Genomic DNA, 54,995 nt, shown 5'->3' with positions numbered 1-54,995 from the left:
GACGCCGCGACGCTGTTCGCCGTGTCGCCGCTGATCGCGCGCGACCGGCGGCTGCGGCTGGTGATCGGGGGCCGCGACGGGCCGACAACCAAGGGCGACAATCTCAACCGGCTTTGGACGGCGCTGGGCGAGGATGAGCGCGCCGAAGGCAAGCGTTTTGCCGCGATCGTCCTTCACGATGCCGAGGATCATGTCCACCCCGAGGAACTCGCGCTTTATCGCCGCTATCTGGGCGAAGACGCGATGGTGCAAATCCCCGTCGTTCCCCTCATCAAGCGCGAGGAGCGGTGGGTTGGCGGCCATTATGGCGACGAATTTGCCGAGGCGCATGGCAAGGAACTGGCCGTTCGCTCGCGCCTTGGCCTGCCCTTGCCTTCGGCGGGCGTGGGTTGCGCGCTGACGCGGAGCACGCTCGCGCTGCTGGCGATCGAGCGCGGGGGCGAGCCCTTTTGCTGCGACAGCCTGACCGAAGATTATGAGATCGGCATGCTGATCGGGGCCTATGGCCTTGGCACGCGCTTCATCGACACGGTCGGACCCGCCGGCGACCGGATCGTGTCGCGTGGCGCTTTTCCGGGCGAGGTTGAAAAGGCGGTGCGACAAAAATCGCGCTGGATCGCGGGTATCTCGCTTGCCGGATGGGATCATCTGGGCTGGCCGGGTTCGCGGCAGGTCGACGCGGGGGTCTCCGCCAACCGCGCGTGGCTCGCGCGGTGGATGCTGTGGCGCGATCGCCGTGCGCCGCTCGCCGCCCTTGTCCTCCTCGCCGCCTATGCCGGGGCGATCCTGACCGGACTGGGCCTGGCGGGGCAGTCGCTTTTCGGCTGGGATGCGATCGTCATCGGAGAGGATATGCGGCTGCTCCTCGCGCTCAATCTGCTGCTGCTCTGCTGGCGGCTGGGAATGCGCGGCCATTTCACGGCGCGCTGGTATGGCCTAGGCGAAGCGCTGGTTTCGGTGCCGCGCGCCTTCGTCGCGAACGTCATCGCGATTCTCGCGGCGCGCCGTGCGGTCATGCTCTACTGGCGAATGCTGCGATCGGGCGAAGTGGTGTGGGACAAGACCGACCATTGCCGAAGCGAACCGGTCCCTGAGGATGCCTTCGTCCGGAGAGCCGCGCGATGATGGCGCGGCGCATCGGCGCGCGCCGCGATGCACCGGCGCTGCGCTTCCTGCTGCTGTGCGTCGGCGGCTGGATCGCCCTGCGCGTCATGATGACGTGGAATCCCGCCATGTCGGTGCCCCCCGATGTGCCGGCGATGCCGTGGGCGCCGCCTTCATCCTTTGTAACCGGAGGCGGCTTGGCGGACGGCCGGTCCTTTGCCGATGGCGTGCCGGAGAAGGCCATATCGGCGCAACGCGCGGGCCTCGATCGTCCTTCGGCGGCCCCGCGGCCAGATGACTCCAATGCACCCCCCTCCGCGGAGACCGGGACGCCTTCGGGGGGCTTTGCCGCCGACCGCCACAACCTCCGCCTTGCGCTGATGGCGCGGCTGTTGCCGTCGCGGCCGGGAGAGGTCGCGCGTTCGGCGGTGGGCGGGAGCGCGCCCTTATGGTTCCCGCCGGCCGCGACGACAATAGCCGCGCCCGGACAGGGCGCCCCCTTCTGGATCCGGCGTCAGCTTTCGAGCTGGTCGCTCGGAAGCTGGCTCTATCTGCGCCAGGGGTCGGGGGATGCGCCCGAAACCATTGTCGGTGCTGGCCAGCTCGGGGGCAGCCAGGCGGGCCTTCGGCTCGCTTATGGTTTCGGGGACACCGGCCGTTTGCGCGCCTTTGGCCGTGCGACGATCGCGCTGCAACGGACGCGCCAGCGCGAGCTGGCCTTCGGTCTCGCCTTTGCCCCGCTGGCGCAATTGCCGGTCGATCTCGCGATCGAGCAGCGCGTTGCGGCCGGACCCGAAGGCCGCACCGCGCTCGCCGTCATGGCCAGCGGCGGTGTTTCGGATGTCGCACTTCCCGCCGGCTTCCGGCTCGATGCCTATGCGCAGGCCGGCATCGTCGGCGCGCGGCGGCGCGACGGCTTTGCCGACGGGGCTATCGTCGTCGATCATCGCCTCGGCGCCCGCGAGACCTCGCTGCGGCTTGGCGCGCTTGCCGCGGGCGCGGTGCAGCCCGGCGTGGCGCGCGTCGATGTCGGGCCGCGGCTGACGCTGCGCCTTCCCGATGTGGGCGAAGGCAGCCGGATCGCGCTCGACTGGCGTCAGCGCGTCGCGGGCGACGCGCGCCCCGAGAGCGGCCTTGCCCTGACCCTCGCCGCGGACTTCTGATTGAGCACGAAATAAGGCGCTACAGCCGATTCCCCGTGCCGGAAAAATGGTCTAGGGTCCTTGGAATCGGCGCTCTTCCGGCGTCGTCGATACGCATTCGGGGCCCATGGATCTCTATCTCCCAGTTGCCAATCTTTCGGTCAATGCGCTGGTCATCATCCTGCTCGGTGGCGGGGTGGGCTTTCTGTCGGGCATGTTCGGCGTCGGCGGCGGCTTCCTCACCACGCCGCTGCTCATCTTCTATGGCATTCCGCCAACGGTCGCCGCCGCTTCGGCCGCGACGCAGGTCACCGGCGCCAGCGTGTCGGGCGCGCTCGCGCATCTCGAGCGCGGCGGGGTCGACCTGCGCATGGGAACGGTGCTCGTCGCGGGCGGCCTCGTCGGCTCGCTGATCGGCGCGGGACTGTTCGAACTGCTCACCGCATGGGGTCAGATCGATACGGTGATCAACATACTCTATGTCGTGCTGCTCGGCTCGGTCGGCGGGATCATGGCGCGCGAGGCGTTGGGCGCGCTGCGCACCATGCGCGCCGGGCTGCCCGCGCCGGCGCGCAAACGGCGCCACCACCCGATGGTCGCCAACCTGCCGCTGCGCTGGCGCTTCTATCGTTCGGGCCTCTATATCTCGCCGCTCGCGCCGCTGATCCTCGGCATGGCGGTCGGCATATTGACGATGCTGCTCGGCGTCGGCGGCGGCTTCATCATGGTGCCCGCGATGATCTTCCTGCTCGGCATGGGGACGCAGGTGGTCGTCGGGACCTCGCTGTTCCAGATCTTGTTCGTGACGATCGCGACGACGATGGTCCACGCGATGACGACGGGCGCGGTCGACATCGTGCTCGCCGGACTGCTGCTGCTCGGCAGCGTCACCGGGGCGCAGATCGGCGCGCGCTTCGCCCAGCGGGTGAAACCCGAATATCTGCGCATGGCGCTGGCGGTCATCGTGCTGCTCGTCGCGGCGCGCATGGCGGTCGACCTCTTCATACGCCCCGACGAAATCTACACGGTGCAATGACCCGGGTTCGCGCCTTTGTCCTTGCGCTCGCATTCGCGCTGCTGCCAACAGCTGCGGCGAGCGCCGCCGATCCGCGGCTCGTCCCCGACGTATCGAGCCGCGCGATCGACATCCAGTACAGCTTCACCGGCGAGGAACTGCTGCTGTTCGGCGCGATCCTCTATCCCGGCCAGCGCCTGCCCGACGACCGCGCCGACATCGTTGTCGTGCTCAAGGGGCCGGTGCGGCCGATCGTGCTGCGCGAAAAGCGCCGTGTGGCGGGGATATGGGTTAATGCGAACAGCATCCGGCTGCGCACCTCGCCCGGCTTCTATGCGATCGGATCGTCGCGGCCGATCGACAAGCTGGTCGACGAACGGACCGCGGCAATCTTCGAGCTCGGCCTTGCCAATCTGTCGATGTCGCCGACCGGATTTCCGGAAGCGAAAACGCTCGGACGGTTCGAAGCGGGGCTCATCGACCTTTATCGCCGCGCGGGGCTATTCGTCGAAAACCCCGCCGCGGTCGAAATCACCGAGGGCGTGCTCTATCGCGCCCGCATTCCCGTGCCGGCGCGCGTGCCGGTGGGTACCTATCGCGCCGAAACCTATCTGATCAGCCGCGGCCGGGTGCTCGCGGTCGCGGCGCGCGACGTTCAGATCCGCAAGGCCGGGTTCGAACGCTTCGTCGCGCTCGCAGCGGAGCGCCATGGCTTTCTCTATGGTCTTTCCGCGGTGCTCCTGTCGCTCGTGCTCGGCTATGGCGCGTCTGCGATTTTCCGCCGCCGTTAGAGACAAGCTTTTAGTCCTAAGTTCACGGCCTATTTACCCTCGTCTGCGATAGCTGGAGCCGGGACCACAATAGGCGGGGCGGATATATGGACATGCAGGGTGGCGGATTCGGCGCCGGGGATTTGACGGCGGCGCAGCATGTGCGTCTGGCGGGCGGTGGCGTGGCGGCGCCGGTCGTGCCGGTAGCCAACCATCATCGCGATGACCTGATGATCGGCGAAGTCGTCGATATTTCCGGCTCGGCCTCGCGCATCCTGCTCGATTCCGCGGTGATCGGAAAATTGGCGTCGTCGACCGATGCTGCGGTGGCGATGGCCGGGCAGGTCGGGGCGCAGGTAAAGGTGCGCGTCGGCAATGTCTGGCTGATCGCGAGCATCCGCGACCAGCAACTCGACACGCGCGGTGAAGGGCTGATTATCGCGACGATCGATTTTCTTGGCGAGGGCGAAGAGGAAAAGATCACCGGCCGCATCCATAATTTCCGCCGCGGCGTCACGCGCTATCCGATCCCGGGCAGCCAGGTTTTTGCCGCGACCAGCGCCGACCTCAAACAGATTTACGCCGCCGACGAGCGCGCGCATGTCGAGATCGGCACCGTCTATCCGACCAAGGATATTCGCGGTTCGCTCTATGTCGATGCGATGCTCGGCAAGCATTTCGCGCTGCTCGGCTCGACCGGTACCGGCAAGTCGACGAGCGCCGCGCTGATCCTCCACAAGATTTGCGAACTCGCGCCACAGGGCCATATCGTGATGGTCGACCCGCACGGCGAATATTCGGCCGCCTTCAAGGGCACCGGCGCGCTGTTCGACGTCGACAATCTCGCGATGCCCTACTGGCTGATGAATTTCGAGGAACATTGCGAAGTGTTCGTCACCGCCGAAGGACGCGACCGCCAGGCCGACTGCGACGTGCTCGCGCGCTGCCTGCTCCAGGCGCGGACCAAGAACCGGCTGGCAGAGGGCATGACCAAGATCACGGTCGATTCGCCGATTCCCTATCTGCTCTCCGATCTGCTCAACATCCTCCAGAACGAAATGGGCAAGCTCGACAAGGCGACCTCGTCGGCGCCGTTCATGCGCATCAAGGGCAAGATCGAGGAAATGCGCGCCGACCCGCGCTACAATTTCATGTTCTCGGGGATGCTCGTCGCCGACACGATGGCGAACTTCCTCGGCAAGATCTTCCGCCTGCCGTCGGACGGGCGGCCGATCTCGATCATCGACGTGTCGGGGGTGCCGTCGGACATCACCGGCGTCGTCGTCGCGGTGCTGTCGCGCCTGACCTTCGACTATGCGATCTGGTCGCGCGGCGAGCCGCAGCGCCCGATCCTGCTCGTCTGCGAGGAAGCGCATCGCTACATTCCGTCGAAGGACGTCGGGACCGGGCAGGCGGTGCGCAAGATCCTCGAACGCATCGCCAAGGAAGGCCGCAAATATGGCGTGTCGCTGGGGCTCATCACCCAGCGCCCGTCGGATCTTGCCGAAGGCGTGCTGTCGCAGTGCGGCACGATCATTTCGATGCGCCTCAACAACGAACGCGACCAGCATTTCGTGAAAGCGGCAATGCCCGAAGGCGCACGCGGCTTCATCGATTCGATCCCGGCGCTGCGCAACCGCGAATGTATCATCTGCGGTGAAGGCGTCTCGATCCCGATCCGCGTTCATCTCGACACGCTCGAAGAGGAAAAACGGCCGGCGTCGAGCGATCCGCTCTTCTCGAAGCTGTGGCGCGAAACCGGCGGTGAGGCGGAAATCCTGGAACGCGTCGTCAAGCGGTGGCGCAGTCAGGGGCGGTAAATCGCTTCACCCACCTCGCGAAAACCGCGAGCGCTGCGTTCAGCCCGAGCCGAAAGCCTCAGCCTTTCCACTCACCGCTCTTGAGGAATTCCTCGCGAATCTGGCCTGACTGGTTAAGCCGCGGATCGGTGTAGGTCGGCGTCGCGGCGGGCGGCGGCGCGGTGGTCGCCGGCGGCGTTATCGCGCCGGGCAGCGGCGCCGGGGTGACATCGGGCAGCGGCGCGGCGGGACCGCCGAGCATCGGTGCGGGACCCGCGCCGGGGGCGAGGCCCTGGCCCTTGAGGATCGCGAGCTGCTGCGCGAGCGGCAGATAGGGACCGGGAACCGGTTCGCGGCCCGGATAGGGCGCACGGAACGCGTCGGGCATTCCCCAGCGGCCGCGCCAGCGGTGAAAGATGTGCGCGCCGACGATATTGGTCATCACCAGGCTTTTGCCCCAGCGCGGCCAGATCGCCTGCGTGTGATAATGGGTCGCCAGCCCGACTTTCGGGAAGACAAAGCCTCCCAGCGCGGCCGATGCGATACGGCTCGCGCGCAGCCAGTTCCGCCGTTCGGGCGCGCGCGCCATCGCACCGTCGCAGCTGAAGGTGAATTGGCACACGCCCGCGCGCTGCGATCCCTGGAAGACGACGCCGCACACAGTGTTGGGAAAGCTCGGATGGCGGACGCGATTGATCACCGTCTGCGCGACCCCGCGCATGCCGTCGTCGGTCTCGGACGCCGCCTCATAATAGAGGGCGGCGGTCAGGCAATAATGCGCGCGCTCGCGATCGAGCGCGGTGACCCCGCGAAAGACATAGGGTTTGGCGGCCGGTCCGACGAAGGCCTCCTCGCGCAGCAGCGCGGGATCGGCGGGGGGCAGCGCGGTTGCATTGCTATATCCGATGCTCGTCGGATCGGGCAGCGACGGGTCGATTTTCAGCGCCGCCTGATAATCTTCGGCATTCATGATCGCCCAGCGTTCGGGGTCATAGGCCCGGAAATCGATCGGCACCGACACGCTGTACGGGCCGAAGACCGCGGGTGCGCGCATTTGACCGCTCGACAACAGGAAGGCGAGGCACGCGACCGCAACCACTCCGACGATCGCCGCCCAAAAAGCGCGCCCCGGCCCTGCCGGTTTTTCCGGCACCGGGTCGCGCCACGTCGAGCGGGCGGTGAGGGACAGTTCGGGCTTCATGCGCGTTTCAAATTCCGTCGGCGCTCGGCGCGCGATTCGCGCGAAGCGGCCAACCCGCCTTATACGCCGAAACGCCAATAAAATGTTTCGCCGTCGTCAGGCGCGTTCAGCAAGCGCGACGACGAAGAGGATCAGGGCCGCGGTCGAGGCGAGTGTGCGGATATGATTCCAGGCCGTCCACTCCTTGAGAAAGCGTGCCCAGACCGTCTGCCCCCCGGCTGTCATGGGATCGCTCGCGTCGAGCGCATTGTTGCGCGGGACGTTGAAGATCATCGTCACAACGAACATGCCGAGGAAATAGACCACGCCCCCGGCCAGCGCCGCGCAGGCGCCCGCTTCGTCCCAATGCAGCGCGCTGATCACCGCGAGCGCGAGGCTCGACAGGCTCGATCCAGCGAAAAGCGGCATGAAAAGCGAGCGCTGGATCACGCGATTGATGCTGTTCATTGCCGCGACGCCCGCGGGGATGTCGATGCGCGCGAACGCTGTCATCACGAAGGCAGAGAATGCGAAATAGAGTCCGGCGAGCAGCCCGCAGGCGACGATCGAGAACCAGAGCAGGGCGGTGATCAAAACGTCGGCCATGTTGAACTCCGTATGAGAGGCGGCCACCCATAGTCTCTTTCGTCGATCGCGCGAAGGCGTTCGACGGGCCATGGTCCATTCCCCCTTGCCGACTCACCGTGGCAAGCCTATATGCGGCCTACTTCTTGACATGGTTAGCCAGTTGGGACGTCGGGGCCGCGGGCCGCGGCGGCCATAGCTGCATGGCTTTCCGGTCATCCGAATTGGAAAGACGGACTTGGTCGATTTCGACGCCCTCAATGCGATCATCGCGCCCGAAGCCGAGGCGATGGGCCTTGCGCTCGTGCGCGTCGCCTTTTTTGGCGGCGATAGCGACCCGACGCTGCAGGTGATGGCCGAACGGCCCGACACGCGCCAGTTGACGATCGACGATTGCGCCGACCTGTCGCGCCGCATTTCGGACCGGCTCGACGCGCTCGAGGAAGCGGGCAAGGACCCCATCGACGCCGCTTACCGGCTCGAAGTCTCGTCGCCCGGCATCGACCGCCCGCTGACTAGGCCCGCCGACTTCGCCGACTGGGCGGGGCACGAGGCGAAAATTGCGCTGAAGGAGAAGCGCGACGGACGCCAGCGCTTCAACGGCGAGTTGGTTGGCATCGACCCTAAGGGCGATGTCGTGATGATTACTGATAAAGAAGGTGTGCAGCATCATCTGCCGTTCGACGCGATCGACACAGCAAAGCTCGTTCTCACCGACAAATTGATTGCCGCAACCGTCCCGCTCTCGACCGAGGGCGCCGACGAAATGGAAGAAGAAGGACAGGACTGATGGCCACTGCCATTTCCGCCAACAAGGCCGAGCTGCTCGCGATTGCCAACAGCGTCGCCAGCGAGAAGATGATCGACAAGGGCATCGTCATCGAGGCGATCGAGGAAGCGATCCAGCGCGCGGCGCGCGCGCGTTATGGCGCCGAGAACGACATTCGCGCCAAGCTCGACGCGCAGACCGGCGACCTCCGTTTGTGGCGCGTCGTCGAGGTGGTCGAGCAGGTCGAGGATTATTTCAAGCAGGTCGATCTCGCTTCGGGCCAGAAGCTGCAGAAGGACGCCAAGATCGGCGACTTCATCGTCGACCCGCTGCCCGCGGTCGATCTTGGGCGCATCGACGCCCAGTCGGCGAAACAGGTGATCTTCCAGAAGGTGCGCGAAGCCGATCGCGAGCGCCAATATGAAGAATTCAAGGACCGCGCGGGTGAGATCATCACCGGCGTCGTGAAATCGGTCGAATTCGGCCACATCGTCGTCAACCTCGGCCGAGCCGAAGGCGTGATCCGCCGCGACCAGCAGATTCCGCGCGAGCTGATGCGCGTCGGCGACCGCGTCCGCGCGCTGATCCTGTCGGTGCGCCGCGAGAACCGCGGCCCGCAGATTTTCCTCAGCCGCGCGCATCCCGACTTCATGAAGAAGCTATTCGCGCAGGAAGTGCCTGAAATCTATGACGGCATCATCGAGATCAAGGCGGCCGCCCGCGACCCGGGTTCGCGCGCCAAGATCGGCGTGATCAGCTACGACGGTTCGATCGATCCCGTCGGCGCCTGCGTCGGCATGAAGGGCAGCCGCGTGCAGGCGGTCGTCCAGGAAATGCAGGGCGAAAAGATCGACATCATCCCCTGGTCCGAAGATACCGCGACCTTCGTTGTCAACGCGCTACAGCCCGCCACGGTGCAGCGCGTCGTCATCGACGAGGATGACAGCCGCATCGAAGTCGTCGTCCCCGACGACCAGCTGTCGCTCGCCATCGGCCGCCGCGGCCAGAACGTCCGTCTCGCCAGCCAGCTGACCGGCAGCCAGATCGACATCATGACCGAGGCCGACGCGAGCGAGAAGCGCCAGCGCGAATTCGTCGAACGCTCGACGATGTTCCAGGAAGAACTCGACGTCGACGAAACGCTCGCGCAGCTGCTCGTCGCCGAAGGTTTCGGCGAACTCGAAGAAGTCGCCTATGTGCCGCTCGACGAACTGGCGAGCATCGAGGGCTTCGACGAGGAACTCGCGCAGGAACTGCAAAGCCGTGCCGCCGAAGGGCTCGAACGCCGCGAAGAGGCGTCGCGCGCCGAACGTCGCGAACTCGGCGTCGAGGATGCGCTCGCCGATATTCCGCATCTGACCGAAGCGATGCTCGTTGTGCTCGGCAAGGCCGGGATCAAGACGCTCGACGACCTCGCCGACCTCGCGACCGACGAACTGATCGCCAAGAAGCGCACCGACAACCGCCGCGGCCCGCCGCGCAGCGAGCGCGCCGAGGACAAGGGCGGCGTGCTCGGCGAATATGGCCTCAGCGAAGAGCAGGGCAACGAGATCATCATGGCGGCGCGTGCGCACTGGTTCGACGACGAACCTGAGGAGGCGGCTGCGCCTGCCGAAGCCGGGCCCGCGGCGGAGCCGCAAACCGGGGAGGCCGCCGATGCGGACCCCGCGCAATGATCAGCTAAGCGAAACCGACCGCGCAAAGGGGCGCGGCCACCATGTGCCCGAGCGGCGCTGCGTCGTGACCGGTGAGGTTTCGCCGGCGGAGCGGCTCGTGCGCTTGGCGCTCGGCCCCGACGGCAGCATTGCCCCCGACGTCCATGGCAAGGCGCCGGGGCGCGGCGCATGGATCGGCGTCAATCGCTCCGACCTCGAAGCGAGCCAAGTCAAGGGCAAGCTCAAGGGCGGGCTCGCGCGCGCTTTGCACGAAGGCAACATCGCGATTCCCGACGATCTCGGCGCGCGGATCGAGGCACAGCTCGCGCGCGCGACGCTCGACCGGCTGGGGCTCGAATCGCGTGCGGGCACGCTGATCAGCGGCAATGACAAGATCGAGCAGGCGGCGCGCCGCGGGCAGGTTCGCCTGCTCCTTCACACGAGCGATGCGGGCGAGGACGGCCGCAAGAAATTGGCGCAGGCGTGGCGCGTCGGCGAGGACGACGAAGGCTCGGGCCGCGAGGGTCTGGTCTTGCCGGTGGACCGCGGCACCCTATCTATGGCATTGGGGCGCGAGAATGCGGTGCATCTGGCGATTGTCGACGCCCGCGCCGCCGACCGGGTGCTGGCGCATTTGAGCCGCTGGCAGTTTTTCACCGGATGGAGTAGGGACGCGGCCAATCGCGTTTCGAACACAGCTTCCCGCACGTCGGGGACAGGGGATACGTCCGCGGCTTCCGCCGTTTCGGACGCGTTTTGAAGGAATGATGGTTTTCGATGAGTGACGAACAGGACAAGCCGACCCTTAGCCGCAAGCCGCTCGGGCTGAAGCGGACGGTCGAGGCCGGACAGGTGCAGCAGCAATTCAGCCACGGCCGCCGCAATACGGTGGTGGTCGAGGTGAAGCGTCGCCGCGTGCTTGGCCGTCCGGGCGAAGCCGCCCCGGCACCCGAGGCCGAAGAGGTCCAGGCCGCTCCGGCGCCTGCGCCCGCCCCCGCGCCCGCGCCGACCTCCAAGCCTGCCGCGCCGAAGCCCGCGCCCGACAGCCTGATGACGCGTCAGGAACGTCAGGCGCAGTTGCTGCGCGAGGCCGAGGAAGCGCGCATGGCTGCGCTTGAGGAAAACCGTCGCCGCGACGAAGCCGCGCGCGCCCGCGCCGCCGAGGAAGAAAAGGCCCGTGCCGAGGCGCGTCAGGAACAGGCGGCTGCCAAGGCTGCCGAACCCGCGCCCGCCCCGGCGGCACCCGAACCTGCCGCCGAAGCGCCCGCCGCTGCCGAACCGCAGGGCGAGGCCGCCGCGCCGCGCCCGGCGACGACGGCGAGCGCCGCGCCCGCGCCGCGCCGCTTCACCCCGGTCGAGGCGCCGAAGCGCCCCGAACCCAAGCGCCCCGAACCCAAGGCGAACCGCGGCGCCGACAATCGCCGCCAGTCGGGCAAGCTCACCGTCACGCGCGCGCTCAACGAGGATGAAGGTGCGCGCGCGCGCAGCCTTGCGGCGCTGAAGCGCGCCCGCGAAAAAGAAAAGCGTTCGCACACCGCCTCGTCGGGTCCGCGCGAGAAGCAGGTCCGCGAAGTCGTCGTGCCCGACACGATCACGGTGCAGGAACTGGCGAACCGCATGGCCGAAAAGGGCGCCGATCTGGTCAAGGCACTGTTCAAGATGGGCATGCCGGTCACGGTCAACCAGACGATCGATCAGGACACTGCCGAACTGCTCGTCACCGAATTCGGGCACGAGATCAAGCGCGTCAGCGAAGCCGATATCGACATCCGCCACGACGAGGATGTCGACGATGCCGCGCAGCTCAAGCCGCGCGCGCCGGTCGTGACGATCATGGGCCATGTCGACCACGGCAAGACCAGCCTGCTCGACGCACTGCGCGGCGCCAATGTGGTGTCGGGCGAAGCCGGCGGCATTACGCAGCATATCGGCGCCTATCAGGTGAAAACTCCCGACGGGAGCCAAGTCACCTTCCTCGATACGCCGGGCCACGAAGCCTTCACCGAGATGCGTCAGCGCGGGGCGAACGTCACCGACATCGTCATTCTGGTGGTCGCCGCCGACGACGGGCTGAAGCCGCAGTCGATCGAGGCCATTGCCCATGCGAAAGCCGCGGGCGTGCCGATCATCGTCGCGATCAACAAGGTCGACAAGGAAGGCGCCAATCCGCAGCGCGTCCGCGAACGCCTGCTCGAGCACGAGCTGGTGGTCGAGGAAATGGGCGGCGACGTCCAGAATGTCGAAGTGTCGGCGCTCAAGAAAACGGGCCTCGACAAGCTGCTCGATGCGATCGCGGTGCAGGCCGAGATCATGGAATTGAAGGCCAACCCCGACCGCGCCGCCGAAGGTACGGTGGTCGAGGCGAAGCTCGACAAGGGCCGCGGCCCGGTGGCGACGATCCTCGTGCGCCGCGGCACGCTGAAGGTCGGCGACATCTTCGTCTGCGGCGCCGAAAGCGGCCGCGTCCGCGCGCTCGTCGACGATCAGGGCAAGCAGGTCAAGGCCGCGGGTCCCTCGATGCCGGTCGAAGTGCTCGGCCTCGGCGGCGTGCCGATGGCGGGCGACACGCTGACCGTCGTCGAGAATGAAGCGCGCGCCCGCGAAGTCGCCGCCTATCGCCAGAGCGAAGCGCTCAAGAAGCGCACCGCGCAGGCGCCGGTCAGCCTCGAGGGCATGTTCTCGGCGCTCGCCGACAAGGCGAAGGTCATCGAATATCCGGTGGTCATCAAGGGCGACGTGCAGGGCAGCGTCGAAGCGATCGTCAACGCGCTCAACCGCCTCTCGACCGACGAGATCCGCGTTCGCGTGCTCCAGTCGGGCGCCGGCGCGATCACCGAGAGCGATGTGACGCTGGCTGCGGCGACGGGGGCGCCGATCATCGGCTTCAACGTCCGTCCGAACGCCAAGGCGCGCGAGATCGCGAACCGCGAAAAAGTGCGCTTCATGTATTATGACGTCATCTATCACCTGACCGCCGACGTGGCGAAGGAGATGGCGGGCGAGCTGGGTCCGGAGCGTATCGAAAATGTCGTCGGCCGCGCCGAGGTCAAGGAAGTCTTCCCGGCCGGCAAGCGCGACAAGGCCGCCGGCCTGCTCGTGCTCGAAGGTTCGATCCGCAAGGGGCTGCATGCGCGCCTCACGCGCGAGGACGTCATCGTCTCGGCAACGACGATCGCTTCGCTGCGTCGCTTCAAGGACGACGTCGCCGAAGTGCGCGCCGGCCTCGAATGCGGTGTCGTGCTGGCCGATACGAACGACATCAAGCCGGGCGACCATCTCGAAGTCTTCGAGGTCGAGCTGCGCGAACGTACGCTGTAATCAAGACCTTCTCCCGCCGGGAGAAGGATATGAAGCCTTGCCGCGGAGCGGCTAGGCGGAGTTGGATGAGGGTGGGGATAGCCCTCACCCAGCTGCGACTAGCGGGCAAGCCGCAAGTCTTCGCATCCCTCTCCCGGCGGGAGAGGGGAGGGTGAAATGAGACACAAGGAACAATCCGAAGGACCTTCCGTCCGCGTGCTGCGCGTGGGCGAACAGGTGCGCCATGTGCTGAGCGAAATCCTCGCGCGCGGCGATGTGCATGACGATATTCTCGCGACGCATCCGGTCAGCGTGACCGAAGTGCGCATGTCGCCCGACCTCCGCCACGCGACCGTCTTCGTAAAGCCGCTGCTGGGCAAGGATGAGGAGGCGGTGATCAAGGCGCTGCGCACCAACACCGCCTATCTCCAGCGCGAGGTCGCGCACCGTATCCGCATGAAATATGCGGCGAAGCTCAAATTCCTCGCCGACGAAAGCTTCGACGAGGCGAGCCATATCGACAAATTGCTGCGCGACCCGAAGGTAATGCGCGATTTGGGCGAGCCTGGGGCCGAATAATCCGTCGCCCCCGCGAAGGCGGGGGCCGCTGGCAGCTTTGCGCCACGACGATGGCGGCCCCCGCCTTCGCGGGGGCGACGGCTATTCCTACTTCCCCTTGATCCCCGCCGCCGACTCCAGCTCGACCAGCGCTTCCTCCAGATAGTCGATCATCCGCTGCGCGTGCGGGACGCTGCGGCGGCACGCGGTGATGCCGAAGTCGATATTCTTGAAATTCGACACCTGCGTGATGTTCATCGCCATGCCGTCGACCGGGATGCTCGCGGGATACATGCCGTCGAGCCTAGCGCCGTTCCAGTACATCTGCTCGCGCGGGCCGGGGACGTTCGAGATCGTCACCGAATAGGCGGGAAATTTGTCGGCGGTACGCGTCAGCGCGGTCAGCATCATCGGGAAGCTGGTGATCGCGGTATAGAGCTGGATCTGCGCCGCCGTCATCGCGCGCAGCTGCGCCTTTGCCGAATTCATCGATTCCTGGATCATCGCCATGCGCGTCGCTGGATCGTCGACATGCGTCGCGAGGTTCGCGGTCACCGACGCGACCGAATTGCCCGAATCGACATCGTCCTTAGGCCGGATCGACACCGGTGCCATGGCTTTCAATGGCTTGTCGGGCAGCTCGTTCAGCGATTGCAGATATTTGCGCATCGCCCCCGCGCACATGCCGAGCACCGCGTCGTTGATCGTGCCGTCATAGGCCTTGCCCATCGCCCTGACCCGTTCCAGCGACCAGCTTTGCGCGACGAAGCGCCGCGCGCCGGTGATGTTGCGGTTGAAGCTGGTGCGCGGCACCCCGGCAAAGGGCGTCGCGAGGCCGTCGCCGCCGATGCCGAACATCGCCGCGAGATACTGGTTCATCGCTTTCGTCACGCCGACGCTGTTGCCCCACTGCTCCTTCAGGAAGTCGCCGATCGCCTTGATGTCGGTGAGGTTCGGGCGCGCGGGTTTCTTCGGCGGTGGAAACTGGCGCTTGTAGGCCTCATAGGCTTCGACCGACAGCGGTGAGGCGGCGCGGCGTTCCGCGGGATCCGCCGACAGCATCGAATTATAGAAATGGATGCTCGCGGCGCCGTCCATCAGCGCGTGATGGACCTTCTTGAAGGTCGCGATCTGGCGGTTCGGCAGTCCCGAGATCAGCGTGATCTCCCATAAGGGCCGCGTGCGGTCGAGCAGCCCTGAGTGCAGCCGCGAGGCGAGCTCGAACATTTCACGATAGCGCCCCGGCTTTGGCAGCGCGGCGGCGCGGACATGATAGTGCATATCGATGTCGCGGTCGGGGGTGAGGCGGATCGGGCCGTACTGGCCGAAGGGTGTCAGTTTCAGCACCTCGCTGAACGGCCGCCGCAGGCCCTCGGACTGGCGGAGCAGCGCAAGCTGGTCGTTCAGCCACTCGGTCTCGTCGGCGCCATCGGGCAGCGTATAAAGGTTGATGCCGCCGATGTGCATCGGCATCTCGCGGCTCTCCCCCCACAGGAACATCGCGTCGGTCACCGGCATCAGGCGCATCGGCAGCTCTCCCCGCTCAAAAATGCTGCATCTTTTGCGCGCAGCATGGCATCCGCCGGGAACGAGTCAAGCGAGGCATAATAGTTGACATTGACAACCAATTGTACGACGGTTGCGCCATGGCTCCTTCCACTTCCCCTGATCCGCGCCCGACGCTCGTGCCCGCCGTTGCCGCGCTGCGACGATTCAACCGCTTCTATACCCGGCGGATGGGTGCGCTCGATCCGCACTATATGGGCAGCGAACTGTCGCTCGTCGAAGCGCGGATCTTGTACGAGATCGCGGTCGGCGAGCCCGCCCTCGCCAAACAAATTCAGGAAGGGCTGGGCGTCGACGCCGGTTATCTCAGCCGGATTATCGGCAAGTTCGTGCGGCGCGGCTGGATCGCGCGCGGGCGCGGCGTTGACGCGCGCGAGCGGCCGATCGTGCTGACCGCCGAAGGTCGCGCGGCCTTTGCCGCGCTCGATGCGCGAACCTTCGACCAGACGGCACAGCTTCTGGGCGGGTTGCCCGACCCGGATATCGCGGCACTGGGCGCAGCCGTCGACTGGATCGCCGACCGGCTGGGTCGCGGCGCGAGTGAGCCCCATCGCGTCAGGACGTGGGCGGTGGGCGACATGGGAATGATCACCGCGCGGCAGGCGATCCTCTACCACCAGGCCTATGGCTGGGGATCCGGCATGGAAGCGCTGATCGGCGAGATCACCGCCGCCTTCATTCGCGGTTTCCAGCCCGGCCGCGAGCAATGCTGGATCGCCGAGCGCGCGGGGCGCATGATGGGTTCGGTCTTTCTGGTCGCCGAGGACGAGGGCGTCGCGCGGCTGCGCCTCCTCTATGTCGAGCCCGAGGCGCGCGGGCTCGGGATCGGTGCCGACCTCGTCGCCCGCTGCGTCGAATTTGCGCGCGCGGCGGGGTATCGGGAGATCGTGCTCTGGACGCACGCCGTGCTGACCAGCGCGCGCAAAATCTACGCGGCGCAGGGGTTCACGGTCGAGTCGGTCGAAACGCATGACGATTTCGGCAAGCCCGAAGTGAGCGAAAGCTGGCGGTTGCGGCTCACCGCTTGAACGGGGTGGAACGCCGCCCGGATTGCTCCTAAGCACCGGCCATGGCCAAGCTCTATTTCTACTACGCCAGCATGAATGCGGGCAAATCGACGACGCTGCTGCAGGCGGATTTCAACTATCGCGAGCGCGGCATGGAAACGATGCTGTGGACCGCCGCGCTCGACGACCGTTATGGCGCCGGGCAGATCACCAGCCGCATCGGCCTGCTTGCCGAGGCGCATAAATTCGATCCCGACAGCGACATGTTCGCGGCGGTGACCGGGGAAAACCGCCAGCGCCCGCTCGCCTGCGTGCTCGTCGACGAGGCGCAGTTCCTGTCGCGTGGGCAGGTGCTGCAGCTGGCGCGGCTCGCCGACGAGGCGGACATCCCGGTGCTCTGCTATGGCCTGCGCACCGATTTCGCCGCGAACCTCTTTCCCGGCTCGGCGGCGCTGCTCGGGCTCGCCGACGCGCTTGTCGAGCTGAAGGCGGTGTGCGAATGCGGGCGCAAGGCGACGATGAACCTGCGCGTCGACGAGAACGGCCGCGCGGTGGTCGAGGGGGCGCAGACCGAGATCGGCGGCAACGACCGCTATGTCGCGATGTGCCGGCGTCACTTCATGGCGAAGCGGCGCGAAGCCGCCGGAGTGCTTGCCGATGCTTGATCGTCTTTACACCGAACTCGCCGACGGCGACCTCCGGCTCGTCAAGCTGGCCGAGCCCCACCGCGAAGCGCTCCGAGCCGCCTGCGCCGCCGACGCCGACGTCTGGCCGATCTATTCGTCGAGTTTCGATCCGGAGCATTTCGATCAGAGCTTCGATACGCTGATCGGCGGCAAGTTCCGCATGCCCTATGCGATCTTCGACGGCGAGCGGCTCGTCGGCATGACCGCCTGGCTGCGTCCCGACATGTCGGCGCAGACGGTCGAGATCGGCAACTCCTATATCCATCCCGACGCGCGCGGCACCGGCCTGAACGGGCGGCTCAAGAAGCTGATGATCGACCATGCCTTCGCGGTCGGCATCCGCCGCATCGAATTCCGCATCGACGAACGCAACAAGCGCAGCCAGGCCGCGGTCGCCAAGCTCGGCTGCACCAAGGAGGGCGTGCTGCGCTCCGAGCGCATCACCTGGACGGGCTATGTGCGCGACACCGGGCTCTGGTCTTTGCTCGCGGGTGAGTGGGGGCGATAAAGACGGGGTCAGCACGGGTTCAGACTCGATCTGCTATGCGCACCGTCACTATGAAATCGAAACTCGCACTCTCCCTGGCCGCCTTGCTGCTTCCCCTTTCTGCGGCGGCGGCCATCGAGCCCGCGGGGGAAGCGCGCGCGCTCGGCGTCGAGGCCAGCATCATATTCCCCAGCGACAGCTCGATCCGCAACTGGAAGGCCGACCGCGGCCGCGGCATCTGGATTCAGGACCGCCAGCGCAACTGGTATTACGGGACCTTCGCCGGTTTTTGCCGCGACGTCGATTTCGCGCAGGCGATCGGTGTAGAAACGCGCGGCGCCGGGCGGCTCGATAAATTCGCGTCGATCATCGTGCGCGGCGAACGCTGCCCGCTCTCCTCCTTCGTCACCTCGGCGCCGCCGCCGTCGAAGCGCGACAAGACAAAGGACATCATGGGCGAAAAGCCCGCAGCAAATTGACAATTGCTGCCTGGCACGCCTAGCGGCGCTGCGATGAACGGCTGGATCATTCTCGACAAACCCGTGGGACTCGGCTCGACGCAAGCGGTCGGCGCGGTGAAGCGCGTGTGCCGCGAGGCGGGGCTCGGCAAGGTCAAGGTCGGCCATGGCGGGACGCTCGACCCGCTGGCGTCGGGGGTGCTGCCGATCGCGCTCGGCGAGGCGACCAAGCTGTGCGGGCGGATGCTCGACGCGTCGAAGATCTATGACTTCACCATCGCCTTCGGAACCGAGACCGCCGGGCTCGATGCGGAAGGTGAGGTTGTCGCTTCGAGCGATGTGCGCCCGACGCTCGCCGAAATCGAAGCGGTGCTGCCGCGTTTCACGGGGGCGATCGAGCAGGTGCCGCCCGCTTATTCGGCGATCAAGATTGATGGCGAGCGGGCGTATGACCGTGCGCGGAAGGGCGAGGCGGTCGAGATGAAGGCGCGCGCGGTGACGGTCTTCTCTCTTCGTCATGCCGGACTTGATCCGGCATCCATTCCGACAGGGCGTGAATGGACCCCGGATCAAGTCCGGGGTGACGAGAATGGGGAAGGCGCACTGGAATCCATCACCCTCACCGCGCATGTCTCGAAGGGCACCTATATTCGCAGCGTCGCCCGCGACATCGCGCGCGCGGTCGGCACGGTCGGGCATGTCACCATGCTTCGCCGCACCAAAGCGGGGCCATTCACGCTCGAACAGGCGATTTCGCTGGACAAATTGAACGCATTCGGCCAAGGGGCCGCGCAATCAGAAATATTTCTGCCGCTCGAGGCAGGGCTGGTCGACATCCCGGCTCTGAACCTTTCCCCGGAAGCGGCAGGGGCGATCCGTCAGGGTCGCGTCTGGACCGGGGGGTGCACCGAAGACGGGCTCTATTGGGGAAGGGACAGCGACATGCGTCCCGTTGCCCTGATCGAGGCTTTGGCGGGAACGCTGAAGGTCGTCCGGGGCTTCAATCTGTAACAAGGATGTTCGAGGAAAACTATTTATGTCGATTACCGCCGAGCGCAAAGCCGAAGTCATCAAGGACAATGCCCGCGAAAAGGGCGACACCGGTTCGCCGGAAGTCCAGGTCGCGATCCTGACCGACCGCATCAACACGCTGACCGAGCATTTCAAGGCGCACCACAAGGACAACCACAGCCGCCGCGGCCTCCTCATGATGGTCAACAAGCGCCGCAGCCTCCTCGACTATCTGAAGAAGAAGGACGAGGCCCGCTATTCGGCGCTGATCGCGAAGCTGGGTCTCCGCAAATAAGAGTTTCTGGCGGCCCCGGACTTCCGGGGCCGCTGTCATATTGGCTCCGCGCAAAGTGCCGGACCACAGGGCCGCTCCCGCATCCGGCGGGACCGCCATAGGGCAGACAGACGCCCTGAACCGCCCCGGGCCGGACTGCCCGGAATCAGAGGCCCCGCCCGGCATAGGGCCCGGCGGGCGAAGGAAACCACATGTTTGACGTGAAAAAAGTATCGATCGAGTGGGGCGGTGAAACGCTGACGCTCGAAACGGGCAAGGTTGCCCGCCAGGCCGACGGCGCCGTGATGGCGACGCTGGGCGAAACGGTCGTTCTGTGCGCCGTGACCGCCGCGAAGTCGGTGAAGGACGGGCAGGACTTCTTCCCGCTCACCGTCCATTATCAGGAAAAATATTCGGCCGCCGGGCGCATCCCGGGCGGCTTCTTCAAGCGCGAACGCGGCGCGACCGAAAAGGAAACGCTGGTCAGCCGCCTGATCGACCGTCCGATCCGTCCGCTGTTCCCTGAAGGTTTCTACAACGAAATCAACGCCATCGCTCAGGTTTTGAGCTATGACGGCCACAATGAGCCCGACATCCTCGCGATGGTCGCGGCCTCGGCTGCGCTCACCATTTCGGGCGTGCCCTTCATGGGCCCGATCGGCGCCGCGCGCGTCGGTTATATCGATGGCGAATATATCCTGAACCCGACCGACGCGCAGGTTGCCGAAGGCGACCTAGACCTCGTCGTCGCCGCGACCTACGACGCCGTGATGATGGTCGAATCCGAAGCCAATGAGCTGTCGGAAGAGGTCATGCTCGGCGCCGTCCTGTTCGCGCACGATGCGTGTAAGGAAGTCGTCAAGGCGATCGTCAAGCTCGCCGAACAGGCCGCCAAGGATCCGTGGGAAGTCGCCTCGGGCGACGACAATGCCGCGATCAAGGACAAGCTCAAAAAGCTCGTCGGCAAGGACATTACAGCCGCCTACAAGCTGACCGACAAGTCGGCGCGTTCGAACGCGCTCAACGAAGCGCGCGCGAAGGCGAAGGAACAGTTCGTCGCCGACGGTCTCGATCCGCAGAGCGTCATGGCCGGCATCAAGCTCGTCAAGAAGCTCGAAGCCGAAATCGTCCGCGGTGCTATCCTGAAGGACGGCAAGCGCATCGACGGCCGCACGACGACGCAGATCCGTCCGATCGTCGCCGAAACGCACTTCCTGCCGCGCGCACACGGCTCGGCGCTGTTCACCCGCGGCGAGACGCAGACGATCGCGACCTGTACCCTTGGCACCAAGGACGCCGAGCAGATGATCGACGGCCTCAATGGCCTGTCGTACCAGAACTTCATGCTGCACTATAACTTCCCGCCCTATTCGGTCGGCGAAGTCGGCCGCTTCGGCGCGCCGGGCCGCCGCGAAGTCGGTCACGGCAAGCTTGCATGGCGTGCGCTGCACCCCGTGCTGCCGACGAAGGACGAGTTCCCCTACACGATCCGCCTCACCAGCGACATCACCGAGTCGAACGGCTCGTCGTCGATGGCGTCGGTGTGCGGCGGCAGCCTCGCGATGATGGACGCCGGCGTGCCGATCAAGCGTCCCGTCTCGGGCATCGCGATGGGCCTGATCCTCGAAGGCAAGGATTATGCGATCCTGTCGGACATCCTCGGCGACGAGGATCACCTCGGCGACATGGACTTCAAGGTCGCTGGCACCGCCGACGGCATCACCACGATGCAGATGGACATCAAGATCGCGGGCATCACGCGCGAGATCTTCGAAGCCGCGCTGAACCAGGCGAAGGAAGGCCGCGCGCACATCCTCGGCGAAATGGCGAAGGCGCTGGGCGAAGCCCGCACCGAGCTGTCGGCGCACGCGCCGCGCATCGAGACGATGCAGATCGACAAGTCGAAGATCCGCGACGTCATCGGCACCGGCGGCAAGGTGATCCGCGAGATCGTCGCGACCACCGGCGCCAAGGTCGACATCGACGACGAAGGCCTGATCAAGATCTCGTCGAGCGACCTCGACCAGATCGAGGCCGCGCGCAAGTGGATCAGCGGCATCGTCGAAGAAGCCGAAGTCGGCAAGATCTATGACGGCAAGGTCGTCAACCTCGTCGATTTCGGTGCGTTCGTGAATTTCATGGGCGGCAAGGACGGTCTCGTCCACGTCAGCGAAATCAAGAATGAGCGCGTCGAAAAGGTCGCCGACGTTCTGGCCGAAGGCCAGGAAGTCAAGGTCAAGGTCCTCGAGATCGACCCGCGCGGCAAGGTCCGCCTGTCGATGCGCGTCGTCGATCAGGAAACCGGCGAGGAACTCGAAGACACCCGCCCGGCCCGCGAACCGCGCGAGCGCGGTGACCGTGGCGATCGCGGCCCGCGCCGCGACGGCGGCGACCGTGGCCGCGGCGGCCGCGATCGTGGTCCGCGCCGCGACGGCGGTGACCGCGGGGGCCGCGATGGCGGACCCCGCCGCGAGCGCAGCGAAGACGGTCCTGAGGATCAGGGCCACGTGCCCGACTTCCTGAAGGACTAAGGCCTTCCGCTTCCGGAAAAGAGAAGGGCCGCCGAAAGGCGGCCCTTTTTTTGTTGTCACGAAATGACGGCTTAGAGGTGGGAGCGGACGTTGAGGCAATTAGCCCCTCCCCTTCAGGGGAGGGGCAACGCAGACTTGGCAGCTTGCTGCCTAGTCGTAGTGGGGTGGGGTCTATCGGCCTTGCGCAAGGCCGATGGCCCCCACCCCAACCCAGTATCAGGTGAAACGTCCCCCGGACGTTTCAGATCGGTCCGGGGGACCGATCGACCTGATACTCCTGAAGGGGAGGGACTTTCTTCCTCAATGGCAGCTTCCGGTCGTTTCCAGCCATGGCGGAAGGGCCGCAGGCGCGGCCCTTCCCATCGGAATCGCAGGCAAATCAGCCGAACAGCCGCTCGGCATAGGCGTCGCGCAGCCGGACCCAATTGTCCCAGTGCGGCGCGGCCTGCGTTTCGCGCGCGCGCGCTTCGAGGACGTCGAGATGCGCGTGCCAGCCGGCGCTGACGTTGAGCAGCACTTCGGGATCCTCGATGCGCTTGTGGACGATCGTGAGCAGCACCTCGTCACCGCGTTCGTCGAGCGTGAAGGTCACGCCGCCGGTACTGCCCCAGCTGATCGACAGGAGGCGCGGCGCGTCGATCGCGACGATCTCGCACGTCATCCGGTGCTCGTCACCGAAACCTTCGGGCCGCTTCCCCGGCGGATCGGTGAGTTCGTCGTTGCGCCACACGAGTTCGACCGGCGCGCCCACCATCTGTTCCATCGCGCCTGCGGCAAGCCATTGGCGGCGCAGTTCGCTGTCGGTCAGATAGGCCCAGACGCGTTCGGCGGGGCCGGGGAGGAGGCGCTCGATCCGCAGCGTCGCGGGCTCGGCCAGTGTGCCGAAATGGTCTTGGTCAAGCATCGTCGTCATCGTCATTCTCCTTCTTTCCCGGGGAGGGGCTTCTTGGGGGAGGCGGTGCGGCATCGTCGGCGCGCAGGATTTTCTCGAGTAGGTCGAGGCGATCGGTCCAGAAGCGGCGGTAGATGCCGATCCACTGGTCCGCGCGCATCAGGGGGACGGGGTCGAGGCTGCAGACATGCGTGCGGCCGCGGATGTCACGACGGACCAGCCCGGCGGCTTCGAGCACTTTGATATGCTTCGATGCCGCCGCAAGCGACATCGCAAAAGGTTCGGCGAGTTCACCCACCGTCCGTTCGCCGGCGGCAAGCTCGCCGAGCATCGCGCGGCGCGTCGTGTCGCCGAGGGCGTGGAAGATCGTATCGAGCCTGTGCGAATCATGTTCAACCATGTGGTTGAATATGGAGTCTCAATTTTTATTGTCAACCGATTGGTTGAATTATTTGGCGGCCACCCCGCCGATCCGCTTTCCCGCGTCCTCGCGATAGAGCGACCAATTGGCCGGGCATTTGTTCACCGGCTTCGGCAGCCCCTGCATTCCTTCGGTGATCCAGCAATCGTTGAAGATCGAGCAATAGCAGGAACGAACCTTCAGCTTCCATCGCTCCTTGTTGAACGTCTGCCACAGCTTTTCGGATTCGGGAGTGCGCGGAAAGCTCACGAATTCGATGGTTTCTCCGGGCCGGACGGCAATGCCGGTCGACGGCGAGGTGGAAAGGCGCACGCCCTGCATGCCGGCTTTCGCGCAGCAGGTCTTGAGGAGCTCGACCGGCGTATCGATCGGCTTGCCTTCATAGCGGACTTCGATCGGACCGAGGATAGCGGGGCCGACGCCATTGTTCGTCAGTGACAGCGAAATATCCTGATTGCCATCCTCGTCCCCATTGCTCGTTCCGAAGGTGACGAAGGGCATCACGCCGCCGGTCTGCATCTTCTGCGTCGCGTCGGCCTGCACGAATGCGAACCAGGCGAGCGCGAGCGAGGCGATCAGCGCGGGCAGTCCGATCACGAAATGCGCGATGGTGATGAAGGGCAGGTAGCGCAGGAAACGCGAGCCCAACTCGGTCGCCGTCGAGGACGGGCGGTCCGCGGCGGGTTCGGCTTTGCGGTTCGGCGTCTCGTCCATCGCGTCTGTACCTTGATCGTTCGGGAGCGGGCGAAGCGTGCCTAGCCTGCCTCGCGCGCTTTTCCAACCGCCGGCTGGCGTCCGGCGGGGCGGACGTCGGCTCGCAAAACCGCTCGCATCGGCGGCGCGATTGCGCTTATGATCGGTTTATGCTGACCCTCCTCACCGCGCTCGCGCTCGCCGCCCAATCGACCCCCGTACCGCCGCAGGCGACGCAATTGCCGCCGCCGGTCCCGCCCGTTCCGGCGCTCGTCACTCCGGTCGTCGAAGCCGACACGCGGCCTTATGTCGCGCTCGTTACCGATCTCGGCACGATCACCGTGCGGGTCGAGAACAAGCGTGCGCCCGTCACCGCCGCCAACTTTCTCCGCTACGTCGACGCGAAACGGCTCGACGGGTTCAAATTCTACCGCTCGACGAAAAGCTGGGGGCCGGCGAACCAGCTGATCCAAGCGGGCAATCGCGGCGACGCGCGCCTGAACTTCCCTCCGATCGCGCACGAGCCGACGACGACGACCGGCCTCACCAACTGCAAGGGCGCGCTGTCGATGGCGCGGCTCAACCCCGGCGACGCGACGAGCGATTTCTTCCTGCTCCTCTCCGACATCAAGGGTTTCGATGCCGATGCGGTGGGCGGCGACGGCGCGGGTTTCGCGGTGTTCGGCGAAATGGTGGCCGGCGCCGAGGTGGCCGAGGCGATTTTCAACGCCCCGATTTCGCCCACTGCGGGCGAAGGTGTGATGGTCGGCCAGATGCTCGAACCGCAGGTGACGATCAAGACTGCGCGCCGCGTGCCGGCGCCGGCCAGCGTGCCGCAGGGTTGCGTGGTCAAGGCGCCGTAAAGCTGCGCCGAGCCCCCATCATTTATTTTGCGTTCATGCGCGCTGTGGCTATACCGCGCGCATGACTCAGCGTTCCTCCTTGCGCGTCACGACGCGCCTGCTCGCCGCCGCTCTCGTGATCACTCCGATGCTGGCGGCCTGCGCCGGTGGCGGCGGGGTCAAGAAGGATACGCGTTACGTCGCACGTGACGTCAATACGCTGTACCGCGCGGCGCAGGACCGGCTCGACCGCAAGCAATATGGGCTGGCTGCGGCGCTGTTCGACGAGGTCGAACGTCAGCACCCCTATTCGCCCTGGGCGCGCCGTGCACAGCTGATGAGTTCGTTCAGCTATTATATGGACCGCGAATATACGCCGGCGATCGAGGCCGCGCAGCGCTTCCTCGCGATCCACCCGGGCAACAAGGACGCGCCATACGCCTATTATCTGATCGGCATTTCCTATTATGAGCAGATCAGCGACGTCACACGCGATCAGAAGATCACCCAGCAGGCGCGCGCCGCGCTCGGCGAGGTGATTCGCCGCTATCCCGACAGCCGCTATGCTGCCGATGCGCGGCTGAAGGTCGATCTGGTGCAGGACCATCTCGCGGGCAAGGAAATGGAGATCGGCCGTTTCTACCAGCGCAGCTCGAACTGGCTCGCGGCATCGATCCGTTTCCGGGAGGTCGTCGACAAATATCAGACGACCAGCCACGCGCCCGAGGCGCTCTATCGCCTGACCGAATGCTATCTCGCCCTCGGCATTCCCGTCGAGGCGAAAAAGTCGGCAGCCGTGCTCGGCGCCAATTATCCGGGCAATGAATGGTACGAACGCGCCTACAAGCTGATGCAGAGGCACGCACCCAGCGCGTGATCGCGCCGGGAATAGATTCTGCCTTTGTTCTGCGGTAAGGGCGGGGCATGCTGACGGCGCTGTCCATCGCCAATATCGTTCTCATCGAACGGCTCGACCTCGATTTCGAGGCGGGGCTCGGCGTGCTCACCGGCGAAACGGGGGCGGGCAAGTCGATTCTGCTCGATGCGCTGGGTCTCGCGCTCGGCGCGCGCGCCGACAGCGCGCTGGTTCGGCAGGGTAGCGACAAGGCACAGGTGACTGCCAGCTTCACCCCGCCCGCGGCGGATACGCCGCTCGCGGTGCTGCTCGCCGATAATGAGATCGCGCCGGAGGCGGGCGAGCCGCTGCTGATCCGCCGGACATTGAAGGCCGACGGCGGCAGCCGCGCCTTCCTGAACGACCAGCCCTGTTCGGCGGCGTTGCTGCGCGAAGTCGGCAGCTATCTGGTTGAAATCCACGGCCAGCACGACGACCGCGGCCTACTCGCACCCGCCGGGCATCGCGCCTTGCTCGACGCCTATGCGCGTGCCGACACCGGCGCCGTGGCGGCCGCCCATGCGGCGTGGCGCGCCGCCGAGGACAAGCTCGCCGCCGCGCGCGCCGCGATTTCCGAAGCCGAGCGCGACCGCGAATGGCTCGAACATTGCGTTGCCGAACTGCAGGCGCTCGCACCCCAGCCGGGCGAGGAAGCCGAACTCGCCGAAGCGCGCGCCGCGATGCAGAAGGGAGAGCGAATCGCGGGCGATCTCGGCGCGATTCTCGAGGCCTTCGACGGCAGCGCGGGCGGCCCGGCGCTGCTGCGCGGCGCGGCGCGACGGCTCGACCGGCTCGCGGGCGATCACCCGCTGCTCGCCGAGGCGCTCGCGGGGCTCGACCGTGCGATCATCGAGGCCGACGAGGCCGAAACGAAGCTCAACGAAGCCGCGCGCGCGATGGAATATGATCCCGAGCGGCTCGAGGCGACCGAGACGCGCTTGTTCGAACTGCGCGCGATGGCGCGCAAACATAACGTCCAGCCCGACGAACTCGCCGAACTCACCGGCACACTCGCCGCGCGGCTCGACGCGATCGAGGGCGGCAGCGCGGGGCTCGCGAAACTCGAAGCTGCGGTTGCCGAGACCGCCGCCGCATACACCCATGCGGCGACCGCGCTGTCCGACCAGCGCGCCAAGGCCGCAGCGCGCCTCGACGTCGCGGTCGCGGGCGAACTCGTCCCGCTCAAGCTCGACGCCGCGCGATTCCAGACCGCCATCGAACGGCTGCCCGCCGAACGCTGGGGCGCCGATGGGATCGACCGCGTCGAATTTCTCATCTCGACCAACCCCGGCGCGCCTTTCGCACCCCTCGCGAAGATCGCGTCGGGCGGCGAACTCTCGCGCTTCATCCTCGCATTGAAGGTCGCGCTCGCCGAAGAGGGCGGGGCCGACACGATCATCTTCGACGAAATCGACCGCGGCGTCGGCGGCGCCGTCGCCAGCGCGATCGGCGAACGGCTGGCAAGGCTCGCGGGCGCGGGCAAGCAATTGCTCGCGGTCACGCACAGTCCGCAGGTCGCGGCCAAAGGCGCCTTCCACTTCATCATCGCCAAATCGAGCGAAGGCACGGTCACGCGCACCAGCGTCCATACGCTCGACGACGCCGGCCGCCGCGAGGAAATCGCGCGCATGTTGTCGGGGGCAGAGGTCACCGAGGAAGCGCGCGCGCAGGCCGAGCGGCTGCTGGACGTCGCGGCGTGACGGCGCATCCGCTCGATCGCCCGATCCGGTCGATGCTCACCGGACGGCAGGCGCATCTGGCCGAAGGAGACGCGCGGGCGCTCAGGATCGATCGCGGCTATGGCGTGTTCGGGGTCGCGGCCGATACCGGCGCCGCGGCGCAGGCGGCGCTGGCCGCATTGGTACCCGACGATGGTGAACTCTGGATCGTCGAGGGCGAGCCTTGGCCGGTGCCCGATGGTACGCGCGAGGTGAAGCGCGCGGTGCTTGCGCAGATGGTTGCTGAGGGCCCGCCGCCCGTGCCGCGCGATGGCGAATCGGCGATCCTCGCGCTCGGCGAGGCGGACGCGACCGAAATGGCCGCGCTCGCCGAGCATGCGAAGCCCGGCCCATGGGGGCCGAAGACGCATCTTTACGGTCCTTTCTTCGGCATCCGCGAAAACGGCCGCTTGCTCGCGATGGCGGGGCAGCGCATCCTTGTCCCCGGCATGGCCGAGGTCAGCGGTGTCGCGACCTGGGAAGACTGCCGCGGCCGCGGCCTTGCGCGGGCGCTGATCGGCCATGTCATGCGCGCGATGGTCGCGCGCGGCGAAACGCCGTTCCTGCACAGCTATGCCGACAATGCGGGCGCGATTGCGCTTTACGAGTCGCTCGGTTTCCGTATCCGGCGTCAGGTGCATGTACTGGTGATCGCCAAATGAACCGGCGCGAGCATCTCGCGGCACTGCTGGCGATGGCGGCGGCCCTGCTCCCCGCGACGAAACTCTGCGCATTGGAGGCCAAGATGGAAGAAGCCGATCCGCAATATGGCTTGCTCGGCCAGATGATGGCGCAGCCGGGAAAGCGGGCCGAACTGGTCGCGATCCTTGGCGAAGGGACGGACAAAATGCCCGGCAATATCGCCTATCTGATCGGCGAGGACAGCGCGAACCCCGACGCGATCTGGATCGTCGAGCTGTGGGACAGCAAGGCGGCGCACACCGCCTCGCTAAAGCTCCCCGCGGTGCAGGCGGCGATCGCCAAAGGGCGATCGCTTATTGCTGGATTTGGTACTCGCGCCGAATTCAGGCCGGTGGCAAAGGCCGGTGCATGACCGAAATCGAATCGCTTTCCGAGGCCGAGGCTGCCAATGAATTGATGCGGCTGGCGAAGCAGATCGCCCACCATAACAAACTCTATCATGCCGAGGATTCGCCAGAGATTTCGGACGCCGAATATGACGCGCTCGTCCGCCGCAACAATGAAATCGAGAATGCCTTCCCGCACCTGATCCGCGTCGACAGCCCGAACCGGCTCGTCGGCGCCGCGGTCGAAGCGTCGCCGCTCGCCAAGGTGACGCATGCGGTGCGCATGATGAGCCTCGACAACGCCTTTGCGGCCGAAGATGTCGAAGAATTCGTGGCGCGCGTCCGGCGCTTCCTCAACTTGGGCGCCGATGAGGTGGTCGTACTGACCGCCGAGGACAAGATCGACGGCCTCTCCTGCTCGCTGCGCTATGAAACGGGAAAGCTGGTGCAGGCCGCGACGCGTGGCGACGGCAGCGTCGGTGAAGATGTCACCGCTAACGTCCGTCACATCGCCGACATCCCGCAGGAACTGAACGGAGATGCACCCGACGTTTTCGAGATCCGCGGCGAAGTCTATATGGCGAAGACCGACTTCGTGGCGCTCAACGCGCGATTGATGGAGGAGGGCAGGGCCCTCGCGGCACAGCGCGAACAGGATTTCGATCCCGCCGCGGTTCGCCAGTTCGCCAACCCGCGTAACGCCGCCGCGGGCTCGCTCCGCCAGAAGGACGCCAGCGTCACCGCATCGCGCCCGCTGCGCTTCTTCGCGCACGGCTGGGGCGAGGTCGGCGCGCTTCCCGCCGACACCCAATATGATGCGATGAAGGCGATCGAGGGCTGGGGCGTCCCGGTCTCGCCGCTGCTCAACCGCTTCGAGAGCGTCGACGCCGTCCTTGCCCATTATGCCGAAATCGAGCGCCGCCGCGCCGAGATGGACTATGACATCGACGGCGTCGTCTACAAGGTCGACCGGCTCGACTGGCAGCAAAGGCTGGGCTTCGTCGCCAAGGCGCCGCGCTGGGCCATCGCGCATAAATTCCCCGCCGAACGCGCGCAGACGACGATCGAGGCCATCGACATCCAGGTCGGCCGCACCGGCAAGCTTACCCCCGTCGGGCGGCTTACCCCCGTCACCGTCGGCGGCGTGGTGGTGTCGAACGTCACGCTCCACAACCGCGACGAGATCGGCCGGCTCGGCGTGCGCCCGGGCGACCGCGTCGTCATCCAGCGCGCGGGCGACGTGATCCCGCAAGTCGTCGAAAATCTGACCCGCGAGAAGGATCGCGCGCCCTTCGTCTTTCCCGACCATTGCCCGGTGTGCAACAGTGAAGCGGTCGCCGAGGAGGGCGAGGTCGATGTGCGCTGCACCGGCGGCCTCATCTGCAACGCGCAGAAATTCGAGCGGCTGCGCCACTTCGTCAGCCGCGGTGCGCTCGATATCGAGGGGCTCGGCGAAAAGAGCATCGCCGAGTTTCTGGAGCTCGGCTGGCTCGACAAGGGGCCCGCCGACATCTTCCGCCTCAAGACGCATCGCGACGAGCTGCTCGGGCGCGAGGGGTGGAAGGAAAAGTCGGTCGACAATCTCTTCGCCGCGATCGAGGCGAAGCGCGAACCCGATGCCGCGCGGCTGCTCTTCGGGCTCGGGATCCGCCACGTCGGCGCGGTGACCGCGCGCGACCTGCTCAAGGGGCTGGGCGACATAAAGCGGCTCCCCGAAAAGGCGGCCGAAATACACGCCTATCTGGAAGCGAACCCGCAAGGGGAGGGCGAATCCGACGGCAAATATACGACGCGCAAGGTCGAGGCGTTTAAGGCGATCCTTGAGGTCCGCGCCGATGGCATCGGCCCCGCTGTCGCCGAGGCGCTCGCCGATTTCTTCCACGAACCGCACAATCAGGCGCTGTGGGACGACCTCCTCTCCGAAGTCGCGCCGCCGCTTTACGTCGTCGAGACGCGCGAGAGCGAGGTGTCGGGGATGACCGTCGTCTTCACCGGCAAGTTAGAGACGATGAGCCGCGACGAAGCGAAGGCGCAGGCCGAGGCGCTCGGTGCCAAGGCCGCGGGGTCGGTGAGCGCCAAGACCGACCTCGTCGTCGCGGGCCCCGGCGCGGGGTCGAAGCTCAAGCAGGCGAGCGCACTCGGCATCCGCGTGATTGATGAAGCTGAATGGGCGAAGATCGTGGAAGCGGCGGGATAAGCAACCCCCTCGTCGCCCCGGACTTGATCCAGGGTCCATAACGCCGGTGCAGTGGGGCAATCTGTCCGCTTGCCAGCATCGCGCGCGCGCCATAAGGCGCGGCGCGTGGGCCTGCTCGCCGCCTTTCGCCGTCCCGGCATCCTGCTGCTCGTGCCGCTGCTCCTCGCGCTTGCTGCGCGGGTGCTCGTCGCGCCGGGCTGGATGATCGAGAGCGATGCCGGCGGGTCGATCACCGTGCGCATCTGTTCGGATCCCGCCAATCCTGGCGGCACGATGACGATCCCGCTTGAGAAGGCGGGAAGCCACGACGCCGGCGAAACACAGCAGCATTGCCCGTGGGGCGCGCTCGCGAATGCGCCGATCGTCCCCGATCTGCCGGTGCTCGCCGCAGCGCCGCTTGCCGCCGAGCCCGCGCCCGTCGCGCTATCATCGCTCGGTTTCGCGCCGGGCGTCGCATCGCCGCTTCCCCCGAGTACGGGACCACCTTCTCTGACATAAAATTCGGTCACCCCGGCGAAGGCCGGGGTCTCGCCCTCGCGCTCTGACGCGGCGTCGAGATCCCGGCCTCCGCCGGGATGACGATATATGTCGTCGCGCCAGCCCTGTGCGCGGCCCCCCCATGCCTGTTTCCGGGGAAGAAATTTCCAATGACCAAATATGCCTATCAAGCGGCGCCCTTGCTGGCGCTCGCAACCTGTCTCGCCGCCGGTCCCGTCCGCGCCGAAGAAGCCGACTCGACGATCATCGTCACCGCGCCGCAGCTCACGAACGAAGCCGAGGAGCGCGCCGCAAAAACCGCCGGCGGCACCGACGTCGTCGGCCATGAAGATTATGCCGACAAGTCGATCGTCAGCCTGCGCGACACCCTCGCCTTTTCGCCCGGCGTCTATCTCCAGCCGCGCTACGGGCAGGAGGTGCGCATCTCGATCCGCGGCTCGGGCCTGTCGCGTGGCTATCATATGCGCGGGCTGACGCTGCTGCAGGACGGGGTGCCGATCAACCTCGCCGACGACAATGGCGATTTCCAGGAACTCGAACCGATCTTCTTCGACCATCTCGAGGTCTATCGCGGCGCCAACGCGCTGCGCTTCGGATCGGTCACGCTCGGCGGCGTGATCAACGGCGTGACGCCGACCGGACGTACGGCCGAGGGCGTCTATCTGCGTGCCGACGCCGGCAGCCTCGATAGCCTGCGCGGGCTCGTCTCGGCGGGCGTCGCGAGCGGCGCGATCGACGCATGGGGCGCGATCAGCGCCGATACGTCGGACGGCGACCGCGATCATGCGAAGCGCCGCAGTTTTCGCTTCAACGGCAATGTCGGCATGCAGTTGAGCGAGGTGGTGTCGAACCGCCTCTATGTCAGCTTCAACAATATCGATCAGCAGATCCCGAGCGCGCTGACGATGGAACAGGCGCTGACCACGCCGCGCCTCGCGACCGCGGGGACGCTCGCAGGCGACCATGGGCGCGACATCGATTCGATCCGCATCCAGAACCGGACGCGCTTCGACTGGGGCGCGGTGAAGCTCGACGTCGGCGCCTTCGTCAACGCCAAGTCGCTCTACCATCCGATCTTCGAGCTGGTCGATCAGGAGGGCCTCGATCGCGGCGGCTATTTCCGTCTCCATTACGCCGGCGGCATAGTCGAAGCCACGCTGGGCGGCGAGTTGCGCGTCGGCGACATCCGGGCAAAGCGCTTTGTCAATCAAGGCGGCAAGCGCGGCGCGCTGCGCGTGAACGCCGACCAGCATGCCCGCGCGGCATCGCTCTATGGCGAAGTCCGCGTCCGCCCCGTGCCGATGCTCACGCTGATCGCGGGCGGCATCTACGCCGACGGAAAGCGGCGGCAGACGATGAACTTCAACGCTTCCGCGCCGGCGCAGAACGGCACGGTCGGGCACGCCGATTTCGACGCATTCTCGCCCAAGATCGGCCTGTTGTTGGAACCCGTGGCGGGGGCGCAGGTTTACGCCAACTACAGCCGGTCGGTCGAATTTCCGGGATTCATCGAATTGGGGCAGGTCGCCGCCTTCGTCCCGCTCGACGCGCAGCGCGCGTGGACGGCCGAGGTCGGGACGCGCGGCAAGAGAGGGGTGCTGCGCTGGGATGTCACCTATTACCGGTCGACGATCAAAGGCGAATTGCTGCAATTCGACATCGGCCCCGACATTCCGGCGTCGACCTTCAACGCCGGCAGCACGCTCCACGAAGGCGTCGAGGCGGCGCTCGAGGTGCAAGTGGCAGAGTGGTTGAAGCTGCGCCAAGTTTACACCTACAGCAACTTCCGCTTCCGGGGTGACGCGCAATTCGGCAACAATCGCCTGCCGGTCGTGCCGAAGCACGTCTATCGCGCCGAACTGCGGATCGGAACCGATGCGCTGCACGTCGCGCCGAACCTCGAATGGGTGCCCGATGGTCCCTTCGCCGATTACCGCAACCGGGTGTCGACCCCGGGCTATGCGCTGATCGGCGTGACCGGCGGCGCGACGATCGCCGGCGGCATCGACGCCTTCGTCGATGTCCGCAACATCACCAGCCAAAAGGCGATCGGCGACATCAGCGCGGCGATCGCGGTGACGCCCACCTCGGCGATCTATTACCCGGTCGAACGCCGCGCGGTCTCCGCCGGCATCCGCGCGCGGTTCTAGGAGGGCGGGGGATGACCGACAGCAACCCAGTCCCGCTCTATCGCACGATCTGGCGCTGGCATTTTTATGCCGGGCTGTTCGTCATTCCCTTCATCCTCATCCTGTCGGCGACGGGCGCCGCCTACCTGTTCAAGCCCGATCTCGACCGGTGGGAGGAGCGCGCGTGGCGCGGGTTGCCCACCGCGGGCGCGGTCGACGCCGACGCGCAGGTCGCCGCCGCACTCGCCGATTTTCCGGGCGCCAGCGTTCATTATTACCGCATAGCCGAAGCGCCCGGCGACGCCGCGGTCGTTCACCTCGGCCTGCCGAACGGCACGATGCGCGACGTCGCGGTCTCGCCGCGGGGCCGGGTGATCGGCTCGACCGATCCCGAGCGGCGCCTATCGGCGTGGCTGTCGGCGATCCACGGCAGCCTGCTGATCGGCCGCGCGGGCAGCCTGCTGGTCGAGCTTGCCGCGAGCTGGGCGATCGTGATGATCCTGACCGGCCTTTATCTCTGGTGGCCGCGCGGGCGCGGGCTCGCGGGGGTGGTGTGGCCGCGCCTGTCGCTCGGCGCACGCACCGCGCTGCGCGACCTTCACGCCGTCACCGGCTTCTGGGTCTCGGGCCTCGCGCTCGTCCTGCTGTTCACCGCGCTGCCGTGGACCGATGTCTGGGCGAGTGGTTTTCGTACAATCCGCGCCGAAATGGGCTGGGTGTCGGGGGTGCAAGACTGGAAGGGCGGTGTGGACCCGCACGCCGCGCACGATCATGAAGCGATGGTCGATCATTCGGCGCACACGACCCCGGCAATCCCGCTCGCCCGCATCGTCGAACGCGCGCGCGCCGAACATATGCCCGCCCCCGCGATCGTCCAGCCGCCGGGCGCGCCTAATCTTTTCGGACCGCCGAACGGCGACACATGGACGCTGACCACGCAGACGCAGAACCGGCCGCTGGTGCGCAAGATCAGCTACGATCCCGCGACCGGCGCCGAGGTCGCGCGCAGCGGCTTCGCCGACAAGCATGTCATCGACCGCGTCGTGAACATCGGCATCGCCTGGCACGAAGGCCAGCTGTTCGGCCGCATCAACCAGCTGATCGGCGCCCTGACCGCGCTCGCGCTGTTTACGCTCACGGTCTCGGGCTTTTTGATGTGGCGCCGCCGCAAGCCCGAAGGGACGCTGGGCGCGCCGCCGGCGGCGCGCGACCCGGCGCGGCTCCGCGGCGTCGCAGCGATCATCCTGCTGCTCGCCGCGTTGCTGCCCTTGCTCGCCGCCTCGCTGATCCTGCTCTGGATCGCCGAACGGCTGTTGCTACCCCGCCTGCCGCGCGCCGCGCGCTGGCTCGGCGTCACCACCTAAGACGTAGCGGCCACGCTCGGCGCCGACGGCACGGCGCCGGGAATGCGCGCGTCCATATCCCTGTTCTCGGGAAAGATCGGCCACAGCAATTGCTGTCCCAGCGTCGCGGGCGGCAGATTTTCGACGCCATAGCTTTGCGGATAATGCCGCGTGATCTTCGCGGTGCCGAACAAGACGTCCCAGAAGAAGAGCAGATTTCCGAAATTGCCCTTGTAATTCACCGCCGGGTCGTCGGCGTGGCGACCGTGATGCGCGTGGTGCGTCGCCGGCGTGCTGATCGTGCGTTCGACCACCCACATCAGCGGCGACAGCGCCTTGATCCGGTAGAGCGGGGCGTCCCACGCGACATCGCTGTGCGCGCCGATGATCACCGCCATCTTGACCACCAGATAGCCGGCATAGAACCAGCCGAGCCCGAGATAGACGAGCACCCCCGCGAACCAGATGCTCGGCATCATCGCATAATAGATGATGTTGTTCCGGTAGACGAGGCGCACGCTCATATAGCGCGCGTTGTGGTGCGCGCGGTGCAAATTGTAGAGCCAGGCGAAGCTGTGGCTCGCGCGGTGCCACCAATATTGCATCATATCCTCAAAGACGAGGAAGAGCGCAAGCGCGGCGAGGAAGGGGATGTCCGCGAGCGCGCCTTCATAGTGCGGAAAGAAACGGTGACCGAGCGCGCCGACGACCAGCAGGATCGCCGGCTGGGTGACGATCAGCAGCATGAAGGTGCTGACGATCTCGATGATCCCGTCGTGGCGCGATTGCTCGCCCTTCGCGAACAAGCGCGTGCGGATCAGCTCGATCAGGCAGAAGCCGAGATAGATCGCCGCGACGATCGCGCTCGACTGGGCGGTGGTCAGGTGCATCCTCAATCTCCCTTCGCGGTCTCGCCGCTTGTTATTGCGCGCATCGTGTCGCAAAAGCGGCGACAGAAATGCAAAGATCTTATCAATTGGCACTTGCCGAGCGCACCCGCCTCGCTGGCGAGGAACGCGACCGTCTGCTCGCGGCGCGCGAGCCGCGCGGTTTCGTCGACGGCCAGTTCGTCCAGCATCAGGGCGATCCGGGCGACGCCTTCTGGGCGGTGATCGAGGGGCATGTGCTCGTCGGCCGCTATGCCGAGGATGGTGCCTTCACCGCCTTCGCGGTGCTCGGGCCCGGCGACATTTTCGGCGAACTCGCTTTCTTCACCGGCTTGGAGCGGCAGGTCGATGCGATCGCCAGCGGCCCTGCGCGGCTGGTCGCCATCGATCGCCCGCTGCTCCGCCGGCTGATGCAGGAGGATGTCGGGTGGGCCGAACTGTTGCTGCGCAGCCTGGGGCGCCAGCTTGCGGTATCGCTCGACATCATCGACGCCGAACGGCGGCTGCCGACCGCCGAACGACTGCGGCGTCTGCTCGCGGCGATGGCCGCCGACGCGCCCGACGGCCGGACGATTCGCTCGACGCAGCAGCAACTTGCCGACCTGCTCGGCGTCTCGCGCGTGACGCTCGGCGCCGCGCTCCGCTGCCTTGAAGGCCGCGGCGAGATCGCCCGTGGCTACCGCCATATCCGGCTGCGCGCGCCGCTTTCGCCGGGTGGGTGAGGGCGCTATAGCTTTGCCGATGGCCCGTTTCCTCCACCTGTTCGCGCTGCTCTTCGCCTTGTTGCTGACGCCCGCCGCGATCGCACAGGAGCGCGGACCGGTGGTGCTTGCGGCGGCAAGCCTGCAGGAATCGCTCACGGAAGCGGCGAACGCCTGGGCGGCGAAGGGTCACGCTAAACCCGTCCTCTCCTTCGCGGCCTCGTCGGCGCTTGCGCGACAGGTGATCGCGGGCGCGCCCGCCGACCTCTTCCTGTCGGCCGACGAACCGTGGATGGATGCGGTGGCGAAAGCGGGCATGCTGCGTGCGGGAACGCGCGCGACCTTGCTCGGCAACCGCCTCGTGCTGATCGCCCCCGCGGCGAGCCGGACAAAGCTGACGATCGCGCGCGGCTTCCCGCTCGCAAGAGCACTCGGCACCGGCCGCCTCGCGCTCGCCGACCCCGATGCGGTGCCGGCGGGCAAATATGCGAAGGCCGCGCTGAGCCGTCTTGGCGTCTGGACCGGCGTTGTCGCAAAGGTCGCGCCTGCCGAAAACGTCCGCGCCGCGCTGGCGCTCGTCGAGCGCGGCGCCGCGCCGCTGGGCATCGTCTATGCGACCGACGCACGCGCGTCGAAAGCGGTGCGCGTCGCGGGCACCTTCCCCGCGACCAGCCATCCGCCGATCCGCTACCCGGTCGCGCTGCTCAAGGCATCGCGCCACAAGGATGCGGCCGCCTTCCGCACCTTTCTCTTCTCGAAACAGGGCCGCGCCATCTTCGCTCGCCACGGCTTTTCGGCGCCCTGATGCTATCCGCCGAAGAGTGGGGGATCGTCGCGCTGTCGCTGAAGGTCGGCGGCCTCGCGGTGCTCGCGACGCTTCCTGTCGCCTTCGGCCTTGCGTGGGTTCTCGCGCGCTACCGTTTCCCGGGGCGCGTGATCCTCGACGGGCTCGTTCACCTGCCGCTCGTCCTGCCGCCCGTCGTCACCGGCTGGCTGCTGCTCATTGCCTTCGGCCCGCTCGGCCCCGCGGGCCGCTGGCTCGAAAGCTGGTTCGGCGCGACCTTGATGTTCCGCTGGACCGGCGCCGCGCTCGCCGCGGCGATCATGGCGCTGCCGCTGATGGTGCGCGCGATGCGGCTGTCGATCGAGGGGATCGACCGGCGGCTCGAGGGCGCGGCGCGCACATTGGGCGCGGGGCGCTGGCATGCCTTCCGCACGATCAGCCTGCCGCTCGCGCTCCCCGGCATTCTCGCCGCGCTCGTGCTTGGCTTCGCGCGCTCGATTGGCGAGTTCGGCGCGACGATCACCTTCGTCTCGAACATCCCGGGCGAGACGCGCACCTTGCCGCTAGCCATCTATTCGGCGCTGCAGGTGCCGGGGGGCGAGGCGATGGTGACGCGGCTTGCGCTGCTGTCGGTTTTGCTCTCGCTCGGTGCGCTGATTCTCTCCGAATGGCTCGTCCGCCGCACCCATGGCGAAAGGCAGCGCCGTGGCGATTGATATCGACATATCGCGCCGCCTCGGCGACCGGGTCATCGCCGCGCGCTTTACCGCCGGCCCGGGGCTGACCGCGCTCTTCGGCCCGTCGGGGGCCGGCAAGACGAGTATCCTGGGCATGGTCGCGGGGCTGCTCCGCCCCGATCGCGGGCATATCCGCATCGGCGACCGCACCTTGTTCGACAGCGCCACAGACCTGCCGCCCGAGGCGCGCCGCGTCGGCTATGTCTTTCAGGACGGCCGGCTCTTCCCGCATCGCCGCGTCCGCGCGAATCTCGTCTATGGCCTCGATCTCGCGCCGCCCGCGAACCGCTGGATGAGCCTCGACGAAGCGACGCGCTTCCTGGGAATCGACCACCTCCTCGACCGCTGGCCGCAAAGCCTGTCGGGCGGCGAGGCGCAGCGCGTCGCGATCGGCCGCGCGTTGCTCGCGGGTCCCGAAATCCTGTTGATGGACGAGCCCTTGTCCTCGCTCGACGCGGCGCGACGGGGGGATATCATGGCGGTGATCGAGCGGATTCGCGACGAACTCAAACTGCCGATCCTCTATGTCAGCCACGACCGCGCCGAGGTCGATCGCCTCGCGACGCAGGTCGTGGAGATCGGAGAATAAAGTTTCACTTGAAACCATATTGATGATAGAAGCTGTCCTATGGAAAGCCAGTTTACCCACGTCCACGACACGCCGCCGCCGGGCGCCGCGGCCGACTGGACGATTCCGCAAGATTGGGACGCTTTCACCGCCGACGAACATGCGATGTGGGATCGCCTCTTCGCGCGCCAGTCGGAGATGCTGCCCGGCCGCGCGTCCGAAGCCTTTCTGCGCGGCATCGACGTGCTGCGCCTCGAAAAGCCGGGCATTCCCGATTATCGCGAACTCAATGCGCGCCTGACGGCGGCGACGGGGTGGCAGGTCGTCGCGGTGCCCGGCCTCGTCCCCGACGATGTGTTTTTTGACCATCTCGCGAACCGGCGCTTTCCCGCGGGCAATTTCATCCGCACGCCCGAACAGCTTGATTACCTCCAGGAACCCGACGTCTTCCACGACGTCTTCGGCCACGTCCCGATGCTCGCCGACCCGGTCTTCGCCGACTATATGGTCGCCTATGGCGAAGGCGGGCTGCGCAGCCTTAAATTCGATGCGCTGAAGCAACTCGCGCGGCTTTACTGGTATACGGTCGAATTCGGCCTGATCCGCGAGGCGGGAGCCTTGCGCATCTATGGCGCGGGCATCGTCTCGTCCTTCGCCGAAAGCGTCTTCGCGCTCGATTCGGACAGCCCGAACCGCATCGGCTTCGACCTCGCGCGCGTGATGCGCACCGACTACCGGATCGATGATTTCCAGCAGAATTATTTTGTCATCGACAGCCTCGACCAGCTGCTGAGCACGACGGTGAACACCGATTTTGCGCCGCTCTACGCCGCCAACGCCGCGCTGCCGCCGATCCCGATCGCCGACATCTTGCCCGGCGATGCGGTGATCACCCGCGGTACGCAGGACTATGCCCTCGCCAAGAGCGGCTGACGCTCAATCCTCACCCCGGCGGACGGCCCCCACCAGCCGGTTTCGGTGTTGGTAGGCTTCTCGGTCGGGCGGCAGGCTGTATATGCCGCGTAGCAGCGCCATGTCTTTGCCCGACAGATCGCGATGTTCCGGCTCGTCGCCGAACAGTCCCATGATCGAATCGCTGGGCGGCGGCGGATCGCCGTTGAGCTCGGCGAGCGCGACCATCGCCGTATAGGACGCGACCGAATCGAGCAACGTACCGTCCGCCCGCTCAGCATCGACGATCACCGTCGCCGAGCGCAACGCGCGCACCACCTGCGTGCTCACGATGCTGCTGTTATATTGCTTGAGCACGCCGCTGTTCGTCGGCATGCCGTCGCGGCTTTCCTCGCGCGTGCCATACCACCAGCGGATCGGCCCGTCGCCGTGCACCAGCCGTTCGCGTTCGGTCGGCGACAGGGCAGCGACCTGTCGCGGCGATTTGTCGAAGATCGCACGGGTCAGGCCGTCGCCGTCGTCGGTGAAGATCACCGCAATATTCGGGGTGCAGGGCTTTGGCGCGATGGGCGCTCCCGCTGCTTCCGCGACATCGCGGATCCGGTCGTCGACGATTCCCGCGACCTTGGCATCGACGCCGATCGTGCGGGGACAGACGGGTGCGATCCAGCGCGCGACGGGGTTTAGCGTGGCGACGCCTGTGCGGCGGACAAATTCGGCGGCACGTTTTCGCTCTTCGCGCTTGGCTTCGGGGGTCCCGGTCACGATGATCGAATCGGGGTCTTCCCCGGCGGCGGGTGCGGCGGCGAGCAGGGCGAGGGCGGCAAACAGGCTCATGGCCGATTCTCCCGATGACATGCAAAAAGCTAGCAAATCACCGGTAAAATTCAACCATTTGGCTACCAGCTCCCGAAACTGGCATCCGACGGGCTCGCGCGGTGCAGTGCGCGTTCCCTGCGCCGCCAGCCATAGCGGCGGCGTTTGACGAGCAGCAGGCACGGCCATTCGGCGCTGCCCCCGCGCGCAGCGAGGCGAAAGCCCTGCGCGCGATAGGCGGCGAGCACGGGATCCATCTGGCGCGCGATCAGCCCCGCAAGGATCGCATGGCCGCCCGGCGCGGTCGCGGCGGCGATATCGGGGGCGAGGGTGATCAGCGGCCCCGCGAGGATATTGGCGATGACGAGGTCATAGGGCGCGCGGTGGCGGATCGCGGGATGGTCGGTGCCCGGCGCGACCGCGAGCGCCAGCCGGCCGCCGCCGCGGCCCAAGGACACGCCGTTGATCCCCGCATTGTCGCGCGTCACAAAGATGCTCGCGGGGTCGATGTCCGACGCTATGACCTTCGCACGCCGCCATAATGCCATCGCCGCAAAGGCCAGCAATCCGGTCCCGGTGCCGATGTCGGCGATGTTGCGCGGGCTCGCGCCTTGTCGCGCCAGCCGGTCGAGCATGGCCAGACAGCCCGCGGTCGTATCGTGTCCGCCGGTGCCGAACGCCTGGCTCGCGTCGATCAGGAACGGCGTCGTCCCCGGCGGCACACGGTCGGCGCAGCTGCTCGTATGGACGAAAAAGCGTCCCGCCCGCACGGGCTCGAGCCCCTGCTGCGACAGGGTCACCCAATCCTCTTCGGGAAGTTCCGCGACGACCGGCTGCTGACTCTTCGCGCTTGGCACGAACGACTGCAACAGCTTCAACAGCGCCGCGCCCGGCTTGGCGTCCATATAGGCGTCGAGCTGCCACAACCCCGCATCCTCATCGATCTCGCGCGTCACGATGACGGGTGCCTCGGGCATCGCGTCGAGTTCGGGAATTTCGCCCGACAGCGCTTCGGCCTCGTCGCGCGTGCAGGGAAGGGAGACGGTCCAGCTCATCTAGCGCACATAGCTCGCGCCATTGACGTCGAGCACCGCGCCGGTCATCGACGCGGGCGCATCGAGCGCGCACCAGCGCGCCATCTCGCCCACTTCGTCGGGCATCGCGACGCGCCCCAGCGGAATGTCGGCGAGCAATTTGTCGCCGCCACGGCTCGCGAGATAGTCGTCGGCCATGCCCGTCATCGTGAAGCCGGGACAGATCGCAAAGGCGAGGATGCCGTCCTTTGCATAGGCGCGCGCGATCGTCTTGGTCATCGCGACCATGCCCGATTTCGACGCCGCATAATGCCAGTGCGCAGGGCTGTCGCCGCGATAGGCGGCGCGGCTCGCGATATTGACGATGCGGCCGGGAGCGCCGCGTTCGTGCCAATGCAGCACCGCATGGCGGCACAATTGCGCGCTAGCGGTCAGATTGACCTGCATCGTGCGGTTCCAGTTCGCGAGCCAGTCGGCATTGGCGTCGCCCAGCGGATTGCGCTCGAACACGCCGGCGTTGTTGACGAGCACATCGATGTGGCCGTCGAGCTTGTCGAGGCTCGTCTGCCACAGCCGGTCGGGGGTCGCGGGATCGGAAAGGTCGCCATCGGCGCTCGACAGCGCGACGACTTTGGTCGCGTCGCCGGTCAGTGCCTCCGCGATCGCGGCACCGATACCGCGGCTCGCGCCGGTGATCAGGATATGCGTGCTCATGCCCGTGCCTTAGGCAGCGGCGCGGGGCTTGCCAAGTTACCGCGGCCCATCAACCGCCGTCATCCCGGCGAAGGCCGGGATCTCGTCGGTGCGTCAGGCTCCAAGGGCGAGATCCCGGCCTTCGCCGGGATGACGGTGAATGGGGGAAGGCATGTTTACGCCACCCGGCGGCTGAATTCGCTCGCGGCCTGTTCCAGCTGCTGGAGGCGCCCGCCCATCTTGGCGAATTCCTGGCTCAGCACGCTGATCTCGTTCGCGACCATGCCCGAATCGTTGCGGATGCTCGCGATCGTCGACGACATGCTGTCGGCGGCGAGCGCGGTCTCGTCGACGGCGGCGGTGATCGAGGTGACCGTCTGCGCCTGCGCGTCCATCGCGTCGCGGATGCGCTGCGCCGAGGTCTGCACCTCGACGATCGTCTGCTGGATCGACTGGTTCGCGCTCACCGATCCCCGCGTCGCCTGCTGGATCGCGGTGATCTTGCCCGCGATATCGTCGGTCGCGCGCGCGGTTTCGTTGGCAAGGCTTTTCACTTCCTGCGCGACGACGGCAAAGCCGCGGCCCGATTCGCCCGCGCGCGCCGCCTCGATCGTGGCGTTGAGCGCGAGAAGATTGGTCTGCCCCGCGATCTCGCGGATCAGGCCGAGGATCGATTCGATCGACTCGGCGTGGTGCGACAGCGTTTCGGACATGGCGACGGCTTCGCCCGCCTGTTCGGACGCGCGCGTCGCGACGCTCGCCGACGCTTCGACTTCGCTGCGGGCATCCTCGATCGCGCGGATCAGCCCCGCGGCGGTCGACGCGGCCTCGCGCATCGCCATCGCCGATTGTTCGGACGCGGCGGCGACTTCGCTCGTCTTGGCGATCATGCCCTTTGCCGCTTGATCGGCCGAGGCCGCCTGCCGCGCGAGCTGTTCGCGCACGCCGTCTGTGTCCTGCACCAGCGAGGCGATCGAACGGTCGAAATCGCCCGCGAGCGTTTGCCGCTCGCTCGAAAACACCGCGCGGTCCAGCTTCGCCGCGTAACGCTGCATGATGTCGAATTCGAGCAGCGCGAGCCGGTTGATCGCGCTCGTCAGCCGCGCCAGCCGCTCGGCATCGCCGATGCACGCCTCGACGACATATTCGATCGTCAGGCGCTGGCTTTCGGCGATGCACGACATGACCGAGGCGAGCGGCAGCTTCACGCGACGCGCCATATGCGTGTTCTGGCACGCGATCGTCGCGACCTCCTGGCCCGCGGCGTCGGCATATTTGACCGCCGTGTGGCGCGCGCTGCCGCGGACATAGCTGTCGTAAAGCTCGCCCTCGACCTTGCGGTCGACGCTGGGAAGCTTGTTGAACGCGTCCCAATAGGCGCGCGCGACCGCTTCCTCGCGGCCGGCGATGATTGTGTGGATTTCGGCCCCGCAGGCGGCGAGCTGGCCGTCGAGATCGTAAAAGGGAAAACGTTCCGACATCAAAATCGGATCGATCTGCTGCTTATGAATCGGATTTTCCTTCACCATGATCTTGGCTTCCTGATCGATCCCAAACGCGCGAGTCTGCCGCTCGCAACGCATCCCGCGAAACTGGTGAACAGGATATGCGATAGAAGTGGTAAAGGCGGTGTTAACCGGCCGCAGGCACCGGATAGCCCTCAAACGCCTTGATCGTGCGCAGTGCAAAGGCACTGTGCATCGCCGCAACGCCGGGCAGCCGCGACAGGCAATGGCGGTGCAGCCGGTCGAAATCGGCGACGCTCCGCGCCGCGACGCGCAGCCGGTAATCCGACGCGCCCGAAAGCAGCTGGCATTCCAGTATCTCGTCGAAGCTTTTGACCGCGCTTTCGAACGCGGTCAGCGCCTCCTCGCTCTGCGACGTCAGGCTGATGTCGACGAAGACGTCGAGGCCCAGCCCGATGCGCTCGGGGTCGAGCCTCGCGGTATAGCCGGTGATAATCCCCGCCGCCTCGAGCGCCCGGATGCGGCGGTGGCACGCCGAGGCCGAAAGCCCGACGATGTCGCCGAGTTCGGCCGCCGGACGCGGGCCGGTGCGTTGCAGCAAGTCGAGCAGCTTTGTATCGATCCTGTCGATCATTGTGCGTCCTCAGGCCCATTCGCGCATAATCCGTGCGCACATCTCGCGAATCCGGCCGGCATATGCAAGCACCTCGCGGAGCTTTTCTGCTAAAAGCGCCGACAAGTTTTCGGCGGCGCATGACGATCGCCGATGACATCCCAATTCGGAGAGCGACCATGATCATCGGCACCCCCAAGGAAATCAAGAATCACGAATATCGCGTCGGCCTGACCCCCGAAAGCGCGCGCGAACTCGTCGTCCACGGCCACCGCGTGCTCGTCCAGACCGGCGCGGGCGAAGGCATCGGCGCGCACGACCGTTTCTACGAAGAGGCGGGGGCGGAGATCGTCGCGACCGCTGAAGAGATTTTCGCGCAGTGCGACATGGTCGTAAAGGTCAAGGAACCCCAGCCGGTCGAACGCGCGATGCTGCGCGAAGGCCAGATCCTCTACACCTATCTCCACCTCGCCCCCGATCCCGACCAGACGCGCGACCTTATGAAATCGGGCGCGGTGTGCATCGCCTATGAAACCGTCACCAGCCCGCACGGCGGCCTGCCGCTCCTCAAGCCGATGAGCCAGGTCGCGGGCCGCATGTCGATCCAGGCGGGCGCGACCGCGCTCGAAAAGGCGCATGGCGGCCGCGGCGTGCTGCTCGGCGGCGTGCCGGGCGTGGCACCGGGCAAGATCTGCGTGATCGGCGGCGGCGTCGTCGGCTTCAACGCGGCGCAGATGGCGGCGGGGCTCGGCGCCGACGTCACCATCCTCGACCGCGATCCCGAAGTGCTCGAACGCGTCGGCACCTTCTTCGAGGCGCGGGCGAAGACGCGCTTCTCGAACCGCGCCAACTTGGCCGAATGCGTCGCCGAGGCGGACCTTGTCATCGGCGCGGTGCTGATCCCCGGCGCCGAGGCGCCCAAGCTCGTCACGCGCGAGATGCTCGGCACGATGCGCCCCGGCTCGGTCCTTGTCGACGTCGCGATCGACCAGGGCGGCTGCTTCGAGACGAGCCACGCGACCACCCATGCCGACCCAACCTATGTCGTCGACGGCATCGTCCATTATGCCGTGGCCAACATGCCGGGCGCGGTGGCGCGCACCAGCACCTATGCGCTCAACAACGTCACGCTGCCGCATGCGCTGCGCATCGCCGATCTCGGCTGGAAGGATGCTTTGAAACGCGACGTGCATCTTGCGCAGGGTTTGAACGTTTGGAACGGTAAGGTGACGTTCGAGGCCGTAGCCGAAGCGATCGGAACCGATTATGTGCCTGTCGAACAGGCACTCGCCTGACAATAAGGAACGACAGAGACGATGACCGACCAAGTGCCGCCTCCCCCGCCCGAACAGGAAGAAGAAAATGAAGTGCTGCGCGCCTCGCGCGAGCTGCAGCAGCAAAAGGAAGCGGCCGACGCCGCCGAGGCGGCCGACAGGGAAGCCGCAAGGGGCAAGCGCGCCGGCTGGAAAACTGCCGCCGCGGCGGGCATCGGCATCGGCTCGGCCGCAGTAATCGCCGCGCTGCTCTACGCGAACCGCGACAAAATCAGGTAATTCCGCCTGAAAGCCGGTTGGAGAGGGCGGCCGTGCGCTGCTTGAGTCCCAATCGGCAGTTTTGGGGTGGGGAGCGGACATTCCACAACCGTCGCCCCCGCGAAGGCGGGGGCCGCTGTCGTTTTACACAATGCCGCTGAGTAAGGCCGCTAGCGGCCCCCGCCTTCGCGGGGGCGACGGCTAGGTTCGGTCGAAACCCGTCGAACGGTTCTTGAAATCGTCACGGCGGCTATTTCTGAATTGCAAATGACTCGCAATAACATATAAGCCCGCCGACGCCGCACCCATGCGCGTTGGAAAGGGAATCGATGTACGCCTTCGTCGACCGGCCGGTGGAAAATCTCTGCAACAGCGGGCGCTTCCTGCTCTGGGCGATGCGGGGGTGGGTCTCGGCCGCCAGGCGCGGTCAGTGCCCGCCGCAGAAGCTGCACCGGGGTTTCGTTGCCGTGAATGCGGCGGGGGCGCTGCCCGATTTCCATGTCGCGATGGCGCTGCTCGGCGGCGACGCGGTGGGAACGCTCGTCCTCGCCCCGATGCCGTGCCTCCAGATTTCAGAGGATGAAGCAATTCTGCTTGGACTCTGGCGCGATATTTCGCTTGGGGATGTGGCAAATGCCCACGCGACGCTGGCCTTGCTGGCCGAGGGAGACGGCGTCGGCCCGATCGCAAAGGCGATGGGCGCCGCGGCCGACCGGTTGGTCGCGGCAGGGTTCGATATGCCGGCTCTCGCGGCCGGCACCATGACACATCAGGAAAGTTCAAAGTGATGAGTGACCGTATCGCCGAAGCCGCCAAGCTCGCCCCCTCCGCCTCGCTGACCGTCGAGGAGGTGCGCTCGGTGCGCCACTGGAACGAGCATCTGTTCAGCTTCACGATCACCCGCCCGCCGAGCTTTCGCTTCCGATCGGGCGAGTTCGTGATGATCGGCCTACCGGGCGAGGGGCGCCCCTTGCTGCGCGCCTATTCGATCGCCAGCCCCGCCTACGCCGACGAACTCGAATTCCTGTCGATCAAGGTGCCCGACGGCCCGCTGACCTCGCGGCTGCAGAAGATCCAGCCGGGCGACCCCTTCTATCTCGGGCGCAAGCCGACCGGCACGCTCGTCGCCGACGCGCTGACCCCCGGCCGGCGGCTGTTCATGCTCTCGACCGGCACCGGGCTCGCGCCCTTCCTCAGCCTCGCGCGCGATCCCGACATCTACGATCGCTTCAACCAGATCGTCATCGTCCATTGCGTGCGGCAGGTCAGCGACCTCGCCTTCCGCGAGGAGCTCGAAAGCCAGCTCGCCGGCGATCCGCTGGTGCAGGATCAGGCGCTGCTGCAATTCCATTATCTGCCGACGGTGACCCGCGAGCCCTTCCGCACCACCGGCCGCATCGACGCGCTGATCGCCGACGGTTCGCTCTTCGGTCATCCGCTGACCGGCCCGACGCAGTTCGATCCCGCGACCGACCGCGTCATGATGTGCGGCAGCATGGCGATGATCCGCGACCTGCAGGCGCGCTTCGAGGAGCTGGGTTTCCAGGAAGGCTCGAACGCCGCGCCCGGCGACTTCGTGATCGAGCGCGCGTTCGTCGGCTGATCCGGCGCCCCTTCCTCGCCTCTTGCGCGGCGCGCGGCTTTCGCGCAATCGGTGCCGAGGGAAGGGGAGCAGGCGTGACACTGATGGAAGACGACCCGCCGGGGCTGGTGGCGCGCGCCGTGCGCCGCCTGCTGCTTTTGCTGTACCGGCTGCGCGGCTGGAAAGCCGCGGGCGTGGTGCCCCGGCCGCGGCGCTTCATCCTGATCGCGGCGCCCCACACCAGCAATTGGGATTTCGTCAATTTCCTCGGCCTGACCGCCGACCTCGACATCCGCCCGCATTTCATGGCGAAGCTGTCGCTGTTCCGCTGGCCGCTTGGCGGCTTCATTCGCCAGATGGGCGGCGTCCCGGTCGACCGCCGCGGCGGCAGCAATGTCGTGGAGCAGATGGTGCGGGAATTTGCGCGCCGAAGCGAATTCATGCTCACCGTCGCGCCCGAGGGAACGCGCGGCAAGGCCAAAAAATGGCGCACCGGATTTTACCAGATCGCGCTCGCGGCCAAGGTGCCGATGGTCGTCGGGTTGATGGATTATGGCACCAGGACCGGTGGGATCGGCCCGCTGATCTGGCCGAGCGGCGATTTTCGCGCCGACATGGTGAAGGTGCTGGAAAGCTATAAAAATTGCGTTCCCCGATTTCCCGAGCGTGCGGTCCGGTCGATCGATGATATAGTCGGCGCCGATGAGGAACCGGACATGCGTGCATGAGTGACGCCCTTTCGCTGCTCGGCGTCAATTTCGCGGGATTGCTTGGCGTGATCCTGCTGTTGTGGGGCGTGGCGACGCTGATTCGCGACGTCTCGTTCATCGATGCCTTCTGGGCGTTCGGAATGGTGCTTCTCGCGTGGGGCACCGCGTGGCAGGCGGGTTTCGACGCGCCGCATGCGAAGCTGCTTCTCGGCCTCACGACGCTTTGGGGGCTGCGGCTTGCGATCCACCTCATAATCCGCTGGGCGCGCGACGGCGAAGACCCGCGCTACCGGAAAATGCTCGCGAACAGGATCGAGAAGCGCAAGTGGAGCTGGGCGAAGACCGCGCTGCTCACCGTTTTCCTGACGCAGGCACCGTTGCTGTTCCTCACCTGCCTGCCCGCGCAGATCGGCATCTGGGCGAGCGCGGGCACCCCGCAGAACGTTGGGATCGTCGGATGGCTCGGCGCCGCTGCGGCGCTCGCCGGCGTCGCATTCGAAAGCATCGGCGACGCGCAGCTCGACGCCTTCCGCAAGGATCCCGCGAACAAGGGCAAGGTGCTCGACACGGGCCTGTGGCGCTATACGCGCCATCCCAATTATTTCGGCGACGCGCTGACCTGGTGGGGCATCTGGCTCGTCGTGCTCGATCTCGGCTGGGGACCCGCGCTCGCGAGCCTCATCGGGCCGGTCTTCCTGACCTTCACTCTTACCAGATGGTCGGGCAAGGCCTTGCTCGAAAAGGGGCTGCACAAGACGCGGCCCGCTTATGCCGACTATGTGAAACGTACGTCGGGCTTTATTCCATGGCCGCCAAAGACCAAGGTTTAGGCGGCGATGAACGCCCGGCGGATGTGTCGGCGCTCGGCGACGCGCCGCGCATCCGCGCGATCCTGATCGAAGCGGCGCGCGCGGGGCGCAGCGTCAGCTACTCCGAACTGCTCGGCGACCTCGGCTTTCGTTTCACGCGGCCCAAGATGCGCGCGGTGTGCCGGACGCTCGAAGAGGTCGACCGGCTGAGCGCGGCCGACGGCGAACCCGACCTTGCGGTGCTTGTGGTGCGCGAATCGGACCGCTTGCCGGGGCAGGGCTGGTGGGTCGGCGGCACCGCGCTGCTCCTCGGCTACGACGGGCCGTGGGAGGGCGCCGCCGCAGCGCGCTTCATCCGCGAGCAGCAGCAGGCGGTGTTCGATTATTGGGCGGGGCGATAGGAGGAAACCTCAGTCGCCGGTGAAGCCCCGTGCCGCCAGCCAACTCGCCAGCAGCGCGAAATATTCGGGCGAATCGGGACGTTCGGTGCCGTCGTACTTGGGGTCGAGCGATGTCTTGAGATCTTGCGACATCTGCATCCCATGGTCGGCGCCGGCAATCACATGCACCTCCATATTGGGCATTTGCGGCGCGACGGCCCTCAGCCGCTCGGCCGAATCGGCGACCGGGACGACCGCATCGTCGGCGCCAAAGAGGATGAGGGTCGGCACGGTGACCGCCTTCAGATTGACCAGCGGATCATTTTCGATCTCCTTGCGCCAACCCGATACGTCGCGGTCGCGGAAGGTTTCGCCCATATAGAGATATTTGAACCACGGCTTGGTCTTGATCCCGTCGAGCTTCGCCTGCGCTTCGGCGCGGCTCACGGTGCCGCGCATATAATCGTCGACCGCCTTTCGCGCCGCGACCATCTGCTCGATATCGGCCGCTGAATAGCCATTGGCCTTCAAATGGTTCGTCGAGGAAAAGATCATCTGGACGTCGGCGGTGACGACCGGCGCCGACACCGCGACAACAAAGGCGATGTTGGAGCTCCGCGACGCGGCGAGCGGCGAAATCCAGCCGCCCTGGCTCAGCCCCCAGGTGCCGATGCGCCGCGGATCGATGCGCGGATCGCTCTTCAGGCTCCGCACGGCGGCGATCGCATCGTCAGCGAGGAGCGCGAAGTCACCTCCCGCATCTTTCGTGCCCGACCGGCCCGATCCGCGCCGGTCATAGGTGAAGACCGCGATGCCCAGCGCGGGCAGGATCGTCTTGAGATGATCGTAGAGCGACGCCGAACCGAGCGGCGACGAGGCGCTGTGCGTCACGACCACCGCCGCGACGGGCTTGCCGCTGCGCGGTATGTGGAGCGTTCCCGCCAGCTCGCGATCGCCGTTAGTGAACCGGCGCTCCTCGGTTACGACCTCGGTCGTCGCGGGCGCGCTCCACGGCAGGCTAGGCGATTTCGGCGCTGCCTGGGCCGCGGAGGGCGAAGCGAGGCTCGTCACCAGCGCGAACAGCGCGACGGCGGTGCGCATCACTTCTTCAGTCCGATCTCGCGCAGCCGTTCCTGCAGATACTCGTCCGCTGTAATCGGCGTCGGATAGAGGTTCGGGTGCGATGCGTCGATGCAGCTTTCGAGCGTTTCGATCGGATAGTCCGAGCGGAAGTGGAGGAAGAAGGGCATCGAATAGCGGGCGACGCTCGCGCGGCCCGCATCGGGGTTGCGGACGCGGTGCGTCGTCGACGGCAGGCGGTTGTTGGTGAGCCGCTGGAGCATGTCGCCGACGTTGACCGCCATCGCGCCCGGCGGCGGGCTGACGGGAAGCCAGCTGCCGTCCTTGTCGAGGATTTCGAGCCCCGCTTCCTCGGCGCCGAGCAACAGCGTGATCGTGTTGATATCCTCATGCGCTTCGGCGCGGATGCCCTTCGCGGGCGCTTCGACCGGCGGATAATGGAGCAGGCGCATCACGCTGTTGCCGTCCTTCACCGTATCGTCGAAGAAATCGGGCGCGAGGCCGAGGTAGCGCGCGATTCCCGACAGCAGGCGCCCGCCGACGCGGTCGAATTCGGCGAACAGCCTGTCATAGGCGGCGCGGAAGCCGTCGACTTCCTTTGGCCAGACATTGTTCGGCTGCTGCGCGGCGAGCCGGTGGCCCGCGGGCAGGTCGCGGCCGACGTGCCAGAATTCCTTGAGGTCGACTTCCTTCGCGCCCTTGGCGATTTCGGTGCCGAACGGCGTATAGCCGCGCGCGCCGCCGCCGCCCGCGATATGATAGGCGCGCTTCATCTCTTCGGGCAGCGCGAAAAATTCCTTCGCCTTCGCCCAGGCTTCGTCGATCAGGTCGGGATCGATGCCGTGATCGGTGATCATCGCAAAGCCGAAGCGTTCGAACGAGGCCCCGAAATCCTTCGCGAACTGGTCGGCGGGAAGCGACATGGAAATGACGGGAACGGCAGCGGTCATGCGGGGTAAGTCCATCTGATAAGGGGCGGCGCCACAGGCGCGTCATGAGTCGCGATTTAGGCGCTGCGTGGCGACGGTTAAAGGGAAAAAGGCGGTTCCGTCCGCCGCGCGGCTCGGCTAAGCCCGCCGCCATGGCAAAGCAATATTGGCTGATGAAATCCGAACCCGACGCCTATGCGTGGGACCAGCTCGTGCACGACGGCACGGGCATCTGGGACGGCGTGCGCAACCATACCGCGAAGCTCAACATGATGGCGATGAAAAAGGGCGACGAGGCGCTCTTCTATCACAGCAATATCGGCAAGGAATGCGTCGGGATCATGGAGATCACCGAGGAAAGCTTCTCCGACCCGACCGCCGACAAGGGATCGCCCTGGGTCGTGGTGCGCGTCGCGCCGGTGCGCGCGCTCGCGCACCCGGTGACGCTCGCGGCGATCAAAGCCGATCCGAAGCTCGCCGACATGGACCTCATCCGCCAGTCGCGGCTGTCGGTCGGACGCGTGACGCCCGCCGAGTGGAAACATATATTGAAGAAGTCGGAAAAGCCCGAGGGCTGATCTGTATTCCTCCCTGTCGCGCAGCGATGGGGAGGATATGTCAGACTTGCCGCAGTTTCGCCTGCAGATGCTGGGCGACCGACACATGGAGCGGGTGGACGAACTCGCAGCCGTAATTATTGCCGTCGGCGCGGCGGACGACGGCTTCCAGAGGCTGGAGCCCGGGCAGGTTCACCCAGATATGCTTGCCGATCTGCGGCCGGAAAGACGTCACCATGCGAAAGCCGGTCGACGACAGGTCGAACAATTCGACGTTGAAGGGGTTGAGCCCCGGTTCGCGGAAGCGCGCGCGCCCGGTCACGGGCGCGCGCTCGGCGCCGCGCCCACCCTTGGGCGCCTTTACGGCTTCGATGGTACGATTCCCCAACACGAATTCGGTCCCTGCATGTCATCCTTGGTCGCGGCAAATTTAGGACATCGCTGGTTATCGCAAAGTGAAGCGATATGGTGAAATCCGTCTATACCGGCGGCGCGTCTCCGACCGCCATCGACTGGCCGGGAAAGGGGACGGCGAGCGCCACCGCGGCGCGCCATTCGCCGCAGAGCCAGGTCGCATGATCGTCGCGGTGCAAGATCACCGGCATGGCCTTTGGCTGGTGATGTCCGATCAGCCGGTTCGCGTCGGTCGTCAGCATTGCGAAGCACGGCCAGTCCTCGCCCTGCCGCACCACGCCGGCAAAGGCGAAGATCGGCTGCGACGGCACCCAAAACCAGTGCTGCCGCCGCGCGCGGCCTGCTCCCGACCAATAGGCAAAGGCGGTCGCGGGGATCAGGCAGCGCAGTTCGGCATGGCGCAAGGTGCCGATCCAGAACGGGCTGGTCAGGTTGCGGACGTGCGTGACGGGCTCCGTGCCTTGCGGTGGAGGCGGCACGCCCCACAGCTTCGGGCGCAGCCAGCGCCGCGATCCGCCGCGCCCGTCGCTGACGATTACCGGCGCGGGGCGTGCGGGCGCGACATAATCGCCCGTCCACGGGTCGTCGCCGGCTTCGGCGCCGAACGTCGCGGCGATCGTGCTCGCGGGCGCATCGAGGCGGTAGAGGCTGGTCAACAGGGCGTCAGTCGATGCCGCGCACCCGCCCGCGTCCGGCCTTGATGCTGCTGCGCGCCTTCTTGCTATCGACGCGCTTCGCCTTGGCGGCCTTGCTCGGCTTGGTCTTGATGCGGCGTTCGGGGCGCACGAGCGCGGCGTCGACCAGCTCGTTCAGCCGCGCGCGCGCATCGGCGCGGTTCGCTTCCTGGGTGCGGAAACTCCGCGCGAGGATGACGAGTTCGCCCGCCGAAGTCATCTTGCTCCCCGCGAGCGCCTTCAGCCGGCGATAGGCATCGGGCGCGAGGCCGAGCGCGAACACATCGACGCGCAGCTGGCACGCGGTCGCGACCTTGTTGACATTCTGGCCCCCCGGACCCGACCCCGCGAGAAACTTCTCGCTGATCGCGCTTTCGGGAATCTCAGCCACGCGTCGGCTCCGCTCCCTCCGGCGCCGCGAAGCCCAGCGCAACGAACGCGTCGGGGAAGGGTGCCTCGGCAATTATCGATGGCTTGACGTCACGTTTTACGACCAGCCTTTCAGCATGGAGCAGCGTGCGCGTCTTCGTGCCGCCGCGCCCGTAAACGGGATCGCCGACGAGCGCAAAGCCAAGCCCTTCGAGCGCGTGGACACGCAGTTGGTGCGTGCGGCCGGTTTCGGGACGAAAGCGGAGCAGCGCGCGGCCCTCGACCACCGCGAGCTTCTCCCAGTGCGAGACCGACGGCTTGCCTTTCGGGTCGCTGACCATGCGCCAGCCGGTCTCGGCGGTCGAGGTCTTGGCGAGCGGCAGGTCGATCGTACCGCTGTCTCCGTCGGGCACGCCGTCGACGATCGCGAGATATTGCTTCTCGACCTCGCGGCTTTCGAAGGCGCGGGTGAAGCGGCCGTGCGCTTTGGGATTGCGCGCGAGCAGCAGGCAGCCCGACGTGTCGCGGTCGAGCCGGTGGACGGGAAGCGGCCAGCGCTTGAAGCCGAACCGCAAGGAATCGAGATGGTTTTCGAGACTGAGGCTGCCGTCGCGCGGCGCGTCGACGGGAAGCCCTGCGGGCTTGTCGATGACGAGGGCCTCGCCGTCGAGGAAAAGGACACGATCTGAAAGGAGCATGGCGCGCTATAGGCGCGCCGCTGCCTAGTCGAAAGCGTAAACGTCCATCGCGAGCAGGCCATAGGTCACGCTGCGATGCAGCCGTTCGCCCTTTAATGGCGTCCCGCCCGCGCCCATCGCGACAAAGAGCGGCAATATATGGTCGGGGGTCGGGTGATTGTCTGCGCCGTGCGGTGCGCGCTCGACGCTGTTCAGCACGTCGTCGACGGCTCCCACAGACATCCGTTCGGCAACCCAGTCGGTAAAATCGGTGACCCATGCCGGCGCGGGGGCGTCGATCGGCGGGCGCGCCGAAAACAGCGCGCGCAGGTTGTGGGTGATACTGCCCGACCCGACGATCAGTACGCCTTCGTCGCGCAGCGGCGCGAGCGCCTGGCCAAGCGCGTAATGCCATTCGGGCGTGGCATTCGAGGCGATCGAGAGCTGGACGACGGGAATGTCGGCGTCGGGATAGATGAGTGAGAGCGGCACCCACGCGCCGTGATCGAGGCCGCGGGCCGCATCGGCGGTGACGTGAAGACCGCGGCCCGCGAGCAACTCGACAACCCGTGCCGCCAGCGCCGGATCGCCCGGCGCGGGATAGCGCATCGCGAACAGCTCGTCGGGGAAGCCGCCGAAGTCGTGGATCGTCGGCGGCGCGGTCGACGCGGCCACCGTGGCCCGCCCGCCCTGATACGCCGCGTCATGATGCGCCGACACGACGAGGATCGCGCGCGGGCGCGGCAAATGGGCACCCAACCCGGCGAGGAAGTCCCGCGCCGGGCTGGGCTCGAGCGCCATCATCGGCGAGCCGTGCGAAAGGAAAAGACTCGGCGGACGGCGCATCGGTTCAGGCCGCTTGGCTCAGCTCGCCGATCGCGGCGGTTGCGCGATTGAGGGCGTCGCCGTCCATCAGATGTCCGTCGGCGGCGATGATGGTGACATCGGTAATGCCGACGAAACCAAGGATGTGTTTGAGGTAACCGCTCGCGAAATCGACCTCGCTGCCCAGCGGCACGCCGCCCGAGGCGAAGACGATGAAAGCGCGCTTGCCCTTCAGCAACCCTTCGGGACCGGCTTCGGTATAGCGGAAGGTGCGGCGCGCGCGGGCGATCAGGTCGACCCAGGCCTTGAGCGACGCGGGGATCGCGAAATTATAGATGGGAGCGGTGATGACGATCGTGTCGGCGGCTTCGAGTTCGGCGATCAGCTCGTCCGAGCCGGCAAGCAGCGCCTTCTGTTCGTCGCTGCGCTCGGCCTCGTCGGTGAAATTGGCGCCGACCCAGCCTTCGGTCAGCGGCGCCGGCGGCGCGGCGTTGAGATCGCGGCGGGTCAGCGTCGCGCCGTAATTCTGTTCGACGAGGCGGTTGACGAGCTGGTCGGCAAGCAAGCGGGTGGTCGACCCTTCGTTGCGGGCGCTGGCATCGATGCGAAGAATATGGGCCATCGTAAATACTCCTTTTGCGGTTGGGGAGAGGGGTGCCGCGAGCCGCCCGTTTCCGGAGAGGCTCGCGGCACCCC

59 protein-coding genes (1 of these 59 running past the window's edge) are annotated in these 54,995 nt (G+C 66.6%); 39 read left to right on the top strand and 20 right to left on the bottom strand.

Annotation, left to right across the window (positions count from 1 at the left end):
• From FG95_RS05395 to FG95_RS05375, 5 genes are all read left to right on the top strand, one after another.
• Nucleotides 1–1,125: the 3' portion of a glycosyl transferase family protein gene (locus tag FG95_RS05395; RefSeq protein WP_081933027.1), read on the top strand. It extends 300 nt beyond the left edge of the window; only the last 1,125 of its 1,425 coding nucleotides appear in the window; the start codon falls outside the window, past its left edge; its stop codon occupies nt 1,123–1,125.
• A complete protein-coding gene (locus FG95_RS19810) occupies nt 1,122–2,267 on the top strand; it encodes a hypothetical protein (RefSeq protein WP_152567581.1) in 1,146 nt (381 codons plus the stop codon). The genes FG95_RS05395 and FG95_RS19810 overlap by 4 nt, the downstream gene beginning before the upstream one ends.
• Nucleotides 2,268–2,373: 106 nt before the next feature.
• Nucleotides 2,374–3,282, top strand: a complete 909-nt coding sequence (locus FG95_RS05385; protein WP_037554486.1) for a sulfite exporter TauE/SafE family protein — start codon at nt 2,374–2,376, stop codon at nt 3,280–3,282.
• Nucleotides 3,279–4,052, top strand: a complete 774-nt coding sequence (locus FG95_RS05380; RefSeq protein ID WP_037554483.1) for a TIGR02186 family protein — start codon at nt 3,279–3,281, stop codon at nt 4,050–4,052. Before FG95_RS05385 ends, FG95_RS05380 begins: the two co-directional genes overlap by 4 nt.
• A 209-nt stretch (nt 4,053–4,261) precedes the next feature.
• A complete protein-coding gene (locus tag FG95_RS05375; protein ID WP_235211470.1) occupies nt 4,262–5,851 on the top strand; it encodes an ATP-binding protein in 1,590 nt (529 codons plus the stop codon).
• A 58-nt stretch (nt 5,852–5,909) separates the two neighbouring features.
• Here the strand turns inward: FG95_RS05375 and FG95_RS05370 are convergent, their stop codons facing one another.
• Together FG95_RS05370 and FG95_RS05365 are read right to left on the bottom strand one after the other, a co-directional pair.
• Nucleotides 5,910–7,031: a cell wall hydrolase gene (locus FG95_RS05370; protein ID WP_037554481.1), complete on the bottom strand. Its 1,122-nt coding sequence runs from the start codon at nt 7,029–7,031 to the stop codon at nt 5,910–5,912.
• 96 nt (nt 7,032–7,127) lie between these two features.
• The gene (locus FG95_RS05365; RefSeq protein WP_037554480.1) at nt 7,128–7,616 is read right to left on the bottom strand and encodes an anthrone oxygenase family protein; all 489 of its coding nucleotides are present in this window, start codon (nt 7,614–7,616) and stop codon (nt 7,128–7,130) included.
• Nucleotides 7,617–7,833: 217 nt separating this feature from the next.
• On the opposite strand from FG95_RS05365, the gene rimP reads away from it, so the two are divergent.
• The 5 genes from rimP (at nt 7,834) to rbfA (ending at nt 13,895) form a co-directional block, all read left to right on the top strand.
• Nucleotides 7,834–8,385 carry a ribosome maturation protein RimP gene (rimP, locus tag FG95_RS05360; RefSeq protein WP_037554478.1) on the top strand — a complete coding sequence of 184 codons (552 nt, stop codon included), beginning with the start codon at nt 7,834–7,836 and terminating at the stop codon, nt 8,383–8,385.
• On the top strand, nt 8,385–10,040 hold the full coding sequence (gene nusA, locus FG95_RS05355) for a transcription termination factor NusA (RefSeq protein WP_037554475.1): 1,656 nt from the start codon (nt 8,385–8,387) through the stop codon (nt 10,038–10,040). The genes rimP and nusA overlap by 1 nt, the downstream gene beginning before the upstream one ends.
• Complete coding sequence (locus FG95_RS05350; RefSeq protein WP_037554474.1) at nt 10,021–10,779, top strand: DUF448 domain-containing protein; 759 nt, start codon at nt 10,021–10,023, stop codon at nt 10,777–10,779. Before nusA ends, FG95_RS05350 begins: the two co-directional genes overlap by 20 nt.
• A 17-nt stretch (nt 10,780–10,796) precedes the next feature.
• Nucleotides 10,797–13,337 carry a translation initiation factor IF-2 gene (gene infB, locus FG95_RS05345; protein WP_037554471.1) on the top strand — a complete coding sequence of 847 codons (2,541 nt, stop codon included), beginning with the start codon at nt 10,797–10,799 and terminating at the stop codon, nt 13,335–13,337.
• A 156-nt stretch (nt 13,338–13,493) separates the two neighbouring features.
• Nucleotides 13,494–13,895 (top strand): 30S ribosome-binding factor RbfA, encoded by a 402-nt coding sequence (gene rbfA / locus FG95_RS05340; RefSeq protein ID WP_037554469.1) that lies wholly within the window; start codon nt 13,494–13,496, stop codon nt 13,893–13,895.
• Between the two features lie 87 nt (nt 13,896–13,982).
• Here the strand turns inward: rbfA and FG95_RS05335 are convergent, their stop codons facing one another.
• Complete coding sequence (locus tag FG95_RS05335; protein WP_037554468.1) at nt 13,983–15,401, bottom strand: WS/DGAT/MGAT family O-acyltransferase; 1,419 nt, start codon at nt 15,399–15,401, stop codon at nt 13,983–13,985.
• Nucleotides 15,402–15,520: 119 nt separating this feature from the next.
• Here FG95_RS05335 and FG95_RS05330 point away from each other — a divergent pair, with 119 nt between their 5' ends.
• The 7 genes from FG95_RS05330 (at nt 15,521) to pnp (ending at nt 21,894) form a co-directional block, all read left to right on the top strand.
• Nucleotides 15,521–16,468 (top strand): bifunctional helix-turn-helix transcriptional regulator/GNAT family N-acetyltransferase, encoded by a 948-nt coding sequence (locus FG95_RS05330; RefSeq protein WP_052182121.1) that lies wholly within the window; start codon nt 15,521–15,523, stop codon nt 16,466–16,468.
• 41 nt (nt 16,469–16,509) lie between these two features.
• The gene (locus tag FG95_RS05325) at nt 16,510–17,112 is read left to right on the top strand and encodes a thymidine kinase (protein WP_037554464.1); all 603 of its coding nucleotides are present in this window, start codon (nt 16,510–16,512) and stop codon (nt 17,110–17,112) included.
• Nucleotides 17,105–17,641, top strand: coding sequence for a GNAT family N-acetyltransferase (locus FG95_RS05320; RefSeq protein ID WP_037554462.1), 537 nt, complete (start codon nt 17,105–17,107; stop codon nt 17,639–17,641). The genes FG95_RS05325 and FG95_RS05320 overlap by 8 nt, the downstream gene beginning before the upstream one ends.
• Before the next feature lie 50 nt (nt 17,642–17,691).
• Nucleotides 17,692–18,099 carry a DUF6491 family protein gene (locus FG95_RS05315; protein ID WP_052182120.1) on the top strand — a complete coding sequence of 136 codons (408 nt, stop codon included), beginning with the start codon at nt 17,692–17,694 and terminating at the stop codon, nt 18,097–18,099.
• A 33-nt stretch (nt 18,100–18,132) separates the two neighbouring features.
• Nucleotides 18,133–19,089, top strand: coding sequence for a tRNA pseudouridine(55) synthase TruB (truB, locus tag FG95_RS05310; protein WP_037554461.1), 957 nt, complete (start codon nt 18,133–18,135; stop codon nt 19,087–19,089).
• Nucleotides 19,090–19,114: 25 nt separating this feature from the next.
• Nucleotides 19,115–19,384, top strand: a complete 270-nt coding sequence (rpsO, locus tag FG95_RS05305) for a 30S ribosomal protein S15 (protein WP_037554459.1) — start codon at nt 19,115–19,117, stop codon at nt 19,382–19,384.
• Between the two features lie 191 nt (nt 19,385–19,575).
• A complete protein-coding gene (gene pnp, locus FG95_RS05300) occupies nt 19,576–21,894 on the top strand; it encodes a polyribonucleotide nucleotidyltransferase (RefSeq protein WP_037554457.1) in 2,319 nt (772 codons plus the stop codon).
• A gap of 379 nt (nt 21,895–22,273) precedes the next feature.
• Here pnp and FG95_RS05295 read toward each other — a convergent pair whose 3' ends face one another.
• Genes FG95_RS05295 through FG95_RS05285 form a run of 3 tightly spaced genes read right to left on the bottom strand, consistent with a single transcriptional unit; the run spans nt 22,274 to nt 23,921 of the window.
• A complete protein-coding gene (locus tag FG95_RS05295) occupies nt 22,274–22,807 on the bottom strand; it encodes an SRPBCC family protein (protein ID WP_037554530.1) in 534 nt (177 codons plus the stop codon).
• The gene (locus FG95_RS05290; RefSeq protein WP_037554455.1) at nt 22,791–23,186 is read right to left on the bottom strand and encodes an ArsR/SmtB family transcription factor; all 396 of its coding nucleotides are present in this window, start codon (nt 23,184–23,186) and stop codon (nt 22,791–22,793) included. Before FG95_RS05290 ends, FG95_RS05295 begins: the two co-directional genes overlap by 17 nt.
• Nucleotides 23,187–23,234: 48 nt before the next feature.
• The gene (locus FG95_RS05285; protein ID WP_037554454.1) at nt 23,235–23,921 is read right to left on the bottom strand and encodes a hypothetical protein; all 687 of its coding nucleotides are present in this window, start codon (nt 23,919–23,921) and stop codon (nt 23,235–23,237) included.
• Between the two features lie 149 nt (nt 23,922–24,070).
• Here FG95_RS05285 and FG95_RS05280 point away from each other — a divergent pair, with 149 nt between their 5' ends.
• The 9 genes from FG95_RS05280 to FG95_RS05240 all read left to right on the top strand — a co-directional run bounded on the left by FG95_RS05280 (nt 24,071) and on the right by FG95_RS05240 (nt 34,571).
• Nucleotides 24,071–24,763, top strand: coding sequence for a peptidylprolyl isomerase (locus FG95_RS05280; RefSeq protein ID WP_037554453.1), 693 nt, complete (start codon nt 24,071–24,073; stop codon nt 24,761–24,763).
• A gap of 61 nt (nt 24,764–24,824) precedes the next feature.
• Nucleotides 24,825–25,619 (top strand): outer membrane protein assembly factor BamD, encoded by a 795-nt coding sequence (locus FG95_RS05275; protein WP_037554451.1) that lies wholly within the window; start codon nt 24,825–24,827, stop codon nt 25,617–25,619.
• A 47-nt stretch (nt 25,620–25,666) separates the two neighbouring features.
• A complete protein-coding gene (gene recN / locus FG95_RS05270; protein ID WP_037554448.1) occupies nt 25,667–27,337 on the top strand; it encodes a DNA repair protein RecN in 1,671 nt (556 codons plus the stop codon).
• A complete protein-coding gene (locus tag FG95_RS05265) occupies nt 27,334–28,017 on the top strand; it encodes a GNAT family N-acetyltransferase (protein WP_235211468.1) in 684 nt (227 codons plus the stop codon). The genes recN and FG95_RS05265 overlap by 4 nt, the downstream gene beginning before the upstream one ends.
• On the top strand, nt 28,014–28,409 hold the full coding sequence (locus FG95_RS05260; RefSeq protein WP_037554447.1) for a putative quinol monooxygenase: 396 nt from the start codon (nt 28,014–28,016) through the stop codon (nt 28,407–28,409). The genes FG95_RS05265 and FG95_RS05260 overlap by 4 nt, the downstream gene beginning before the upstream one ends.
• On the top strand, nt 28,406–30,580 hold the full coding sequence (gene ligA / locus FG95_RS05255) for an NAD-dependent DNA ligase LigA (protein ID WP_037554446.1): 2,175 nt from the start codon (nt 28,406–28,408) through the stop codon (nt 30,578–30,580). Before FG95_RS05260 ends, ligA begins: the two co-directional genes overlap by 4 nt.
• 105 nt (nt 30,581–30,685) lie before the next feature.
• Nucleotides 30,686–31,078, top strand: coding sequence for a DUF2946 family protein (locus FG95_RS19805; protein ID WP_152567580.1), 393 nt, complete (start codon nt 30,686–30,688; stop codon nt 31,076–31,078).
• A 149-nt stretch (nt 31,079–31,227) separates the two neighbouring features.
• Entirely contained in the window at nt 31,228–33,228 is a 2,001-nt protein-coding gene (locus FG95_RS05245) for a TonB-dependent receptor family protein (RefSeq protein ID WP_037554445.1), read from the top strand.
• Nucleotides 33,229–33,239: 11 nt separating this feature from the next.
• Nucleotides 33,240–34,571, top strand: coding sequence for a PepSY-associated TM helix domain-containing protein (locus FG95_RS05240; RefSeq protein ID WP_037554443.1), 1,332 nt, complete (start codon nt 33,240–33,242; stop codon nt 34,569–34,571).
• Here FG95_RS05240 and FG95_RS05235 read toward each other — a convergent pair.
• A complete protein-coding gene (locus FG95_RS05235; protein WP_037554439.1) occupies nt 34,568–35,440 on the bottom strand; it encodes a sterol desaturase family protein in 873 nt (290 codons plus the stop codon). The two genes, FG95_RS05240 and FG95_RS05235, sit on opposite strands and share 4 nt — an antisense overlap.
• A 68-nt stretch (nt 35,441–35,508) precedes the next feature.
• On the opposite strand from FG95_RS05235, the gene FG95_RS05230 reads away from it, so the two are divergent.
• From FG95_RS05230 to phhA, 5 genes are read left to right on the top strand one after another with little or no spacing between them, the layout of a single operon-like run.
• Nucleotides 35,509–36,159 (top strand): Crp/Fnr family transcriptional regulator, encoded by a 651-nt coding sequence (locus FG95_RS05230; RefSeq protein WP_081933025.1) that lies wholly within the window; start codon nt 35,509–35,511, stop codon nt 36,157–36,159.
• A gap of 19 nt (nt 36,160–36,178) precedes the next feature.
• On the top strand, nt 36,179–36,943 hold the full coding sequence (gene modA / locus FG95_RS05225) for a molybdate ABC transporter substrate-binding protein (protein ID WP_037554436.1): 765 nt from the start codon (nt 36,179–36,181) through the stop codon (nt 36,941–36,943).
• Nucleotides 36,943–37,638 carry a molybdate ABC transporter permease subunit gene (gene modB / locus FG95_RS05220; RefSeq protein ID WP_200880152.1) on the top strand — a complete coding sequence of 232 codons (696 nt, stop codon included), beginning with the start codon at nt 36,943–36,945 and terminating at the stop codon, nt 37,636–37,638. The genes modA and modB overlap by 1 nt, the downstream gene beginning before the upstream one ends.
• Nucleotides 37,628–38,248 (top strand): molybdenum ABC transporter ATP-binding protein, encoded by a 621-nt coding sequence (locus tag FG95_RS05215; protein ID WP_037554523.1) that lies wholly within the window; start codon nt 37,628–37,630, stop codon nt 38,246–38,248. Before modB ends, FG95_RS05215 begins: the two co-directional genes overlap by 11 nt.
• Before the next feature lie 39 nt (nt 38,249–38,287).
• On the top strand, nt 38,288–39,160 hold the full coding sequence (phhA, locus tag FG95_RS05210) for a phenylalanine 4-monooxygenase (RefSeq protein WP_037554433.1): 873 nt from the start codon (nt 38,288–38,290) through the stop codon (nt 39,158–39,160).
• Nucleotides 39,161–39,163: 3 nt separating this feature from the next.
• Here phhA and FG95_RS05205 read toward each other — a convergent pair whose 3' ends face one another.
• The 5 genes from FG95_RS05205 to FG95_RS05185 all read right to left on the bottom strand — a co-directional run bounded on the left by FG95_RS05205 (nt 39,164) and on the right by FG95_RS05185 (nt 43,782).
• Nucleotides 39,164–39,976, bottom strand: a complete 813-nt coding sequence (locus FG95_RS05205; protein ID WP_037554431.1) for a hypothetical protein — start codon at nt 39,974–39,976, stop codon at nt 39,164–39,166.
• 62 nt (nt 39,977–40,038) lie between these two features.
• Nucleotides 40,039–41,010 (bottom strand): 50S ribosomal protein L11 methyltransferase, encoded by a 972-nt coding sequence (locus tag FG95_RS05200; RefSeq protein WP_037554430.1) that lies wholly within the window; start codon nt 41,008–41,010, stop codon nt 40,039–40,041.
• Nucleotides 41,011–41,703 (bottom strand): SDR family NAD(P)-dependent oxidoreductase, encoded by a 693-nt coding sequence (locus tag FG95_RS05195; RefSeq protein WP_037554428.1) that lies wholly within the window; start codon nt 41,701–41,703, stop codon nt 41,011–41,013.
• 155 nt (nt 41,704–41,858) lie between these two features.
• Nucleotides 41,859–43,211, bottom strand: coding sequence for a methyl-accepting chemotaxis protein (locus tag FG95_RS05190; RefSeq protein WP_037554521.1), 1,353 nt, complete (start codon nt 43,209–43,211; stop codon nt 41,859–41,861).
• 103 nt (nt 43,212–43,314) lie between these two features.
• Nucleotides 43,315–43,782: an Lrp/AsnC family transcriptional regulator gene (locus FG95_RS05185; RefSeq protein WP_200880151.1), complete on the bottom strand. Its 468-nt coding sequence runs from the start codon at nt 43,780–43,782 to the stop codon at nt 43,315–43,317.
• A 158-nt stretch (nt 43,783–43,940) separates the two neighbouring features.
• Here FG95_RS05185 and ald point away from each other — a divergent pair, with 158 nt between their 5' ends.
• The 7 genes from ald to FG95_RS05150 all read left to right on the top strand — a co-directional run bounded on the left by ald (nt 43,941) and on the right by FG95_RS05150 (nt 48,795).
• Nucleotides 43,941–45,056: an alanine dehydrogenase gene (ald, locus tag FG95_RS05180; RefSeq protein WP_037554427.1), complete on the top strand. Its 1,116-nt coding sequence runs from the start codon at nt 43,941–43,943 to the stop codon at nt 45,054–45,056.
• Between the two features lie 21 nt (nt 45,057–45,077).
• A complete protein-coding gene (locus tag FG95_RS05175) occupies nt 45,078–45,314 on the top strand; it encodes a hypothetical protein (RefSeq protein ID WP_037554426.1) in 237 nt (78 codons plus the stop codon).
• A gap of 308 nt (nt 45,315–45,622) precedes the next feature.
• The gene (locus FG95_RS19800) at nt 45,623–46,081 is read left to right on the top strand and encodes a hypothetical protein (RefSeq protein ID WP_052182118.1); all 459 of its coding nucleotides are present in this window, start codon (nt 45,623–45,625) and stop codon (nt 46,079–46,081) included.
• Nucleotides 46,081–46,896: a ferredoxin--NADP reductase gene (locus FG95_RS05165; RefSeq protein WP_037554424.1), complete on the top strand. Its 816-nt coding sequence runs from the start codon at nt 46,081–46,083 to the stop codon at nt 46,894–46,896. The genes FG95_RS19800 and FG95_RS05165 overlap by 1 nt, the downstream gene beginning before the upstream one ends.
• Nucleotides 46,897–46,979: 83 nt before the next feature.
• A complete protein-coding gene (locus FG95_RS05160) occupies nt 46,980–47,603 on the top strand; it encodes a lysophospholipid acyltransferase family protein (RefSeq protein ID WP_037554423.1) in 624 nt (207 codons plus the stop codon).
• Nucleotides 47,600–48,415 carry a DUF1295 domain-containing protein gene (locus tag FG95_RS05155; protein WP_037554421.1) on the top strand — a complete coding sequence of 272 codons (816 nt, stop codon included), beginning with the start codon at nt 47,600–47,602 and terminating at the stop codon, nt 48,413–48,415. Before FG95_RS05160 ends, FG95_RS05155 begins: the two co-directional genes overlap by 4 nt.
• Complete coding sequence (locus tag FG95_RS05150; RefSeq protein WP_037554419.1) at nt 48,391–48,795, top strand: hypothetical protein; 405 nt, start codon at nt 48,391–48,393, stop codon at nt 48,793–48,795. The genes FG95_RS05155 and FG95_RS05150 overlap by 25 nt, the downstream gene beginning before the upstream one ends.
• A gap of 9 nt (nt 48,796–48,804) precedes the next feature.
• On the opposite strand, the gene FG95_RS05145 is transcribed toward FG95_RS05150, so the two are convergent.
• Both FG95_RS05145 and FG95_RS05140 read right to left on the bottom strand, forming a co-directional pair.
• Nucleotides 48,805–49,875, bottom strand: a complete 1,071-nt coding sequence (locus FG95_RS05145; protein ID WP_037554415.1) for an alpha/beta hydrolase family protein — start codon at nt 49,873–49,875, stop codon at nt 48,805–48,807.
• Nucleotides 49,875–50,804 carry an isopenicillin N synthase family dioxygenase gene (locus tag FG95_RS05140; RefSeq protein WP_037554413.1) on the bottom strand — a complete coding sequence of 310 codons (930 nt, stop codon included), beginning with the start codon at nt 50,802–50,804 and terminating at the stop codon, nt 49,875–49,877. Before FG95_RS05140 ends, FG95_RS05145 begins: the two co-directional genes overlap by 1 nt.
• Nucleotides 50,805–50,935: 131 nt before the next feature.
• On the opposite strand from FG95_RS05140, the gene FG95_RS05135 reads away from it, so the two are divergent.
• A complete protein-coding gene (locus tag FG95_RS05135) occupies nt 50,936–51,361 on the top strand; it encodes an EVE domain-containing protein (protein WP_037554412.1) in 426 nt (141 codons plus the stop codon).
• Nucleotides 51,362–51,401: 40 nt separating this feature from the next.
• Here FG95_RS05135 and FG95_RS05130 read toward each other — a convergent pair whose 3' ends face one another.
• From FG95_RS05130 to FG95_RS05105, 6 genes are all read right to left on the bottom strand, one after another.
• The gene (locus tag FG95_RS05130) at nt 51,402–51,731 is read right to left on the bottom strand and encodes a PilZ domain-containing protein (RefSeq protein WP_081933022.1); all 330 of its coding nucleotides are present in this window, start codon (nt 51,729–51,731) and stop codon (nt 51,402–51,404) included.
• 88 nt (nt 51,732–51,819) lie between these two features.
• Nucleotides 51,820–52,410, bottom strand: a complete 591-nt coding sequence (locus tag FG95_RS05125; protein WP_037554411.1) for an SOS response-associated peptidase family protein — start codon at nt 52,408–52,410, stop codon at nt 51,820–51,822.
• Between the two features lie 7 nt (nt 52,411–52,417).
• The gene (gene arfB / locus FG95_RS05120) at nt 52,418–52,819 is read right to left on the bottom strand and encodes an alternative ribosome rescue aminoacyl-tRNA hydrolase ArfB (protein ID WP_037554410.1); all 402 of its coding nucleotides are present in this window, start codon (nt 52,817–52,819) and stop codon (nt 52,418–52,420) included.
• Complete coding sequence (locus FG95_RS05115; RefSeq protein ID WP_037554409.1) at nt 52,812–53,495, bottom strand: RluA family pseudouridine synthase; 684 nt, start codon at nt 53,493–53,495, stop codon at nt 52,812–52,814. The genes arfB and FG95_RS05115 overlap by 8 nt, the downstream gene beginning before the upstream one ends.
• A gap of 24 nt (nt 53,496–53,519) precedes the next feature.
• Nucleotides 53,520–54,320, bottom strand: coding sequence for a DODA-type extradiol aromatic ring-opening family dioxygenase (locus tag FG95_RS05110; protein ID WP_037554402.1), 801 nt, complete (start codon nt 54,318–54,320; stop codon nt 53,520–53,522).
• 4 nt (nt 54,321–54,324) lie between these two features.
• Nucleotides 54,325–54,921, bottom strand: coding sequence for an FMN-dependent NADH-azoreductase (locus tag FG95_RS05105; protein WP_037554401.1), 597 nt, complete (start codon nt 54,919–54,921; stop codon nt 54,325–54,327).
• Nucleotides 54,922–54,995: the final 74 nt, after the last annotated feature.

This window comes from Sphingopyxis sp. LC363 (assembly GCF_000756385.1).
Lineage (GTDB): Bacteria > Pseudomonadota > Alphaproteobacteria > Sphingomonadales > Sphingomonadaceae > Sphingopyxis.
This window is presented reverse-complemented; position numbering and strand designations above follow the sequence as displayed.

Coding starts and splice junctions, on each gene's coding strand:
- FG95_RS05275 (WP_037554451.1), top strand. CDS start 24,825: ATGACTCAGCGTTCCTCCTTGCGCGTCACGACGCGCCTGCTCGCCGCC.
- FG95_RS05240 (WP_037554443.1), top strand. CDS start 33,240: ATGACCGACAGCAACCCAGTCCCGCTCTATCGCACGATCTGGCGCTGG.
- FG95_RS05185 (WP_200880151.1), bottom strand. CDS start 43,782: ATGATCGACAGGATCGATACAAAGCTGCTCGACTTGCTGCAACGCACC.
- nusA (WP_037554475.1), top strand. CDS start 8,385: ATGGCCACTGCCATTTCCGCCAACAAGGCCGAGCTGCTCGCGATTGCC.
- FG95_RS05140 (WP_037554413.1), bottom strand. CDS start 50,804: ATGACCGCTGCCGTTCCCGTCATTTCCATGTCGCTTCCCGCCGACCAG.
- FG95_RS05330 (WP_052182121.1), top strand. CDS start 15,521: ATGGCTCCTTCCACTTCCCCTGATCCGCGCCCGACGCTCGTGCCCGCC.
- FG95_RS05235 (WP_037554439.1), bottom strand. CDS start 35,440: ATGCACCTGACCACCGCCCAGTCGAGCGCGATCGTCGCGGCGATCTAT.
- ald (WP_037554427.1), top strand. CDS start 43,941: ATGATCATCGGCACCCCCAAGGAAATCAAGAATCACGAATATCGCGTC.
- FG95_RS05245 (WP_037554445.1), top strand. CDS start 31,228: ATGACCAAATATGCCTATCAAGCGGCGCCCTTGCTGGCGCTCGCAACC.
- FG95_RS05280 (WP_037554453.1), top strand. CDS start 24,071: ATGCTGACCCTCCTCACCGCGCTCGCGCTCGCCGCCCAATCGACCCCC.
- FG95_RS05115 (WP_037554409.1), bottom strand. CDS start 53,495: ATGCTCCTTTCAGATCGTGTCCTTTTCCTCGACGGCGAGGCCCTCGTC.
- pnp (WP_037554457.1), top strand. CDS start 19,576: ATGTTTGACGTGAAAAAAGTATCGATCGAGTGGGGCGGTGAAACGCTG.
- infB (WP_037554471.1), top strand. CDS start 10,797: ATGAGTGACGAACAGGACAAGCCGACCCTTAGCCGCAAGCCGCTCGGG.
- FG95_RS05230 (WP_081933025.1), top strand. CDS start 35,509: ATGCAAAGATCTTATCAATTGGCACTTGCCGAGCGCACCCGCCTCGCT.
- FG95_RS05110 (WP_037554402.1), bottom strand. CDS start 54,320: ATGCGCCGTCCGCCGAGTCTTTTCCTTTCGCACGGCTCGCCGATGATG.
- FG95_RS05365 (WP_037554480.1), bottom strand. CDS start 7,616: ATGGCCGACGTTTTGATCACCGCCCTGCTCTGGTTCTCGATCGTCGCC.
- FG95_RS05385 (WP_037554486.1), top strand. CDS start 2,374: ATGGATCTCTATCTCCCAGTTGCCAATCTTTCGGTCAATGCGCTGGTC.
- FG95_RS05135 (WP_037554412.1), top strand. CDS start 50,936: ATGGCAAAGCAATATTGGCTGATGAAATCCGAACCCGACGCCTATGCG.
- FG95_RS05155 (WP_037554421.1), top strand. CDS start 47,600: ATGAGTGACGCCCTTTCGCTGCTCGGCGTCAATTTCGCGGGATTGCTT.
- phhA (WP_037554433.1), top strand. CDS start 38,288: ATGGAAAGCCAGTTTACCCACGTCCACGACACGCCGCCGCCGGGCGCC.
- FG95_RS05175 (WP_037554426.1), top strand. CDS start 45,078: ATGACCGACCAAGTGCCGCCTCCCCCGCCCGAACAGGAAGAAGAAAAT.
- FG95_RS05325 (WP_037554464.1), top strand. CDS start 16,510: ATGGCCAAGCTCTATTTCTACTACGCCAGCATGAATGCGGGCAAATCG.
- truB (WP_037554461.1), top strand. CDS start 18,133: ATGAACGGCTGGATCATTCTCGACAAACCCGTGGGACTCGGCTCGACG.
- FG95_RS05260 (WP_037554447.1), top strand. CDS start 28,014: ATGAACCGGCGCGAGCATCTCGCGGCACTGCTGGCGATGGCGGCGGCC.
- FG95_RS05145 (WP_037554415.1), bottom strand. CDS start 49,875: ATGCGCACCGCCGTCGCGCTGTTCGCGCTGGTGACGAGCCTCGCTTCG.
- FG95_RS05165 (WP_037554424.1), top strand. CDS start 46,081: ATGAGTGACCGTATCGCCGAAGCCGCCAAGCTCGCCCCCTCCGCCTCG.
- FG95_RS05195 (WP_037554428.1), bottom strand. CDS start 41,703: ATGAGCACGCATATCCTGATCACCGGCGCGAGCCGCGGTATCGGTGCC.
- rpsO (WP_037554459.1), top strand. CDS start 19,115: ATGTCGATTACCGCCGAGCGCAAAGCCGAAGTCATCAAGGACAATGCC.
- FG95_RS05350 (WP_037554474.1), top strand. CDS start 10,021: ATGCGGACCCCGCGCAATGATCAGCTAAGCGAAACCGACCGCGCAAAG.
- FG95_RS05295 (WP_037554530.1), bottom strand. CDS start 22,807: ATGACGACGATGCTTGACCAAGACCATTTCGGCACACTGGCCGAGCCC.
- FG95_RS05205 (WP_037554431.1), bottom strand. CDS start 39,976: ATGAGCCTGTTTGCCGCCCTCGCCCTGCTCGCCGCCGCACCCGCCGCC.
- FG95_RS05190 (WP_037554521.1), bottom strand. CDS start 43,211: ATGGTGAAGGAAAATCCGATTCATAAGCAGCAGATCGATCCGATTTTG.
- FG95_RS05290 (WP_037554455.1), bottom strand. CDS start 23,186: ATGGTTGAACATGATTCGCACAGGCTCGATACGATCTTCCACGCCCTC.
- FG95_RS05285 (WP_037554454.1), bottom strand. CDS start 23,921: ATGGACGAGACGCCGAACCGCAAAGCCGAACCCGCCGCGGACCGCCCG.
- FG95_RS05105 (WP_037554401.1), bottom strand. CDS start 54,921: ATGGCCCATATTCTTCGCATCGATGCCAGCGCCCGCAACGAAGGGTCG.
- FG95_RS05370 (WP_037554481.1), bottom strand. CDS start 7,031: ATGAAGCCCGAACTGTCCCTCACCGCCCGCTCGACGTGGCGCGACCCG.
- FG95_RS19810 (WP_152567581.1), top strand. CDS start 1,122: ATGATGGCGCGGCGCATCGGCGCGCGCCGCGATGCACCGGCGCTGCGC.
- ligA (WP_037554446.1), top strand. CDS start 28,406: ATGACCGAAATCGAATCGCTTTCCGAGGCCGAGGCTGCCAATGAATTG.
- FG95_RS05375 (WP_235211470.1), top strand. CDS start 4,262: ATGATCGGCGAAGTCGTCGATATTTCCGGCTCGGCCTCGCGCATCCTG.
- recN (WP_037554448.1), top strand. CDS start 25,667: ATGCTGACGGCGCTGTCCATCGCCAATATCGTTCTCATCGAACGGCTC.
- FG95_RS05335 (WP_037554468.1), bottom strand. CDS start 15,401: ATGCGCCTGATGCCGGTGACCGACGCGATGTTCCTGTGGGGGGAGAGC.
- rbfA (WP_037554469.1), top strand. CDS start 13,494: ATGAGACACAAGGAACAATCCGAAGGACCTTCCGTCCGCGTGCTGCGC.
- modA (WP_037554436.1), top strand. CDS start 36,179: ATGGCCCGTTTCCTCCACCTGTTCGCGCTGCTCTTCGCCTTGTTGCTG.
- modB (WP_200880152.1), top strand. CDS start 36,943: ATGCTATCCGCCGAAGAGTGGGGGATCGTCGCGCTGTCGCTGAAGGTC.
- FG95_RS05150 (WP_037554419.1), top strand. CDS start 48,391: ATGGCCGCCAAAGACCAAGGTTTAGGCGGCGATGAACGCCCGGCGGAT.
- FG95_RS05320 (WP_037554462.1), top strand. CDS start 17,105: ATGCTTGATCGTCTTTACACCGAACTCGCCGACGGCGACCTCCGGCTC.
- FG95_RS05160 (WP_037554423.1), top strand. CDS start 46,980: ATGGAAGACGACCCGCCGGGGCTGGTGGCGCGCGCCGTGCGCCGCCTG.
- FG95_RS05380 (WP_037554483.1), top strand. CDS start 3,279: ATGACCCGGGTTCGCGCCTTTGTCCTTGCGCTCGCATTCGCGCTGCTG.
- FG95_RS05315 (WP_052182120.1), top strand. CDS start 17,692: ATGAAATCGAAACTCGCACTCTCCCTGGCCGCCTTGCTGCTTCCCCTT.
- FG95_RS05200 (WP_037554430.1), bottom strand. CDS start 41,010: ATGAGCTGGACCGTCTCCCTTCCCTGCACGCGCGACGAGGCCGAAGCG.
- FG95_RS19800 (WP_052182118.1), top strand. CDS start 45,623: ATGTACGCCTTCGTCGACCGGCCGGTGGAAAATCTCTGCAACAGCGGG.